A 56,388-nucleotide genomic window follows, 5' to 3' on the forward strand; every position below is an offset into this window, starting at 1 on the left:
GGCTTCCGCAATTTCGAGAATAATTTCTCCCGTTGCCGGGTTGTACACTGGTTGCATTTCGCCTTCACCTGCAATCAGTTCACCGTTAATCAGTAATTTATGTTGCATCACTCACTCCTTACTTTTCACTTATTTCCCGCTACCGGCGACCATTTCGCCATCGCGGGTCAGCCACCAGGCTCCCAGAATTGGAACGGTAGTAACGAGCATCACCAGCAGCGCTACCACGTTAGTTACGGGCACGTCGCGAGGACGGCCAAGTTGGTTCAACAGCCATAGCGGCAAAGTCCGCTCGTGACCTGCCGTAAAGGTGGTCACGATGATTTCGTCAAATGACAGGGCAAACGCCAGCATGCCCCCGGCCAGCAGCGCTGACCCCAGGTTAGGCAGCACAACGTGGCGGAAGGTCTGCCAGCCGTTGGCACCCAAGTCCATCGACGCCTCAACCAGACTCCACGAGGTACGACGGAAACGTGCAATTACGTTGTTAAACACCACCACCACGCAGAAGGTGGCGTGGCCGATGACGATGGTCAGGAAGCCCGGCTCAAGGTTGATGGCCTTGAACGCGGTCAGCAGCGCCAGACCGGTGATGATCCCCGGCAGCGCGATGGGAAGCAGCAGCAACAGCGAGATAGCGTTCTTGCCAAAGAACGTGCTGCGCCACAGCGCCGCTGCAGCCAGAGTGCCAAGCACCAGGGCAATCAGCGTCGCCAGCGCGGCAATTTTAAGTGACAACGTCACCGCATCCAGAATGTCACCACGGCTGGCGGCCACGCTAAACCAGTGCAGCGTCAGCCCCTTCGGCGGAAAACTGAACGCCGCATCTTCGGTGTTGAAGGCGTAGATGGCGATAATCGCCAGCGGGAAATGGAGGAAAATGACCCCGCCCCACGCCGCCAGTTTGAGGAACCAGGGTGCGCGTTCAGAGTGCATCGAAGGCTCCCAGGCGCTTCACGAACGCCAGATAAAGAGAGATCAGTACGATGGGCACCAGCGTAAACGCCGCCGCCATCGGCATGTTGCCTATCGCCCCTTGTTGAGAATAGACCATGTTACCGATGAAATACCCCGGCGGTCCGACGAGCTGCGGCACGATGAAATCGCCGAGCGTCAGCGAGAAGGTAAAAATCGACCCGGCGGCAATGCCAGGAATGGCCAGCGGTAACACAACAAAACGGAAGGTCTGGGACGGTTTCGCCCCGAGATCGGCAGAAGCCTGCAGCAGCGAGGACGGCAGTCTTTCCAGTGCCGCCTGTACCGGCAGGATCATGAACGGCAGCCAGATGTAGACGAACACCAGAAAACGCCCGAGCCCGGAGGTTGACAGCGTGTTGCCGCCCACCGCGGGCAGCAGGAGAAACTGATTCAGCAGCCCTTCCAGCCCCATGTGGCTTAAAAACCACTGCGCCACGCCATCTTTCGCCAGCAGCAGGGTCCAGGCGTAGGCTTTCACGATGTAGCTAGCCCACATCGGCAGCATCACCGCAATATAGAAGAACGCCTTCCATTTACCGCTGGTGTAGCGCGCCATGTACCAGGCCATCGGGAACGCCAGAATCGCGCTGGCAATCGTCACCGCCAGCGCCATGACCACCGTGCGGATAATAATGTCGTAGTTGGCCGGGTTGAACAGCGCCCACAGGTTGGCGAGCGTCAGATCCGGCGTTACCGACATGGTAAAGTCGTCGAAGGTGTAGAACCCCTGCCACAGCAGCGTGAGCAGCGAACCTAAATAGACGATGCCAAACCACATCAATGGCCCGAGCAACAGCAGAAACAGGCCCAGCGATGGCCTGCGCCAGAACAGGCCTGATACACGGCTAAGTAATGAGGGTGAGGAAACCGGTGAAACGCTCATCTCCATTTCACCTCCCTCCGTCGAGGGGAACCATCGCATCGCGTGCCCAGGATGCCAGCACGTTCTGCCCCGGCTGCGGCCCGGCCGGCAGAATGCCGCCGCTGAAGTTGGCCTGGCTGACCAACAGCCTGCCGCCGCCGTCGAGCGCTATTTCAAACCGGGTTGCCGCCCCCTGATACTGCACCGCCTGCACCACGCCGTTCGCCTGCAGCTCGCCGCCTTCATTGAGACGAATATGCTCCGGGCGCAGCGACCAGGTCCCCGGCATTCCGCACAGTCTTTCGCTCATGACGGCATCAAAGACGTTGGAGGTGCCGACAAATCCGGCCACAAACGGGGTTTTCGGCCGCAGGTACAGGTCACGTGGTGAATCAACCTGCTCAATGCGCCCGTTATTGAATACCGCAACGCGATCGGACATCGACAGCGCTTCGCCCTGATCGTGGGTGACGAAAATAAAGGTGATACCGAGTTCCTGCTGCAGCTTTTTAAGTTCCAGCTGCATCTGCTCGCGCAGTTTGAGATCCAGCGCGCCCAGCGGTTCATCCAGCAGCAATACACGCGGTTGATTGACCAGCGCGCGGGCAATCGCCACGCGCTGACGCTGACCACCGGAAAGCTGGGATGGACGGCGGTCGCGCACAAAGCCCAGCGCCACCTTCTCCAGCGCTTCCTGGGCGCGGGCAAGCCGCGTTTTTTTGTCGATACCTTTCACCATCAGCCCGTAGGCGACGTTCTCCAGCACCGACATGTGCGGAAACAGCGCGTAGTCCTGAAACACGGTGTTGACGTCACGCTCCCACGGCGGAAGCTCGCTCGCCTGCTTGCCAAAAATGGCAATTGAGCCGCCGGAAAGCTGTTCAAACCCCGCAATCATGCGCAGGCAGGTGGTTTTGCCGGAGCCGGACGGCCCCAGCATAGAAAAGAACTCGCCGTCGCGGATGGCCATACTGACGCCATCCACGGCGCGTACGTCCCCGTACAGGCGCGAGACGTCCTGAAATTCTACTGCGTACGTCATACTACACTCCTGCGGCGTTAGCGCCCGCCCATAATGGCGATGTAATCCTGCGTCCAGCGGCTGTAAGGCACGTATTTCCCGCCTTCCGCCACCGGTGTTTTCCAGAACGCTATTTTGTCGAAGAAGTTGTAGCCGTTAGTTTCGCAGCCTTTATCGCCCAGCAGGGTGCTGGCTTTACAGCCTTCCGGCACCACCGGCAGCGAGCCGAACCATGCCGCAACGTCGCCCTGTACTTTTGGCGTCAGCGACCAGTTCATCCATTTGTAAGCGCAGACCGGGTGTTTTGCTTCGGAGTGCAGCATGGTGGTATCCGCCCAGCCGGTAACCCCCTCTTTCGGGAATACGGTGGCGATAGGCTGGTTTTCACCCTTCAGGCCGTTGGCCTGATACGGCCAGGCGCTGGAGGCCACCACGCCTTCGTTTTTGAAGTCACTCATCTGCACGGTGGTGTCGTGCCAGTAGCGGTGGATAAGACCGTGCTGATCGCGCAGCACCTTCAGTACCGCCTGATACTGGGCTTCGGTCAGCTCATACGGATCTTTGATGCCCAGCTGCGGCTGCGTGGCTTTCACGAACAGCGCCGCATCGGCGATATAGATAGGACCATCGTAGGCCTGTACGCGGCCCTGGTTAGTTTTGCCATCCGGCAGATTTTGCTTCACAAACACCACGTTCCAGCTGTCCGGCGGCGTCGGGAAGGTTTTAGTGTTATACATCAGCAGGTTCGGGCCCCACTGATACGGCGTACCGTAGACTTTATCGCCAACGTTAAACCAGCCGCCTTTCACCAGGCGTGGATCGAGGGTTTTCCAGTTAGGGATCAGCGCCGGGTTAATCGCCTGCACGCGTTTACCCATAATCAGACGCAAAGAGGCATCCCCGGAGGCGGTCACCAGGTCATAGCCCCCCTTCGCCATCAGGCTGACCATTTCGTCGGACGTGGCGGCGGTTTTGACGTTGACTTCACAACCGGTCTCTTTTTCAAACGCGGTGACCCAGTCGTAGTTTTTATCCGTCTGGCCGCGTTCGATATAGCCCGGCCAGGCGATGATATCCAGCCGCCCTTCGCCTTTATCAAGCGTCGTTGGCGGCTCTGCGGCTTGCGCGGCAATCACGGTCATTCCCAGCGCACACAGGCTGCTGCGGGCAAATTTCTTGCTCATAGAATCTTACTCCTGTCACAATGAATTCTGGCGGCAGCCGTGCCGTAAAAATATCTCCCTCATTAACAGTAGACGGCAGAGTGACGACGCACCCGCCGCTGCCAGGAATTTTGCTCAGGTTGTGACAAGCCGCGCATTACGCTGAAAACGCTGATAAAAAAGAGAATGCTGACGGGCGGGAGTTGCTTTCGCAACGTGAATAAGTTGTTCAGGAAACAAGAATCTGGCGAATAATATCGCCGAGCTCTGCAACCGCTTTTTCCTCCCTTTCGCCCCATCCCCACGCCGTATTAAAGCGGAAAAATGACGCCCAGCTGTTGCTGACGGAGAACATCTTGCCGGGGGCTATGCTGATGTGTTTCTCAAGCGCCAGCACGCTCAGTTTGCTGGCGTCGATGCCCTCCGGCAGCTCAAGCCACAGAAAATAGCCGCTGTCGTTATGGTGTATTTTCACCTCTGCGGGCATGTGGCGCAGCAGCGATTGCCAGGCGAGCTGTTTGCGTTCGGCAAGCTGACGGCGCAGGCGGCGTAAATGCGCGTCGTAGCGCTTGGTCGACAGGTAATCCACCAGCGCCATCTGCATGGGCGAACTGGTCGAGAGCGTACTCATCAGCTGCAGGTGCTGGATCCTTCTGGCGTGCTTCCCGGCGGCGACCCAGCCGATACGAAACCCCGGCACCAGGCATTTGGAGAACGAGCTACAGTGCAGCGTCATGTCATCACGATCCCAGGCTTTGGCGGGCAGCGGTTTCTCACGGCCAAAATAGAGCTCGCTGTACACGTCATCTTCAATCAGCATCACGTTGTGTTCGGTTAATAACGCCACCAGCTGCGCTTTTTTCTCAGGCGTAAGCGTAAACCCGAGCGGATTCTGGCTGTTGGTCATCAACCAGCAGGCTTTCACCGGGTAATCGCGCAGCGCCTGGGCCAGCGCTTGCATGTCGATCCCCTCTTTTACGTCAGACGCCACCGACAGCGCTTTCAGCTTCAGACGCTCCAGCGCCTGCAAGGCGCCATAGAAACAGGGATTCTCGACAATCACCCAGTCACCGGGTTCGGTCACCGCCTGCAGGCTGAGGTTCAGCGCCTCCAGGGCGCCTGCGGTAATCACAATTTCGTCCGGGGAGATATTCATCCCCTGCAGCGCATAACGCCGCGCGATGGCGTGCCGCAGATCAGCGTTGCCCGGGGGAAGGTTTTCAATCACGCTCATCGCCGTGGCGGTTTTACTCACCTGCGCCAGAGAGCGGTTAAGCTGCGGCAGCGGGAACAGGCGCGGATCGGGAAACGCGGAGGCAAACGGCAGCACCGACGCATCGCGGCTCGCCTGCAGCACTTCAAATATATAGGTGTTGATATCGACGCTCTCGTCGCCCATCACCTGCTGCGGCGGCATGCTTTTTTGCGGTTTGACCGGGCGCGGTGCCACGTAGTAGCCCGACTGCGGACGCGCAACGACCCGCCCCTGGCTCTCCAGCAGCTGATAGGCATGCCCCACGGTCATAAAGCTCATCCCGCTGCTGACCACCTGCTCACGCAGTGACGGCAGTCGATCGCCCGGTTGCCAGACGCCAAGGGCTATCTGTTCGGTAATTTGCTGGGCGAGACGCTGATACTTTTTCATCGATGAGTTCCTGCTGGAGCCGGTTCACAATCATATCCCAACCAAATGGGTTTATACGGATAAATTCACTAAAAAAATAAAGCAATATTAATCACAAGCCATGACCAGAATACTGGTAGAAAGGCGCTTTTGCGTGGGACTTATTATATGTTTAAGAAAACCGTTTTAGCCTCCGCCTTTCTTTTGGCAGGTTATCTGCCCTTCGCTCAGGCGGCATGGAAAACCAACGTTGAAAACGATATTTTTACCGGCGGGAAAAGTGCCGAACTGGTCGGTGATATCAGCAATAAAAACCAGTCGCTTATCTTTGATTGCGCCGCCGGGCAGCTTTCGGTAAGCCAGGTTGAGCAAAACAGCAACACCGTCGTAAAAGGCACGCACCATTACCAGTCGCTGATTAAAGTAGCAGACAACGCGCCGCTGACGTTTAACGCCACGCTTGCCAGACGCAACCCGCAGTCTATTCAGCTCGAAAGTCGTGAGAATGGCAAAATTAAAACCCTGCTGGCGCAGCTGCTTGCCCAGCAGTCCAGAGAAGATTTTCTGGTCGGGGTGAAAGACGGTAAAGGTAATCAGCTCTCGTCCGGCGCCGGTTCAGTGTCGTTCGCGAACAAATCAGTGAAGAAGTTTATTTCTGCCTGCAACATTTCGCTGTAACGCCCACCGTGAACCCCACCAGAATACTGGCGGGGTTTTGCTACGTTTTAACGCTTAGTGGTGATCGTCATACTGATGTTCTATCACCATACCTTCCGCTACGCTTGCCACATGCCGCGCCCGGGGATGATACACCGGCGCCGGTGCCGCCGTTTGCGTCGGTGCAACATAGGTCGTCTGCGGTGCGGTGCTGACAATCGTTGTTGATTCCGGCACGCTCACCGACGATGGCACCATCACCAGTTTATAACCACTGGGAACATCCACCGTCACGTTCTGCGCCATCGCCATACCCGTACAACCCATCAATGCCACTGCCAATAAGCAACGTCTCTTCACAAGAATATCTCGCAATAAATGAGGAAATAACAAGAAGTCGGGAGTATGAAGAGCGGCGCTTATTTTTTTGTAGCCTGGAATGCTGGAGAAAGTAACACTTTATTACGGCGGTCTTTTCGCAGAATCATAACAGTATGGCAACTGTTATACATAAATAAGCCTTTTCTGTTTCTGCCGCTGCCCATCCCCTGGCTCTAGAATTGCGCTGAATCAATTTTCTGCGGAGTTCTGCATGTTTGGTCTTGATGCCTTTCATTTAGCAAGGATCCAGTTTGCGTTTACGGTTTCCTTCCACATTATCTTTCCGGCGATAACCATCGGCCTTGCCAGCTATCTGGCGGTGCTCGAAGGGTTATGGCTAAAAAGTAAAAATCCGGTATGGCGCTCGCTGTACCAGTTCTGGTCAAAAATCTTTGCCGTTAACTTCGGGATGGGCGTGGTGTCAGGCCTGGTGATGGCCTATCAGTTCGGCACTAACTGGAGCGGTTTTTCCCAGTTTGCCGGGAGTATTACCGGCCCGCTATTGACCTACGAAGTGCTCACCGCCTTCTTCCTCGAGGCCGGGTTCCTCGGCGTGATGCTGTTCGGCTGGAAGAAAGTCGGCCCCGGGCTGCACTTCTTCTCCACCTGCATGGTGGCGCTCGGTACGATTATTTCCACCTTCTGGATCCTTGCCTCCAACAGCTGGATGCAGACCCCGCAGGGCTATGAAATCGTCAATGGTCAGGTTGTGCCGGTAGACTGGTTCGCGGTGGTGTTCAACCCGTCATTCCCTTACCGGCTGCTGCACATGTCAACGGCGGCGTTTCTTAGTAGTGCGCTGTTCGTGGCGGCCTCTGCCGCCTGGCACCTGCTGCGCGGTAATAACACTCCAGCCATTCGCGCGATGTTCTCGATGGCGCTGTGGATGACGCTGATTGTCGCGCCGTTACAGGCGATGATTGGCGATATGCACGGTCTGAACACGCTCAAGCACCAGCCTGCCAAAATTGCCGCCATTGAAGGTCACTGGGAAAACCCGCCGGGCGAGCCTACGCCGCTGCTGCTGTTCGGCTGGCCGGATATGGAGCAGGAGCGTACCCGTTATGGTCTGGAAATCCCGGCGCTGGGCAGCCTTATTCTGACCCATAGCCTTGATAAACAGGTTCCGGCGCTGAAGGATTTCCCGAAAGAGGATCGCCCCAACTCGACGATGGTGTTCTGGTCGTTTCGCATTATGGCCGGGCTCGGCATGCTGATGATACTGCTTGGCGTCGCCGCACTGTGGCTGCGTCGAAAACAGCGTCTTTATACGTCTCGCCCGTTCCTGCGCTTTGCGCTGTGGATGGGGCCTTCCGGGCTTATCGCTATTCTTGCCGGTTGGGTGACGACGGAGGTCGGCCGCCAGCCGTGGGTGGTTTACGGCTTACAGCGCACCAAAGACGCGGTCTCCGCCCACGGTGACCTGCACATGAGCATCAGCCTGCTGGCGTTCTTTGTGGTCTACAGCGCGGTGTTTGGCGTTGGCTATAGCTACATGATCCGCCTGATTCGTAAAGGCCCGCAGGCGTTTGTCCCTGAACCAACCGGGACGCCGGCTCGCCCGCTCTCAGCGGCGGTAGAACATTTTCATTCTGAGGAGCAGCGCTGATGGGTATCGATCTTTCCGTCATCTGGTTTGTGATTATCGTCTTTGCCACCCTGATGTACATCGTGATGGATGGTTTTGACCTCGGGATTGGCATTCTCTTCCCGGCTACCCGTGACGCCGCCGACCGCGATGTGATGGTTAACAGCGTCGCCCCGGTCTGGGACGGTAACGAAACCTGGCTGGTGCTCGGCGGTGCCGGGCTGTTTGGTGCCTTTCCGCTGGCCTACGCGGTGATTATCGATGCGCTGACCATTCCGCTGACGCTTATGCTCATTGGTCTGATTTTCCGTGGCGTCGCGTTTGAGTTTCGCTTTCAGGCAACGCCATCGCACCGCCCCTTCTGGGATAAAGCCTTCCTCGGCGGCTCACTCCTCGCCACCTTCAGCCAGGGCGTGGTGGTGGGTGCCGTACTGAACGGTTTCCCGGTGGCTAACCGCACCTTTAGCGGCGGGCCGTTCGACTGGCTCACCCCTTTCACCCTGTTCTGCGGCCTGGGGCTGGTGATTGCCTATGCGCTGTTAGGCGCGACGTGGCTGGTCATGAAAACGGAGAATGCCCTGCAGCAAAAAATGCGCGCCACGGCGAAAAAACTGCTGCTGGCGCTGCTGGTGGTGATAGGCATTATCAGCCTGTGGACGCCGCTAGCACACAGCGCCATCGCCGAGCGTTGGTTCAGCCTGCCGAATCTGTTCTTCCTGCTGCCGGTGCCGATTCTGGTGGTGGCCCTGAGTCTGTGGCTGTGGGGCGTGCTGACGCATCCGGAGTACCATGCCTCGGCGTTTTTACTCACTCTTGGGCTTATCTTTCTTGGCTTCAGCGGGCTTGGGATCAGCATCTGGCCGAACCTCATCCCGCCTGATGTCACCCTGTGGCAGGCCGCCGCGCCGCCGCAAAGCCAGGGCTTTATGCTGGTGGGCGCGCTGCTTATCATTCCGGTAATTCTGGTGTACACCTTCTGGAGTTACTACGTCTTTCGCGGCAAAGTTCAACACGGCGAGGGGTATCATTGATGCAACAACCACTGTTCAAGCGGCTATTCTGGCTGGTTATTCTGTGGGGCGGCAGCGTTATGGCGCTGGCAGCAGTCGGTTCATTTTTCCGGCTGTTGATGACGGCCGCAGGTTTTAAATCGTGATGATGTAAATTAAATCCCCCTCCTCAGTACTTAGGGGGGGATTTATTCACAACAGTTATGGTGCGATGAGAGTCCCTACCAGCGTATTGCCATTACGGATAATCTCGATCTTATCGCCAGATTTAATGTTACCCCACGAACGCGCCCTGATATTGAGTTCGCCATTCGCCATAGTGACATAAGACAAATAAGAAGCTGTACCCATACCATTCTTGTTATTAGGATTGGTACGGAAATCCCCGCTATATTTATTGTTCAGATAAATAACATACTGCTCACTGCCGGAAGGGGTGAAATCGAAAGTAAATGAAGTCCCGTTCAGATTCAGCGCCTTTATATTATTGTCTGTCTCAAAACGAATGTCATCGGTCAATGTTTTTTCAAAAATAGTCGTACCACCTACGGTGAATGTAAGTACATCCCCCGCTACCGGCGTTTTAAGGTTGCATGATAACGATACGGTGCTGCCGTTAACGGATTTAGTTCCGCCAGTGACTTTACCGTTATTGCTGCTGCACACGACATTGCCGTTGAGCGTCAGCTTATATTCATAGCTCCCTTCCTGGAAGGATTTGTCCAGGTTCAGGATCATGAACGTGGTTTTGACATTGTTAGTCGTATAGTTGGCAATGGTATTGGTGGTATACCCCAGGTAGCCGGTGAGCTGGGTATCTTTTAACGGCTTAACGATATCACCCAGCTCATGATCGCTGGTGTCGCCGCTCAGATCCCAGATAATCGCGCCGCCGAAGCCCTGGGCGTTGATATAGTCGACTTTCCCCTGAATCGACTCCGGATCGTCATAGGTGAAAAACTCCTGCGTTGAGTTGCTGTACAGATACGGCACTTTCGCCTGATCGTCCCAGTAGCGGGTATACTTCCCGCTCGCCAGCATGGTCTTCAGGGTCGCGTATGGGTTCGTCCCGGTGTACTGACCCTCATCATCCCATTGCCCGTGAACCGTCGCCGAACCGGCGACAAACAGCCCCGGCAGGCCGGCTTCCAGTTCGGTTGACGCGACGCTACCCCAGCCACGGCCATAATACGGCAGGCCCATCATTAACTTCTGCTTCGGTACCGCCCAGGTCTCGTTATACTCCTTCATGGTCGATGCCACGTTTAACAGCGGATCGCTATCCATACTGTTAGCAAACAGCGGCGCGTTGTGCCCGGTGATCGCGTCGAAGGCGCCGTGGATGTCGTAAGCCATCACGTTGACGCTGTCCAGCAGCGGCGCGGTCACTTTCGGGTTAATGTACTGAATGTTATTGTGATTGGTGGTCACCGCCGCCGACAGCTGATAATACTTATCGCTGGCTAAACCTGCGGTATCCAGCTTGCTGCGCAGCGTCTGGATAAGGCTGGTGAACTGGGCTTTTTCTGCATCGGTGTCCGGATATTCCCAGTCAACGTCGATACCGTCAAAGCCGTACTTCTGCATAAAGGCAATCATGCTGTCAGCAAGCTTATCGGTGCCGTCCTGGGTTTTGGTTGCCGTCTCAAAGACGCCTTCCTGTGAGTTGTCCCAGCCACCGACTGAAATCATATAGCTGACGCTGTTCTCTTCGGTCAGCTCATCGAGCTGCTTCAGCAGACCCGGGCCTTTATCGGTATCGTGGATAATGACCTCCCCGTCTTCAACAATACCAAAGCCGTAGTTAAGGTGCGTCAGACCCGTGAAATCAATTTTATCCGGGGTGAAGTTATTATGGGCATCATAGACGCCCCATTCCGGGAAATAGCCGATGATCTTGCGCTGGGCGGCAACGGTCGCTTTGCCATTGCTCTGAATATCGGCGGCTTGCTGTCCGGTATAAGGTGTGAATTTGAACGTTGCCAGCGTATTGATAGAAATAACGCCTAAATCTGTCCACATGTTGCCGCTGCTGGAGCCCGGCGTCTGGCCCGCTTCAGCCCACCACTGGGCGCTCCAGTAATGACCGTTGTAACTCACCACGGCACCCCCCGCATAGGACGAGTCAGGATCGTAAGCCACGGCCTTGATCGCGTTATCATCTTTGGTCGCCACCGTCACGGTGACGGTGCCCGGGAAGCTATTTTGTGTCGCACTGGTATAAGCTACCCAGGATTCACCATTATCTTTACTCAGCATCTGGCTGGTGGTCAGGCCACTAATAGTATTGGTGTCATCATTCATGGTGAGCGATGCCGCGGAGGCGGCGAAAGGTAAAATCAGCCCGCTAAAAAGCATCGCTTTTGTTAGCTTATTTAATGTCATTTTCATTCCTTGACTGTGAGTTATTGTTTCGCTTCGGTTTATTTCATACTTCGGAGGGGAATTTAATGAATAGAAACACTAACGACAATTTAGAAATAGTTGAGTTGTAAATTAAGCAAAACTAATATATTCACTGTATTAATTTATCGATATTGTGAATATCTGCACAAACAAACATAATGAAAAAATAAAGAAACAGGAGCCGGGGCTCCTGTTATTGATTAGCTATTTTTACGCCCTGGCAGGGTCTTCAGAAGATCTTCCGGACTGACGGAAGCCACAATACTGCCCGCCTGCGGCAGCTTCAGAATGTGGTTTTTGATTTTCCCGACCACATGCATCTCGCACGGACGGCAGTCAAAGCGTAACGTCAGCACCTCATCACCGTGCACCAGCTGCATCGGCGTGGCGCGCCAGCTCTTGATATTGCCTTTCGCCTGTTTCGGGCACAGATTGAAGGCAAAACGCAGGCAGTGCTTGGTGATCATGACCGGCACATCGCCCTTCTCTTCGTGCGCTTCATAAGCAGCATCAATCAGTTGCACACCGTAGCGATGATAGAATTCACGCGCCTTGTGGTTGTAGACGTTAGCGAGGAAGCTCAGATGCGTCTCCGGGAACACCGGCGGCGGTACAGACACCGGCTTACGGCTGCCACGTTGGTAATTCGCCAGACGCGCGTCATCCAGCATCTCTACCGCTTCGCGGCGCAGCTGGTTGAGCATGCTGTTCGGTACGAACAGTGCACCCGGCAAATTGACGCTAATTTCGCGGGCGTAGTACATCGTTTGCCCAAGTTTAGCGATCCCGTCCTGCAGACTGTTCATCGCTTTTTCGGCGTTGGTCGCCTCTTCAAAGCGGCCTTCCAGGGTGTGGGTGACGCTGACGCCCTCTTCACTGGTCAGCGTCAGCACGAGCTGCTCATGCCATCCGGAAAGCTCAACATCCACCGCCACGCGGCGATCGCTTGAGGTTTTGGTCAACGCCTGCTGCCAGTTGTGATCGAGGTTACGGTTGAGCGCCTGGTGCGGGCGCACCTTGTGCAGGTCGGCCGGCATCTCGTTCGGCCACACGCGGTAGCGGTTTTCCCCGGTTTTCTCCACGGTGTTAGCGCGAAAACCGACGATATCGCGCTTGATCATCACGTTCAGCCCATCGCCGTTCGCCAGCGGCTCGGTCACTTCAACGTCCAGGTGGTCTTTGCTGACCTTCAGCACTTCGCCCACCGGCAGGCCGATAAACTTCGGTGAGTCAAAGGCGCCAATATCCCCTTTACGGTCGTTAACGAAATAGTCGGTGCTGCCGCGATGGAAGGTCTTATCGGTCGACGGAATGAAGAAGTGCTCGGTACGCCCGGAAGAGGCCCGCGCCAGGTCGCCGCGATCTTCGATAATCGCATCGAGCATCTGGCGATAATGGGCGGTGATGTTCTTCACGTAGCTCATGTCCTTGTAGCGACCTTCAATTTTGAAGGAACGCACACCGGCATCAACCAGCGCGCCAAGGTTGGCGGTCTGATCGTTATCTTTCATCGACAACAGGTGTTTCTCAAACGACACCACGCGCCCCTGATCGTCTTTCAGGGTGTACGGCAGACGGCAGGCCTGAGAGCAGTCACCGCGGTTGGCGCTGCGCCCGGTCTGGGCGTGAGAGATATAGCACTGGCCGGAGTAAGCCACGCACAGCGCACCGTGGATAAAGAACTCAATGGTGGCATCGGTGGCGTCGCGAATGTCGGCAATCTGTTGCAGGTTCAGCTCGCGGGCAAGCACGATCTGGGTGAAGCCAACGTCGGCGAGGAATTTTGCTTTCTCGACGCTACGGATATCACACTGGGTACTGGCATGCAGCTCAATCGGCGGAAGGCTCAGTTCGAGGATCCCCATATCCTGCACAATCATCGCGTCCACGCCCGCATCGTACAGCGAGGTAATCAGCTTCTGCGCCGGTTCCAGCTCGTCATCATGAAGAATGGTATTCAGCGTCACAAACACCTTCGCGCCATAGCGATGAGCAAAGGGCACCAGGCTGGCGATGTCGCTCAGACTGTTGCTGGCGTTGTGACGCGCACCAAATCCCGGCCCTCCGATATACACCGCGTCCGCGCCGTGAAGAATAGCTTCACGGGCAATCGACGCGTCACGTGCCGGGCTGAGCAGTTCAAGATGATGGTTTTGCAGGCGCATACTCTGGTTTTTATCCGTTATGGTCAAAATGGCGGCTATTGTAGTCAGAACTGCCGCCGGACGAAATCATTTTCCATCGTTTACGCTACGGCTTTGCCGGGTTTTCCTTCAGGATAGTGTACCAGCGAGTGAAAATGCACCGTCGCCTCGCGGCTGTTGCGATAGGCATGCGCGCGGTCACCGGCAAAACGCAGTCCTTCACCGGCGTTTAACGACTGCCAGACGCCATCGATGCACATGTCGAGCACGCCCGCTATCACCACCACATGCTCAATCACCCCCGCTTCGTGCGGCGTCGATTCGCTGAGCGCCCCCGGCGCCAGAGTGATAGAAAAGTGATCGTAATGCAGCTTCGGATCCCACGGGAACAGCGTCGTGACCACCATCGCCTGCTGCGGGTCAAACACCGGCGGCTCATTGGCCTGCGGCGGGCTGATAAACAGCGAGAACGGTACGTTGAGTCCGGTAGCGATTTTCCATAACGTCGCAACCGTCGGACTGGATTCGTTACGCTCAATCTGGCCCAGCATCGCTTTCGACACGCCCGTCTCTTCTGCCAGCCGCGACAGGCTCCAGCCTCGCTGCTGGCGAAGGGATTTGAGCGTTGATGATAAGTGGTGAGCAAGTTCCATAGCGTCTCCTTTTTCACCAGTTTATCACTTGTACGCTATAGCGCACAGTGCTACATTCCTCGGACGCTATAACGCACAAGGAGTCAACATGCGCCAGATACTTCCCTTTCCGACGCTGCTATCCGGCTTTGTCGCCGTGCTGGTGGGTTACGCCAGTTCGGCGGCGATTATCTGGCAGGCTGCGGCCGCCGCCGGGGCCAGTTCGGCACAAATCGCCGGGTGGATGACCGCCCTGGGTTTTGCGATGGGGATAAGCACCCTCGCCCTGACCTTCTGGCGCAAAGCGCCGGTGCTCACCGCCTGGTCCACGCCGGGAGCCGCGCTGCTGGTGGGCGGGCTGCAGCATGTGACTCTCGCCGAAGCCGTCGGGGTATTTATCTTTGCAAACGCCCTGATTGTGCTCTGCGGCGTGACCGGGCTTTTCGCCCGCCTGATGCGGGTGATCCCCCATTCGCTTGCCGCCGCAATGCTTGCCGGGATCCTGCTGCATTTTGGTTTACAGGCGTTCGTCAGCCTGCAGGACAACCTGCTGCTTTGCGGCAGTATGCTGCTGGCGTGGCTGGCGTTAAAAGCGTTCGCGCCGCGCTATGCGGTGGTGGCGGCGCTGGTCGTGGGATGCGCGGCGGCGCTGATGAACGGTGAAGTGAATACCTCTGCGCTCTCTTTTAGCTTCGCCGCACCAGAATTTATCGCCCCCGTCTTTACGCCACAGCTGCTGATTAGCGTTGGGATCCCGTTTTTCCTCGTCACCATGGCATCGCAAAATGCGCCGGGCTTTGCCACCCTGCAGGCCAACGGTTATCAGGTGCCGGTATCACCGCTGATTATCTTCACCGGCGCGCTGGCGCTGCTGCTGTCGCCGTTTGGCGTGTATTCGATTTGCATTGCCGCCATTACCGCCGCCATCTGCCAGAGCCCGGACGCTCACCCGGAGCCCAGCCAGCGCTGGCGCGCCGCGGCGGCAGCTGGGGGGTTTTATCTGCTGGCAGGTGCGTTTGGTGGCTCCATCACCGCGCTGATGAGCGCATTACCGGTGGCGTGGATCCAGATGCTCGCCGGGCTGGCGCTGCTCAGCACCCTCGGCGGCAGCCTGGTGCAGGCAATGGCGCAGGAAAATGAACGCGATGCGGCGATGGTCACCTTTCTCGTCACCGCCAGCGGCATCACGCTTGCGGGCGTGGGCTCGGCATTCTGGGGATTAGTGGCGGGCGGGCTGTGCTATGCGGTGCTGTCACTGCGCCGCGCGTAGCTGCGAAGGGGTTTGCCCGGTTGAAGCCTTAAAACGGTTGCTGAAGTGGCTGGCAGAGCTGAATCCGCAGGCCAGCGCCACCTCGGTAAGCGACAGCGTTGAGTGGCGCACCAGCTCGGTCGCCTTCACCATCCGCCGCTGCATCACGTACTGATGCGGAGCCATCTTCATGGAGTGGCGGAACATGCGGGCGAAGTGATATTCGCTCTGCGCCGCCTGCTGGGCAAGCGTGGCAAGCGTTAGCGGTTCGCCAAGGTGCGCTTCGATAAAGCCAAGGATATGGCGCAGCACGAACGGCGCCAGGCCGCCGGTGACCACGGGCAACTGCCACTGCACGTTCGAATAATGCTGAATAAGATGGGTCAGCAGCAGCGTGCTGGCGGTACTGAGCGTCAGCTGATTGGCCTGCTGCTGCCAGTCACAGCCGAGCAGAAACTGGCGGTAGACGGCGGTGATTTTCGGATCGTTGGCGAAGGTTTTTTCATCGAGGGTAAAGCTAGCCGGACTGCGATCCCAGATTTTCTCTCCCACTTCACGCAGGTGTTCGTCGGTACAGTAAAGATGCACAAACGACAGATCGTCGCGAATGTCCCAGGTGGTTTCACAGGCTTTCGGCATCAGGCAAAAGCGATCCGGCCCGCCACCGTTTTTCCACCCCTGCGGCGTTTTCTGGTAACTCTCGTAGCCATCCGCCACGTACAGGCTCAGCGTGTGGTGCGAGCTCTGCACCGTGACCGTATCGCGCTTGTTGTACCACGCCGCCAGCTGAATGCCTGAATTCAGTGAAACGGTATCCCGCAGAATGGCTTTCTGTTTGCGTAGCGTTTCAAAGGTATCGTAGGCGTGAGACATTCCGGCAGCGTTTCCTGTTCAGCAAAACTCTAGTCTATGTACAGACGTGCGCTGATGCCAGCCCCACATCAACCCGCCGGATAAAAAGCGCAAGAATTTGCAAGTTCAGCGCAGCATGGTGAAAGCGCCCGACCGCGATCCGGGCCAGACTGTCCGTTGGCAGTCATCATAAGAGAGAAAAAATGAACGCATTACTGTACGTGCTGGTGGTGGTTATCTGGGGAACCACATGGATAGCGATTTTTCTGCAACAGGGCCCCGTTCCGGCCCCGGTGTCTATTTTCTGGCGCTTTGCGGTGGCAAGCATCACGCTGATGGCCGTGCTGCTGGTGATGCGTCGGCTGCGCAGGCTGACATTTCGCGATCACCTGTTCTGTATGGTGCAGGGCTGCTGCGTGTTCTGCTTCAATTTCTGGTGCTTTTATACCGCCGCAGCGTATATCAATACCGGGCTCGAATCGGTGATTTTCTCGATGGCGGTGCTGTTTAACGCCATCAACAGCTTTATTTTCTTCCGCCAGCAGCCGCCGGGCCGTTTTTATCTTGCCGCCCTGCTTGGCCTGCTCGGGATTGTGACGCTGTTCTGGGACGATCTGCTGGCAAGCGGGCTTAACGCCTCTCTGCTGCTGGGTATTGGCCTCAGCGCGCTTGGCACCTATGGCTTCTCGCTGGGTAACATGCTGAGCCTGCGCCATCAGCGTCGCGGGCTTGAAACGCTCACCACCAACAGCTGGGCGATGCTTTACGGCACCATCGTCATGGGGGCTATCGCGCTGGTACGCGGGGACAGCTTTATGCCGGAATTCACCATAAGCTACATGGGCGCGCTGTTCTACCTGGCGCTGTTTGGCTCGGTGATTGCCTTTGGGGCATATTTCACGCTGGTCGGGCGCATCGGCGCCAGCAATGCGGCTTACAGCACCCTTTTGTTCCCGCTGGTGGCGCTCACCATCTCCACGTTCTATGAGGGCTACGTCTGGCATATTAACGCGGTGGCCGGGCTGGCGCTGATCCTGCTGGGTAACCTGGTGATGTTTGCTAAACCAGAGACCTGGTTCAGAGGGCGGGCGGTACGAAACGCGGCATGATAAAAAAAGCGCCATCGGAAGATGGCGCTACCGGTTTTACTTCTGGGTCGGATCAAACTTAACCGCGTCAATCGCCATATTGTCGATAACCTGCTTCAGGGTATCAATGGTCATTGGCGTGTTTTCATTGGCAAGCGTTTTCCCTTCACCTTTACGCACCACTTTGATAACCGGCTTGTTGGTCCGGGCATCAATCAGTTCGCCTTCAAAGTACAGGCTGGTATCCATGGTACGGTGGCCGGTTGCCGCCTGAGTCCCCGCAACAATCATCGCGACAGGGATAACCTCATAGAACTGCAATCCTTCTTTGCTGGAGTCTACGCCGGTGATAGCGCCACGGAAGATCAGGCTACGCGGACCCGCGGTGGTTGCCAGCGGTTTACGCTCGGCAATCGCCTTTTTCATTTGGGTGTTGGTGTAGTTACGGATCTGATCGAGCGCCTTTTCCCCTACCTGAGTATTCGGCTTCGGCACCGGATAATAAATAATCGGGTTATAGACGACGTTGTCGTAATTCGCCGGATTATAGTTTGGATCAATCCAACGTAACTCCGGCGCGCCGGAAGCGGATGTTGTCTCCTTCAGATTAGAATAATCTTTTAAAAATCCCGAATATTGAGTGGGTTGCGCAATTTTAGAAGCACAGCCCGTCAAAGCAAGCATTGCTGTAAGCGCAGCAACGCTTAAAAGTACTTTAGTACGCATGAAATAATCCCTGTAAATGCAAGAGTGCCAGTTAGTTATAGCAAACGGAGCGGGAATTTGTTGAGGCAAAAGTGTGGCAGATCTCAGGAATGAAAAATAAGTGCCGCTCCTGGCAGAGCGGCACGATTCAGATGTAATTAGAAAGGCTTACGCGCCAGCATCGTGGCAAAACGCAGCTTAATCCGGTTACCGTTAGCATCGGTCCGGTGCAGTTCGCCCACCTCTTCATTGTATTTCAGCAGCTCCCAGCCGGCGTAATAATTGCTGAGCTCCTGCGGCTTAAACGCAAACGGGAAGCCGACGGTGCACGGATAATCTTCGGTATCCATTGCCGCGACGATCAGGTTATAGCCGCCCGGTTTGGTGCAGCGCTGCATATTGGCAATCAGTCCCGGAATGGTTTTCGCTTCGAGGAACATCAGCACGACGGTTGAAAGAATAAAATCGTATTCCCCGTCAAAGCTCAGGTTGTTCAGATCCTGAATGGCGCTGTGCAGGTTTTCCAGCCCCTCTTCGCGACGGATATTTTCCAGATTCTGGATGCTGTTGGGGTTTTTATCCCACGCGGTGACGTCAAAACCGTTTGCCGCGAGATAGAGGCTGTTGCGCCCATTGCCGCAGCCAAGATCGAGGGTCTTCCCGGGCGCGACTATCGTTGCCGCGTGGACCACCTCTGAGTGGGTGCGGGTCATGCCGTATTTGTCGGTAAAGTAGTTGTCATCACAGCGGGTCATAGCTCTTCCTTTTTATCAACAGGCGCAATTTATAACATGCATTTTAAAGTAACCTTTAAACCCGCGCTACGCCTTTCTTTGCTACGTTTATGTTACCCGTCCGTGAAGAGATGCGCATGATGAACAAGTATCGCCTGAGTGAAGAAACCCGCACCTATGACTACCTGCACGCAGGAAACAGGACAAGCGTCTCGCTGCGGCAGATTATTGCGTTGCGCGATTTCGCCGACGTCACGGCGGGTAGCTACGGCGGCTGGATTAGCGAGGGTTCGGTGCTGTCGCAGGAGGGGCATTGCTGGATCTACGACCCGGAGAGCGTGGTCTTTGCCGGTGCGCGCATTGAGCATAACGCCCGGATTGTCGACCCTTGCGTTATCAGTCACCAGGCGTTAATCAGTGACAACGTCACTATACAGGCTTCACAAATTCGCGGCGAGTGTCACCTCTTCGGCCACGCCCGTATTCTTGATGGCAGCGAAATCATTGCCGCCCGGGGCATGACGCCGGATCACGACCAGTACCTGCAGATTTACGATCGCGCCACGGTCAGCCGCTCCCGAGTGGTTCATCAGGCGCAAATTTACGGCGATGCGATTGTGCATCAGGGCTTTATCGAGCACCGCGCTGAGATTTTTGATACCGCCATGATTGAAGGTAATGAAGAGAACAACGTCTGGGTCTGCGACTGCGCCAAAGTCTATGGTAATGCGCGGCTTATCGCCGGGCTCGGCGAAGACGCAATCCCCACGCTACGCTACAACGCGCAGGTGGCCGAGAACGCGGTGGTGGAAGGCAACTGCGTGCTGCGCCGTCATGTGCTGGTTGGAGGCCGTGCCTGGATCCAGGGCGGCCCGGTACTGTTGGACGACCGGGTGATTATCCAGGGGCGCGCGCGGATCCGGGGAGATGTGATTGTGGAGCACCAGGTGGAAATGAGCGATGACGCGGTGATTGAAACCTTCGACGGCGAACGGATCCACGTTCACGGGCAAAAAGTGATTAACGGCAGCGAGCGCATTACCCGCTCACCGCTGCTGGGTTCACTCTGAGGTGGGGTCCACAATGCGTGCGTAAATATTCTGGTCGTGATATTCGCCGTTGAGGAATTCGGCCTGCCTCAGGCAGCCTTCCAGCACGAAACCGTTGCGCAGCGCTACGCGGTTGCTTTCGAGGTTAGCCACCCGGCATTTGATAACAAAGCGGCGCACGATCCCGGCCTTGCCGTAGAACGCCACAAACGCGTTAAGCGCCCGGGAAAGAATGCCCTTTCCCTGCCACGACTCGTCTATCCAGTAGCCGATATAGCCGGTTTTATTCTGTGGTTCAATCAGGTTGAAGGAGAGCACGCCCACCATCTGCTCATCGACAAAAATCAGGAACATTTTGCCGTAACCACGCTGGTGCAGCATCACGTTACCGATGGCATTTTGGCGGCTCGCGGCTTCGTCCGTCACGTGCTGCGGCCAGTCCAGCGACTGCTGCAAAAACGCCCGGTTCTTCACCACCAGCTGGTGCAGTTCTGGCACAAAGCGCTCGTCGATGGCCTGAAGCCGGATGTGGTCATCAACCGCAATCACCGCGTCGTTGCACAAAGTCATGCCTCTTCTCCCTGCTTAGAGAAACGCCCCACCGTCAGGCGGGGCGAACTCGGGCGTTATTTCATGATGCGGTCGTCAACGTAGGTACGTTTGTCCGGCGCCGGTGGGAAGTACTGATACAGCCAGGTTTCACTGATGGCGTCTCCCTGACAGCGCAGGAACATGCGCATCTCAACCGGGTCAGTCGAGTCGGAGGTCGGGTACCAGTCGAAGAGAATACGGTAACCATCAAACGGTTCGACGTAGAGGATCTCGACCTGTTTAGCTTCACCACTTGAAAGTGTGATAACCGGCTCAATGCCCTTCGGCGCAGCGGCTTTGAGGTCGCCGCCGACAAAATCGATGGCGAAGCGACGGGCCCATTTCTCCGGGAAATGTTCGCCCGGCGCCCAGCCTTCCGGGAACGCCCCCATGCCGGTGCGGGTTGCCATCACCCGAGCCAGCGGTGAACGCACCGGCGGCTGCGCGCTCCAGTAGAGGCGATATTTGAAATCAAGCTCGTCGCCCGCTTTCACCGCTTTTTCCGGCTGCCAGAAGCAAACGATGTTATCCAGCGTTTCGCCGGTGGTCGGGATCTCCATCAGCGAGACGGCTCCTTTCCCCCATGCGTTACGCGGCTCCACCCACAGGCTCGGGCGTTTGTTGTACCAGCCCATCACGTCCTGATAGTGGCTGAAATCGCGGTCCAGCTGCAGCAGACCAAAGCCCTTCGGGTTTTTATCCATATAGGCGTTGAACTGCAGTTTTTGTGGGTTATTCAGCGGACGGCAGATCCACTCACCGTTGCCCAGCCACATCGACAGACGATCGGAATCGTGGATCTGCGGGTGGATGGTGTCACACATCCGGCGCTCGTTGTTGCCGCAGCTGAACATGCTGGTCATCGGCGCAATGCCGAGCTGCTTGATGTCTTTACGCGCGTAAACGTGATTCTCGACGTCCATAATCACCTGCGTTTGCTGGCAGTTGATGACGAACTTATAGGCGCCGGTCACGCTTGGGCTGTCGAGCAGCGCGTAGACGGTGAACACCGTGGCGCCCGGTTTAACGGTTTCAAACCAGAACGAGGTGAAGTCCGGAAACTCTTCCGGCGTGTCGGTAAAGGTATCAACCGCCAGACCGCGCGCGGACAGGCCGTACTGGAACGTATCATCCACGGCGCGGAAATAGCTGGCACCCAGGAACGAGACGATATCGCGACGCGCCAGCTCCGGCGCTTTGAAGGCGCGGAACCCGGCAAAACCGAGGTCGGTCTGCCCTTCCAGCTGGCGGGTATCAACCCCGGTACCGTCATATTTAAACAGCTCCGGGCGGAAGTGAATTTCACGCGCCTGCTGGGTGCTGGCATCAACGGAGAACATGCGGATGCGACGGCGGAATCCCATCCCGACGTGGAAGAACTGCACATCAAGCTGGCGTTCGGGAACGTTATTCCACAGCGATTGTGACGCATCATACTGGATGGCGTTATAGGCCTGCGGGGTCATCGTTGCCAGAGTGTCAGGCAGCGCGCGCGGCGCTCCCCCCCACGGCTGGTGCGCCAGATCCTTCGCTATCGACTGCAATACGTTGTAGTCAAAACGGCGGGTCTGGCCATCGGCGATGTTCGAATCAGCCGCGAAGGCTGCCTGGGTAAAAAGAGATGCTACGCCGGAAGTGCCACATACTGCGGCAACAGCCATTGAGGATTTTAGAAAACGTCTGCGGTTCATGCCTGAAAAAGCGTCCTTTAGTAAGTCCATTGATGCGCTACGGCGAAAAACAGGTGCCTCGTGAATTCGCCCACTCTAGACAAAAACGATTGATAATCCAATTGTTGGGGGCAGAAAAATGAGGCAAAAAGGTAAATATTTTGTGTCTATAAAAAAACCCCTGTCCGACATCGTCAGCAGGGGTGAAAAATTGCAGTGGCTGTGCAGAGATTACTTAACGCTGACATCAATTCCCGGGAAGTATTTCGCCGCCAGGCGGGTGATGGTGCCGTCGGCACGCACTTTGTCGATCGCCGTATCCAGCTGCTTTTTGGTCGCGTCATCGCCTTTGCGAATACCGTAACCAATACCGCTACCGAGGATCGTATCGTCAGCAACCGGTTTACCAATAAAGCCAAACCCTTTGCCCTGCGGCTTGCTGAGGAACCCGGCCTGACCGGCGGCGGACATCACCAGCGAGGCATCGATACGCCCGTTAAGTAAATCTGCCCACGCCATATTCTGATCTTTGTATGACACCACCGTGACGCCGTGCTTCTCCCAGTGCTCTTTGGCAAACGTCTCCTGAATTGAGCCCTGCAGCACGCCGATGGTTTTGCCCTTCAGCCCTTCCGGCGTCGCCTGCATACCGCTGTCGGCTTTACCCACCAGCTGCGACGGAATGCGGTAAATCGGCTGGGTGAAATCAATACTCTTACGCCGCTGCTCGGTAATGTTCATTGCCGAGTTGATGGCATCAAACTTTTTCGCCGTCAGGCCCGGGATCAGCGCATCGAATGAGGTCTCGACCCAGCCGCATTTAAGCTGTGCGGCGGCGCATATCGCGTTGCCAAGTTCAATGTCGAAGCCTTCCAGCTGCCCGGCGGCGTTGCGGCTTTCAAACGGCGGGTATTCCGCTTCTACGCCGTAGCGCAGTTCGCCTGCGGCAAAGGTGGAAAATGCGCTGAACATCCCGAGGGCGAGGAAAAGTGCTTTCATCTTCATGGTATCACTCCTTAACGCGGCTTAACGCGGCTTAACGCGACACAGTGCCTGCGCACCGGCCCGTAATGTCGCCTCGTCTTTGGCAAAAGAGAGGCGAATCAGTTTGTTATCTGTTCCGTCGGTGTAAAACGCCGACAGCGGAATAGTGGCAACGCCGTATTCGGTTATCAGCCGCTTCACCATCTCGCTGTCGCTTTCATCGCTGAAATGCGCGTAATCCGCCAGCATGAAGAATGACCCGGCGCTTGGCAACAGGCGGAACGGCGAATCGGCCAGCAGCGTTTGCATGAGATCGCGCTTGCGCTGATAAAACGCCGACAGCGTCATCCAGGTTTGTGGATTACTCATGTGCTCGGCAAAGGCGTACTGCATCGGCGTATCGGCCGAGAACATCATAAACTGATGTACTTTGCAGATTTCATCCATTAGCGCAGCGGGCGCCACGCAGTACCCTACGCGCCAGCCGGTGACGTGAAAGGTTTTACCGAACGACGAGACAATCACGCTACGCTCGGCAAGCGCCGGATGCGTTGCCATGCCGTGGTGCACTTCGCCGTCGAACACCACATGCTCATACACTTCATCAGAGAGGATAATGATATCGGTGTGGCGGGTCAGCGCCGCCAACTGCTCGAGATCCTCACGGGAGAACACCTGGCCGCTCGGGTTGTGCGGCGTATTCACGATGATCATCCGCGTTTTCGGGGTAATGGCGGCGCGTACCTCATCCCAGTTCACGGAGAAATCCGGTACCGTGAGTTTGATAGCAACCGGCGTTGCCCCCTGCAGGCGAACAATCGGCGCATAGCTGTCGAAGGAAGGTTCGAAATAGATAACCTCATCGCCGGGGTGCACCAGCCCGCTAATGGCGGAATAGAGCCCTTCGCTGGCGCTGGCGGTTACCAGAATTTCATCATCAACGTCGTAGGTGGTGCCGTAGTGGCCGGTAATTTTCTCCGCGATGCGCTCCTTTAGCGCCCGCAGGCCGGTCATCGGCGCGTACTGGTTGCGCCCCTCTTCCATCGCCTTCGTGACACCCGCCATCAGCGCGGCATCGCAGGAGAAATTTGGCGCTCCCTGAGAGAGGTTAATGGCGCCGTGCTGCGCCGAAAGCTGGCCAATCACGGTAAAAATCGTGGTGCCGACATCGGGTAATTTAGAACGCGTTTTCACAGGTGTACGAACAGTCATTATTTTTCCCTTCTCGATTCAGGTGCATAACTATTCAAACCAAAGTCAGTTGTGGCGACAAACGAATTGTTGTCATAATAGCCATGAGAAAAACGCATAGCTGGAGCCTCTGATGTCGCGTAGCACCCTGCCGCTGAATGCCGTTGAAACCTTCCTCGTCACCGCCCGTCATCTCAACCTGACCCATGCGGCGCGCGAGCTGTGCCTGACCCAGGGCGCGGTGAGCCGCAAAATTGCCTCGCTGGAGAGCTGGTTCGGGTTTCCGCTCTTTGAACGTCACGCCCGGGGGCTGCGCCTGTCGCCGCACGGCAGCGCGCTGTATCCCGAGCTTTTAAGCGCGTTCAGCAAAATGCTGGTAATTGCCGAGCAGGCACGCCAGCAGCAGACCGTGGTGCGCTTAAAAGCGCCGACCTGCGCCATGCGCTGGCTGGTGCCGCGCCTGATTGCCATTGAACAGCGCTACCCGGAGCTGCAAATTGCGCTCACCACCACCACCGCCCATCAGGTGAACTTCAAGACCGAACCCTTCGATGCCGCGATTGTCTTTGGCCCACATCTGACCATGGGTGACCTGCTGTTTGAAGAGTCGTTAACGCCGGTGTTAAGCCCGGATCTCGCCTGTGACAGCCCGCTACAGGGGAAAACCTTTTTGCACCCTACTCGCGATAAAACCGACTGGACGCTGTGGCTGGCAGGCTACGCCCCCGTCGAGCCGGTGGCTATGCAAAAAAATCAACACTTCGACACCATGGATCTGGCGATCACCGCCGCGGTGCAGGGATTTGGCGTAGCAATTGCCGACGAAACGCTGGTGGAAGAGGATTTACGCGGTGGACGGCTGGTGCGTCCTTATGCACTGAGTGTGAAAACCGGCGCCAGCTACCGCCTGCTGCTGCGGGAATCTCCCGGCAAGGCGGACGGGCTGGCGCGGTTTCGCGAGGAGCTGATTAATCCAGGGTAACGTGGTGCTTCATCACCCGCTTAAAGAGCGCCAGCCTGGCGCGCATAAAGCGTTTTTCGAGCTTAAACCCGGCGCGCTTGTCTAAGCCAATCCGCAGCAGGCGGTCGCGGCCTTTTACGCTGGCAGACCAGCGAGTCACACCGTTCAGCGTAGTGTGTTCCCGGCTGGCGTGACGGGCGAAATTCACCCAGAAATCGGCCACATGTCCGGCAAAGGCGACGTCGTTATCGTTCACGTACTGGCGCGCAGGCTCCGCTAAACGCAGCGTGTCGAACACGTATGGCACTTCGTTACCGTGCCAGGTGCCGTGTTGATAGGTCTCATGCTCGGCCTCGGCGACGTAGTCGAACCAGTAGCGCCAGCAGGGTTCGCCTGCGCGCTGCTGCGCCTGCATCACCACATAACCCAGCGTGGTAAATGCCATATCGCGGCACACCTGACGCCCGAGCGCGGCATCTCCCCTGACGCCGGGATACAGCAGCTTAATCAGCCCGAGGCCCAGCCGTCGATCGCGGCGCAGCTTCTGGATCTCCTGCGCCACATCTACGCCAAACACCTCCATGACGCTGGCTTCGTCGCTGTTTGAGCCCACCATCACCGGCATCGGGTGCTGCGCGCCGGCGAAGAAAACATCCAGCATCGGGTGCGGGAGCACGGCATCGCCGGAAATGGGCGCAGGCCCCCGGTTGAGCGGCGCTTCCAGCGGCCAGAATGCCTCCGCCGGGATAGCGCGCAGTTCATCGGCGGTAGCCCGTTCGAAACCGAAATGGGCGGCAATCTGCTCGCCTTTGACCAGCGCATCACCGCGCGGCGTATCCGGCAGCGTATACCCGCTCTGAATAATCGCTTTGTGGAACAGCCCCTTCGCTTTCGGCGAGGCCAGCAGCGACAGCACGCTGCGCGCCCCGGCGGATTCACCGAACAGGGTAATGTTTTCGGCATCGCCGCCAAACGCAGCAATGTTATCGCGCACCCACTGCAGGGCGGTGATTTGATCGAGTAGCGCGAAGTTATAGAGCCGCTCACCGTCCTCATTCTCAAGCGCCGGATGGGCAAAGAAGCCGAGGTGTCCGAGGCGATAGTTGAGCGTAACCACCACAACGCCGCGCCCGGCCAGCGCCTTGCCGTCGTAGGGCGGCAGGCTGCCGGAGCCAATGGTAAACCCACCGCCGTGCAGCCAGACCATCACCGGCAGGGGTTCACTGCGCACCGCCGGAGACCAGACGTTGAGATACAAACAATCTTCGGAGAACTGGCCCGGGTCACCGCCGCCGAGCTCGCAGCAGTAATCGAGACTTTGCCAGCTCGCGGGAGAAAAGGTATTGGCGACGCGAACGTCCTGCCAGGGTTCCACCGGCTGCGGCGCACGCCAGCGCAGTGGCCCTGTGGGCGGCGCGGCATAGGGGATGCCACGCCAGAGGTGAATATTGCCATCCACGACGCCCGCCAGCGGGCCATGAGTGGTCATAACGAGGGGTGTTGAGGGGTTCTGCATGATCCGTCCTTCTACTGCACACCCCTGCAGATTACCTGTTTCAGAGCAGACCGCAACGTCGTTTACTGCGATCTTCTGCCTGTTGATACAAGGTAAACTCATCCAGTACCGGGCAGCCGAGCGCTTCTTCAAATGCCAGGCGGCTTGAGTTACCGTGGCTGCGGGCCTGGGTTTCATTACCGAGATTCGACTGGAATATCCCCGCCGCGCTCACCGGCAGGAAGTCTTCATAGGTGATAGGCTGCGCCACCACCCACCCGCGTTCGATCAGCGGCTGCGGATCATCGCCCGGGCGAATGGCGTGACGATGCGCCTCTCCGGCAGGGGTCAGACGGTAGCGGAAATAGGCCAGCTCCTGACGACGCATCAGCAGTTCACTGTCCGGGAAGGCTTTGAAGATATCCAGCAGATGCTGCTGATGGCTCAGGTTATCCTTACCGGTTCCCGCATCGCCCAGCAGCGAGTCGTACAGCTCGCGGCCTTTTGGCGTCAGCGCCACGCCGCGCTGTTCAATTTCCCCAAAGCGCGCGGTATGGGTCCCCAGGTGTTCACCGGCGAACAGGACTTTCTCCTCCAGCGCTTTAAAGCTGGTCTGGCGCAGTAAAATCGGTACTTCACGGCGCGGCGGCCCTTCGATCAGCACCTTGGGGGTGATCCCACGCTCCGGCATCAGCGCCTGTACCCGGTCGATATCGAGCGTGCGCGGCGTGAGATGGTTGATATGGCAGCCCGGGAAGCACACCACGTCGGCAATCAGGCGGTGCTCGTCGTGCAGGGCCTGATAGGTTTCCTGGTCAACCGTCGCGTGCTGGTGCCAGCGGAAGGTTTCCAGCGCTTCGCGGACAAACTCCTGCGCCTCGGCTTCGGTCAGCGCCCCCTGCTTCTCGTGACGCGCAATCAGCTCGCGGCAGCGCGGAGTAAAAATATCGCGTTTAGCAAGAATGCTGGCCGCACGTTTGCGTAGCACGGCGTTATCGATAAGCTCAAGGCGCAGCAGCGAGGTAAACACGCGGAAGGGGTTACGGGCGAGCGAGCTGTCATCTACCGGACGAAACGCCGTGGAGTGCACCGGCACGCCCGCCTGGGAAAGATCGTAATAGCTGACCGGGTACATCCCCATGATGGCAAACATCCGCCGCAGCGTGGAAAGCTCTTCGGCGCTGCCGACGCGAATAGCGCCGTGGCGCTCTACGTTCAGCCGCGCCAGTTCATCGGCGTTGGCTAATTTTTCATGCAGCTTAGGATTGTGCTCCAGTACCGCCAGATTGACGTCCGCCACCAGCTCCAGCAAGGTACCGTACTGCGGAACTTCCTGCTGGTACATCGCCGACATTGCCTGCGAAAAGTGCTCCCGAATCTCATCCGCCGTGATGGTGTTCGCCATGATCTCATGTCTCCAGTGAATATTACCTGGAGTGTAGAGAAGGCCATCGATTCGCGTTGGGGAGAATGTATAAATTGTGATCGCGGATGCGATGGTTTGCGCAAAAAACGACCTCAAAAGCAGAAATTACTTGTAAGTCAAACAGATCGAATGTTAATAATATTTTGCTAGCAGGTTATCAAAATTAAACAACTTTACTTGTTTCTCTCGTCGCTCTGTTTTTAACATTCACTATGGAAAAAAACGGTTTGTTCAGTCAGCGCATCCGCTTGCGCCATTTGCATACATTCGTTGCCGTCGCCCAACAGGGAACTCTGGGGCGCGCGGCTGAAACCCTTAACCTCAGCCAGCCAGCGCTGTCTAAAACGCTGAATGAGCTGGAGCAGCTTACCGGCACGCGACTTTTTGAACGCGGGCGGCTGGGCGCGCAGCTGACGCTGATGGGGGAACAGTTCCTCACGCATGCGGTGAGAGTGCTCGATGCCCTGAACACCGCCGGGCAGTCCCTCACGCGTAAAGAAGGCCAGGAAAACGACATTGTGCGCGTGGGTGCCCTGCCCACCGCCGCGCTCGGTATTCTTCCTGCCGTCATTGGTCAGTTCCATAAAGAGCAGAAAGACATTACCCTCCAGGTTGCCACCATGAGCAACCCGATGCTGCTTGCCGGGTTGAAAACCGGTGAAATCGATCTCGGTATTGGCCGGATGTCCGATCCTGAGCTGATGAGCGGCCTGAACTACGAGCTGCTGTTCCTCGAATCGCTAAAACTGGTTGTGCGCCCGAATCATCCGCTGCTACAGGAAACCATGACCTTAAGCCGGGTGATGGAGTGGCCGGTGGTTGCTTCGCCAAAAGGCACGGTTCCGCGCCAGATTGCCGATACGCTGCTGCAAAGCCAGGGCTGTAAAATGCCGGCAGGCTGCATTGAAACGCTGTCGGCTTCGCTCTCACGCCAGCTTACCGTCGACTATGACTACGTGTGGTTTGTGCCATCCGGTGCGGTGAAAGATGATTTGCGCCGCGCCGCGCTGGTTTCGCTGCCGATCCCGGTACCAGGAGCCGGTGAGCCGATCGGGATTATCACCCGTGTGGATCCTCAGCACTCGACCGCGGTACAGACGCTGCTGAGCGCAATTCGAAAATCCATGCCGGATTGATAAACTACCGGGCACGCGGCTGCAGAATATATCAGCACCTTAGGTTCAGGCGGTGAAAGAGCGGGTACTTAGCTCACTTTGAAGGTGAGTCGCTGTCGAAAAAAGCATCTACTGTGAACTGAGAATGCCCGGTGCGCTCCGCTTACCGGGCCTACAATCCACTGAACCGTTGGGTTTTGTAGGCCGGATAAGCAAAGCGCCATCCGGCAAAACCGCGACGCAGGGGGCTGCGATCACTCTCAGGGACCCGCAGGTCCCTTTTATTGTCAGAACGTTTCCCAGTTTTCACTTTCAACCGTTGCGGGTTGCAGCGGCTGGCGCAGCGGTGCCGTTGACGTCTTGCGGGCAGCCGGGCTGCTCTGCAAACGAAACGCACCGACGGCCTCGGTGAGACGTGCCGCCTGCTCTTCGAGCGATGCCGCCGCCGCCGAGGCTTCTTCCACCAGCGACGCATTCTGCTGGGTGACGTTATCCATCTCGGTGATCGCCTGGCTCACCTGCGTAATACCCCGGCTCTGTTCATCGGAGGCCGCCGCAATTTCGAGCATAATGTCGGTCACGCGTTTCACCGCGTCAACGATATCGCCCATGGTGCTGCCTGCGGCAACCACTTCGCTGGAGCCGCGATCGATAAGCGTCACCGATTCGCTGATAAGCCCTTCGATCTCTTTTGCCGCCTGGGCGCTACGGCTGGCCAGGGTGCGGACTTCACTCGCCACCACCGCAAAGCCGCGCCCCTGCTCACCGGCGCGCGCCGCTTCAACCGCCGCGTTCAGCGCCAGAATATTGGTCTGGAAAGCGATACTGTTAATCACCGCGGTAATTTCAGAGATTTTTTTCGAACTGGCAGAGATGCTGCCCATGGTGCTTACCACCCCTGAGACAATCTGACCGCCGCGCGTGGCTTTGCCGGAAGCATCTTCCGCAAGCTTGCTGGCGTGATGGGCGTTGTCGGCGTTCTGTTTCACGGTGGCGGTCAACTGCTCCATGCTGGCGGCAGTCTCTTCGATGGCGGCGGCCTGCTGTTCGGTACGGGAAGAGAGATCGGTGTTACCGACGGAGATTTCGCTGGTGCCACGATAAATTTCTTCCGCGCCCTGACGCACGGTACCGACCGTTTGCACCAGAGAGCGCTGCATTTTTTGCAGGTCGCGGCTCAGCTTACCGATTTCGCTGCGTCCGGTCGCTTCATCGGCGACGGTCAGATCGCCTGCCGCAATGCGCTCGATGCGCCCTGCCGCACGTACCAGCGGATGGATCACCGTCCGGCGCAGTACGACGAAGGTTAACACCGACAGCACCAGCGCCAGAATAAACGCCCCGCCCATGAAGATGATCCCCAGACGCGTGCGCTGCTGGGCCAGTTCGGTGAGGTGATTAGCGCGCTCGGTGCGGATGTTAATCGCCTGCAGCAGCACCTGGTTATAGGCATCGTCCAGCGGGCGAGCTTGCTCGTTCTCGCTGGTAATAATTGCCTCAAACATACCGTTACGGGCATATTTCAGCATCGGCTGCATCCCCGTAATATAGGCCTGGAAGCGCGTGGTCAGTTCGTTGTCGAGCGCTTTTCCGGCGTCGGTTTTTACCCGCCGCTCCATGTACTGATTAAAACCGGCCTGCGACTGGGCAATGCGCTCTTCCGCCTGGGCGATATTGCGTTTCATATCGTCCATTTCGGCGATACGGCTGGCGGCCCCGGCGTGAATAAGGTTGATACGCGCCGAACGCAGGTGGTTCGAACTATTAGATAACCCCATTCGCACCTGCAACTCTTCGGTGACGTCGCGCTGGTCACGGTCTGCCTGCAGCAGGAAATAGCCCGCCAGGCCAGAGCTCAGCGCGAACAGCAGCATGATGCCGCCGAGGATAGAGGAGAACAGGGGAACCAGGCGAATATGATGCAAAAAACTCAGCTTTTGCGCTGCTGTTGTGTCCATGACCTTCGACTCTCTCTTATCGTTATGCGTACAAACACGCCCGTAAGATTGTCATCGGCCCGCCCGCGGTTTTGCTTACGGCTAAAATCGCTACACAGGTCACACTTCAGCACAATTTATGAATAGCCCGCGCCGGGAACCGGCGCGGGTGAGAGATTACTTCTCGCCGAAGTGGATCACGGTACGAATGGATTTACCTTCGTGCATCAGGTCGAACGCCTCGTTGATCTGCTCCAGCGGCATACGGTGGGTGATAAACGGATCGAGGCGAATTTTGCCCGCCATCGCGTCTTCTACCATGCCTGGCAGCTGGGTACGCCCTTTCACACCGCCAAACGCCGAACCACGCCATACGCGACCGGTCACCAGCTGGAACGGACGGGTTTTGATTTCCTGGCCCGCGCCCGCCACGCCGATGATGACGCTCTCGCCCCAGCCTTTGTGGCAGCACTCAAGCGCCGCGCGCATGACGTTGACGTTGCCAATGCACTCAAAGCTGAAGTCGACGCCGCCGTCGGTAAGCTCAACGATCACGTCCTGAATCGGTTTGTCGTAGTCGTTCGGGTTAATGCAGTCGGTGGCACCCATTTCACGCGCGAGAGTGAATTTTTCCGGATTAGTGTCGACAGCCAGAATGCGTCCGGCCTTCGCCTGCGCCGCGCCCTGGATAACCGCCAGACCAATGCCGCCAAGGCCGAACACCGCCACGGTATCGCCCTCTTTAACTTTAGCGGTGTTGTGGACGGCACCAATGCCGGTGGTCACGCCGCAGCCGAGCAGGCAGACTTTGTCCAGCGGCGCCTGCGGGTTCACCTTCGCCAAAGAGATCTCGGCACAAACGGTGTATTCACTGAAGGTGCTGGTGCCCATGTAGTGGTAAATCGGCTCGCCGTTATAAGAGAAACGGGTGGTGCCGTCCGGCATCAGCCCTTTGCCCTGGGTGGCGCGCACGGCCTGGCAGAGGTTGGTTTTGCCCGACTTACAGAACTTACATTCGCGACACTCGGCGGTGTACAGCGGAATAACGTGGTCACCCGGCTGCAGGCTGGTGACGCCCTCGCCGACTTCAACCACAATCCCGCCGCCTTCATGGCCGAGCACCGCCGGGAATACCCCCTCCGGATCGTCACCAGACAGGGTGAAGGCATCGGTGTGGCAGACGCCGGTATGGGTAATTTTAATCAGCACTTCGCCTTTTTTCGGCGGCGCCACGTCAATCTCGACAATCTTAAGCGGCTGACCTGGCCCGAACGCAACGGCGGCACGTGATTTCATATTGTCTCTTCCCTTATTGGTGAATTATTTAAGATATGAGCGTAGCAGATGACCCACTTCCGCCATTCTGAGCGCGCGCTGATCCGGCGTGGTGTCCCCGCTGACCAGTTCATCGTTCAGGTGCATTTCAACCATTTCGCCCATCAGGCCGTTGGCGGCCCCGCGAATGGCGGCGATTTGTTGCAGGATAGTCAGGCACGGCTCGCCAGACTCCAGCGCCCTTTCCAGCGCTTCTACCTGGCCGCGTATGCGACGCACGCGCGTAAGGGCGCGTTTTTTGTCTTCCGGGGAATGTGGCATAAACCCTCCTGTATACTATAGGGGGGTATGGTATCTATATTATTCTGTCCTGTAAACGGGGCTCGCCATCTCACCGGAGTTGATCAGGCTCCGGTGAAACATCCACTACCAACCGTTAAGCATGAAAAACGTCCAGCACCTCCTCGGGGATTGGCCTGATACCGCTATTTTCAATCAGCGTGACAATTTCCTGGGCGCAGGTCGCCCGGCCTACCGCGACGGCGTAAAACTGGCGGTTATGGCGGATATGGTCAACTTCGAACGTTTTTGCGGTCTGGCCACGGTGGGAACCCGTCAGTTTCGGGGGGGTGCCTGACAGGGAGAGTATTCTCTGGGGGTAATCCTCGACAATAACCTCGCCGTCCAGTCCATTTCCAATGATGAGGTATTCAGCTTTCACTTTCTTCCTCCTGTTTGATAAAACGCGGACAGGAAGACGGAGTGCAGGTCAGCCTATCTCGCGATAGTGTCGCAACCATCCAGGAAAGTATTCGCGAAAATGTTCCGATAACTGGTGGGTCTATGGTTCAGCGTTACCGGCATGTTCATGCGCTCTTTTCGAGCACGCCAGCTAAGGTAAAGCCTTTCACTGACGATTCGGCTGCAGTTTCACAGTCTGTCTTTGATAACCACTCAAAGACCAGGGTTAAGTATATAGCACCTTTTCATTAGCGCTTGCGAGCATCTTTTTTGCTGGGTGCGACGTAAGCCGCAGGATATACTGCTACGCAACGGAAACTCACAGGAACGAGTCCCATGGCCCTTACCCTCAGCGTGCTGCTGGAAAACCGCCGCGCCCCGGGCGCAGACCCTGCCCTCATCGCCCGCGCCGGGCTGAGCCTGCTGCTGCAGGACGGCGAGACCCGCATCTTGTTTGATACCGGACCGGACGCCAGTTTTCAGCATAATGCGCAACGTATGGGGATTTCACTCGCCAATCTTACCGCCGTTGTGTTGTCGCACGGCCACTACGACCACTGCGGCGGTGTGCCCTGGCTTGCCGACAATACGCGCATCATCTGCCACCCCCAGGTTGGCCGCGAACGCTTCGCCGTCGCCAGGCTGGCTGGCTTTAGCCGAAGAATCAAAACCCTCTCCCGTGCTAACGACTACAGTCGTCATCAGATGGATTACCGCACAGAGCCGCTACACATCAGCGAGCGCTTTATGTGGTCTGGCGAAATTCATGTCGACAATCCTCGCGCCTACGGTGCTCTGGGTGGAGCAGCGGAAGAAATCGACTACGTGATTGACGAAGGGGTGATTATCTATAAGTCCGATCGCGGGCTGGTGATTGTGACCGGCTGCGGGCATCGCGGGATTATCAATATTGTGCGCCACTGTCAGAAGATAACCGGTATCAAGCGCATTCACGCGTTGATTGGCGGGTTCCATTTACGCAGCGCCTCACCGCGCACGCTGTTACAGGTTCGCCAGTTTCTAAAGCAGGAAAAGCCGGAGCTGGTGATGGGCTGCCACTGCACCGGCGACTGGGCGCGGCTGTGGTTGCCGAAGATGGTCTCCCCGGCAACGGGCGATGTCATCGTGCTGGAATAATACTAGGAAAGCTTGATGTACGGCAGTTTCGACTGCCCGCTATCGGGTTTGAGCAACTGTCGGGTGGTTGAGACGTAGTTCTCACGCGACGCCAGCAGGGCCGTTTTAAACTGCAACAGCGCTTTATGCTCGTCAGATAGCGGCTTCGCTGTCGTGCTTTTATGTGCCGCCGGATGCGGAGTGCTCATGCTGTGGGCGCTGAAAAAATTCACCGTTTGCTTGAGCACGGAAGGCGTCAGTCTGGCAAAGTGAACTTTACTTTTCGCCTCCGCTTTGACATTGCTCAGATGCGCCGTAAAGTTCCGATCGCCGCCGGGCGAAAGCGCCTTCCAGCCTGCTGTGTTGCCCGTGGGTTTAGTCGCTGGTTTCGTAGGCTCTGCAATTTTATTAACCACAAAAATCTCCTGATTGGGTTACATTAATCCCTCAAGTTACGCAGGAATAATACGCCCGGATTTTGTGGTTAATGTGGTAAGCACAACTCGTTTCGTCATGCATATTGCAGGTTAATGACTACCAGCCACAAACCTCTTTGTCTTCTTCGGTGTCATAGCCCCTGACGACGTTAACCAGATCTTTCACCACGTTAGCGGCAATTTCCGGCACCAGCAGGGTCATCGGCGCTTCGGTTTCATAATCGACAGACACGCCGTTACTGTTGTTTGTGACCGTCACGGTATAGGTTGCCTTCGCCATTTTCTTCTCCTTACTTCTTCGCTTTTGCACTCTGCTGCATGCCGGACCCGGCGAGCAGCACTTCAGGTGCAACATAAAAATCGATGTTAAACCAGGTATCGTCGCCAACCAGCTCAAGGTGATGCCATTTCTCCGGTGGGAAGACGGCAAAATGCCCTGCCTCAATGACCATCACTTCTACCGGCTCCGGGCTGTGCTCGTCGGCATAACCTAAATATTTGACCGTGCCTTTCATCACCGACAGGCGCGGGTAGACGCCCGGACGGGTGCCTTTATCGAGGTGACGCTGAAAGAGTCCCGCGGGCGCGGTCTGGTTGTTCCACAAGGGAGTGGAACGGGTGTGAATACAGTCAGGTGGAATGCGTAACATGCTGCTCCCCTTCTCAGAGCGTGAGTCCGTGAGGACTATTACACCACTCTCAGAGAAGGGTGACCACACAAAACGTGCAGTTTAGATGCATGTTATCCTTAGGGGTTAATTCAGGAACGCTTGCGCGGCATCATCCGCAGCAGGGTGTTATCTTTCCAGTAATAGTGATGTGCCAGCGCCGCAGCAGCATGAATACCAATGACCCAGTAGCCTAAATTAGCAAGAAAGCCGTGGTACTCCTTCAGGGTATCTGCCAGCTTAAAATTAGCCACCGACGCGCTCGGCATGGTAAGACCAAAGGCAAACCACGGGCTCCCTTTGCTGTACTGCATCACCAGACCGATAATCGGCAGAATGATGAACAGCAAATAGATAACCAGGTGACCAAGGTGCGACATCCCGGTGATCATCGGTTTTGGTTTCGGCACAATTGGCGGCGCCGGGCGCTTCAGGCGAATCAGTAAACGCGCCACCATCAATACCAGAATCGAGATGCCACCGGACACGTGCACCATGTTAAACGCCGGACGGTATTCCCTTGGGAAGAAGCCCCGTATTTCCATCGCCGTATAGGTGACGATAACCAGCAGAAAGACCAGCCAGTGAATACCTATCTGCAATCCCGAATATTTGTCGCGCATCTCAGTTCCCGCTACCAAAAGTGTGATGCGCACAACATAACGACCTTTCCTTAAAAATTCATTAACTTTTCTGTATAGATTTTCAAGTGCTTAATCTGTGTATCGCAATGATAGTTTGCCCCATTCAACAGAGTGCGCTATGCCTGGATAAGTTTATACATCCCGACCTGTTAAATTCTCATCTAAGGAGTATTCCATGAGTAAAATTGGCATAAATGGTTTTGGACGTATTGGCCGCCTGGTATTGCGCCGTCTTCTCGAAGTCAAAACCCCGGTCGAAGTCGTCGCGATAAACGACCTCACCTCCCCCAAAGTACTGGCCTACCTGCTCAAGCATGACAGCAACTACGGTCCCTTCCCCTGGAGCGTGGACTACACCGAAGACGCGCTGATTGTGAACGGCAAAAAAATCACGGTCTACGCCGAAAAAGACGCGAAAAATATCCCGTGGAAAGCCGCGGGGGCCACGTTAATTGTCGAATGTACCGGGTTCTACACCTCCGCCGAAAAAGCACAGGCGCACCTGGATGCCGGGGCGAAGAAAGTGCTTATCTCTGCCCCTGCGGGCGAGATGAAAACCATCGTTTATAACGTCAACGATGACACGCTCGATGCTAAAGACACTATTATCTCGGTGGCATCCTGCACCACCAACTGCCTGGCACCGATGGCGAAAGTGCTGAACGATGCTTTCGGCATTAAACTTGGCACCATGACCACCATTCACGCCTACACCGGCACCCAGGCGCTGGTCGACGGGCCGCGAGGCAAAGATCTTCGCGCCTCCCGCGCGGCGGCGGAAAACATCATTCCGCACACCACCGGGGCGGCAAAGGCCATCGGTCTGGTTATTCCGGCGCTTAGCGGCAAGCTCAAAGGCCACGCCCAGCGCGTACCGGTGAAAACCGGCTCCGTCACCGAGCTGGTGTCAATTCTGAACAAGAAAGTCACCGTCGATGAAATTCATCAGGCGGTGAAAAAAGCCACCGAGAAGAACGAATCCTTCGGCTATACCGAAGAAGAAATCGTCTCCTCCGACGTTATCGGTTCACACTTCGGTTCAGTGTTTGATGCCACTCAAACCGAAATCACCGAAGCGGGCGATCTGCAGTTAGTGAAAACCGTCTCCTGGTACGACAACGAGTACGGGTTCGTGACCCAGCTGGTTCGGGTACTGGATAAATTCAACAAGCTGTAATACCCGGTCTCGCGGAGGCTAAGCCCTCCGCGATGTCACCGTTGTCGGGAAATGCTGATGAAAATTCAACAGATTCGCAATGCCACATTACGTCTGGATTATGCGGGAAGGCGGTTTCTGATAGATCCGATGTTCGCCGATAAGGCCTCTTCTCCCGGTTTTCCCGGTACTGCCCGCTCCCACCTGCGCAACCCGCTGGTCGCTCTGCCGGTTCCTGTTCCTGAACTTATTGATGTTGATGCCGTTCTCATCACCCATACGCATCCGGATCACTGGGATGATGCCGCCCGAGAGGCGCTCCCCACCGCCATCCCCATTTATACGCAAAACGACAGCGATGCTGCGCTTATACGTTCCCAGGGATTCACCAACGTACAGACGTTGTTGACGGAAAACCGCGTAGCGGGCATCACCATCATCAAAACAACGGGTCAGCACGGCAGCGACGAAGCCTACGCCAACCCGCAGATGGCCGCGTTTCTCGGCGATGCCTGTGGCCTGGTGTTTAAAGATCCTGCAGAAAAAACGCTGTATATCGCTGGCGATACCATCTGGGTGAAACCTTATGAAGAGAGTCTTCGCACCCATCGACCCGATGTCGTGGTGTTAAATGCCGGCCAGGCAATGGTCGACGGCATTGGCGCCATCATCATGGGAAAAGAGGATGTGCTGGGCACGCACCAGGTATTGCCTCATGCGATGGTCATAGCCTCACATATGGAGGCGGTGAATCATTGTATCCTGAGCCGCGACGAGCTGCGGGCCTATGCCGCAGCAGAGCAAATTGAACAGCATGTTCGCGTTCCTGCCGACGGCGAAACCTTGACCTTCTGAATCAGATTTGCCCGCTGAAGAGATCTCCAGCGGGTCACCTTCAAGCCAGCGCCCGGCTTTTCAGCGCGTTCTGTAGCGGCTCGTCGTCACGCAGCGTCTGCCACGCCGCCTCGACGTCCGGTGGAACTTCAACGTGGGCAATGAAGTGTTTACCAAGCGGTCCGTAGCCTTCTGCGTCGTCGCGCAGGCGCGGCACTTCACCCATCAGCAGCGACAGATAGCGTTCTACCGCCCACAGCCCCGCCTCTTCTCCGTCGAAACGAACGCCGCCTTCGTCGTGGCGTAATACGGGGATAAACCCGGGATAGCTCGTCCATACCGGCGCCTGTTCTGCCTCCTGCCACACGCGGGCAAAGGTAGCCATAGTGCGGCGCTGCATCGTCGGATCCTGCACCACAATGCCGTGGCGACACGCCAGACCAACGTCTTCCATCATCGCCCGGGTGAACCAGGCGTTTTGCCCGCAGTTTGTCGATTTATCCTCAACGAGGATGCGATCCTGAGGAATATTCCAGAACTGATGCGCGATATCCGCGAGGATAGCGGCCTCCGGACGGCCGGTCGTCGCAATGGCGCTATAGCGCGGATGATGGGCAATGGTGTCGTACAGAAAAGACGTGGAGTGGCCAATACCACCGCTGATAAGCAGAATTTGCTCACCGCCCGCCACCAGCTGGCAGGCAGCATCTATCGCTGGGATCACCGCGTTTCCCGCCAGCACCACCACGTCGCCCTCGCCCGGCTGAGGGCGCGGTGCATAGTCGTTTTCGGCAAGCCAGCTACCAAGCACGTTGGCGGCATTGAGCGTGGCGTCGGATAATAGTGCAAAAGGCGTTGGCATCATGTTCTCTTCTCTGTCGTCCCAGCCCACTATCATACCACTGCACCGCCGATTATTGCCCGCACGATGAATTTAAACCTGCCACCGCCAGGCGGGCCACAGTTTGCGAATGCCAAAATGTTCAGGGCCGTCGGTAATATCATCGCCACCGTCATTTTGTTGGGCTATCTCCTGCCACGGATAGCGTTCTGCGCGCAGGCGTTGCTGGCAGTCATTATTATTTAATAGTGTCGCGACGGCCTGCTGGCGGATATGAATATCGTATTCGGGATAATGGGTGTCGGTGAAGAAATTCCATGCCTCAAATAGCACATTCTCGTTCTGCAAATACATGATGAATCCGTATCCCTTTTCAATCAGACCGTTCTCGGTACGGTTAAATGACGGTATCTCGATCAAGGTTCCATATTGGCGCTGCATGAGCAGCGTTTTTATTTTCTGGTCCTGTTCGCCAAACCCACCGTATAATATTGTTGATACCACGACGCTTTATATTCTGCAGTGCGGTGGTAAATTCGGCGATCAATGGGTCGTCGTTAATATGCAAATCACTGATTAACGCAACCGCTTCGCCTTTTGTTGTGTCAATATTATTCGTCAAAGCCGAACATACTTGTGGGGTATTAGAATATGCCGGCACCGCTGATGCTATCGATAACAGTGCAGCAGACTTTATAAAAGTTCTTCTTTTCATAATCTGGTCCGTGGCTAATTGTTAGACGCAACTCAATCCAGACATCAGAATCATCTGAATTTTTGATCGCAAAACCTTCGTTATCTTTCCACTTCGACGTCATCCCTGCAAATAAAAACAGAACGAAAGAGTTTATTTTACTAACCAGTTCACAAAACAAGACAATGAAAATACTTACACTCTAACGCAGGTGTCCCGCTTCCTTAAAATCGTCTTAATAGGTATTCCCATAAGAAATTCGCACGGATACTCAAACCATTCACTTGATAAATATTTTCTATCAAAGGTAAACTCGCCCGAGCCAAATTCATTCATAAAATCTATCATTCATGCACCTGCCGAAACGTGATCCCTACGCCCCGCACGACTGGGCCCCACACGAAAAACCGGTGCTTTTGGGTTCGCCCTCGACTCCGGAACATACGACACCGAAGCGTATTGCCTACGGCATTGTTGGCCTCCTGGTCTGCCTGACCGGCGCGCTCGGTAACGCGGTAGTAGCCGCTAACCTGCAAAATTTGCAGGGTACGTTTGCCGCCTGGTCGACGGAAATCGCCTGGCTACCGGCGGTTTACGTGATGACCAACATCTCCATCAACCTGCTGCTGGTGAAGTTTCGCCAACAGTACGGGCTGCGCGCCTTCACCGAAGGCTTTCTGGTGCTGTACGTACTGGTGACGTTTTTCCACCTGTTCGTTAACGATCTCAGCAGCGCCATGATGGTGCGCGCCGCGCACGGCATGGTGGCTGCAGCGCTCAGCTCGCTCGGTATTTACTATCAAATTCAGGCCTGGCCCGCGAAGCACCGCTTAAAAGGGCTGACCATCGGAATAACCGGCTCGTCGCTGGCGATCCCCATTGCCCGTCTGTTCTCCACGGAGCTTTTACAACTCGACAATTGGCGCGGGCTCTACTTCTTTGAGCTGGGCCTGGCGCTGGTTTCCCTGGCCTGCGTTATCGCCCTGAAACTGCCGCCAAGCGACCGTAAAAAAGTTTTTGAAAAGAAAGATTTCATCACCTTCTTTCTGCTTGCCCCCGGAATGGCGCTGCTCTGCGCCGTGCTGTCCCTTGGCAAACTCGTCTGGTGGTTTGAAGCGCCGTGGATTGGCTGGTCGCTGGCGGCGGCAACGGTACTGATTATCGCAGCCCTGGTATTTGAACATAATCGCAGCAACCCGCTGCTCAACACCCGCTGGTTGTCGAGCGGCAGTATTGTCCGCCTTGGCCTCATCATGCTGCTTATTCGCATCGCGCTGGCAGAGCAAAACACCGGAATCATCGGCTGGCTGCAGTACGTGGGGCTACAGAATGAGCAGATGACGCGCCTCGCCTGGTCAATCTTTGCCGGTATTGTCTGCGGCATCGTTGCCAGTTGCCTGACGCTGAAGCCGCAAAAACTGGTCCTGCCGATTATTATTTCGCTCACGGCGATGATGGTTGCCTCCCTGCTGGATAGCCAGTCGAGCAGCCTGACACGGCCTGATCAGCTGATGCTAAGCCAGTTTTTAATCGGCTTTGGCAGCACCTACTTTCTTGCGCCAGCCATGATTGTCGGCATCGGCGGCGTGGTTGCCGACCCGCGCAATCTGGTCAGTTTCTCGGTGCTTTTCGGCATGAGCCAGAACATCGGCGGGCTTCTTGGATCGGCCATTCTTGGCACCTTCCAGACCTGGCGGGAGAAGTTTCACTCAAGCGTTATCGCCGACCAGCTCACGACCCTTAATCCGCTGGTGAATGAGCGACTCCAGCTATACAGCCAGATGTACCAGAATCTGATTGGTGACAGCTCGCTGCTCGTCACCCAGGCCGTTAGCCAGCTGCAGGCCGCCAGCGCGCTGGAGGCTAATATTCTGGCCTGGAACGATACTTACTTACTGACCGCCGCGGTTTCCGGGGTCGCGCTGCTGTGGCTTCTCTGGCGTTTGTTACGCCTGAAGATCACCGCCTATTTAGCGCTCAAACGCGCAACAGGAAGCAAATAATGATGTTTGACGTTTTATTCATGGAGTGGTTATGAGTCAGCAGGATGCTGCCAAAGCGCAGGCCAACACCCGCAATAATCTGAAGGTCGTGTCGATATTTACCGCCGCGGCTATCGGCCTCGTGGGGGTGCTGGTTATTCTCTACGCGTGGCAACTGCCGCCGTTCACCCGCCACAGCCAGTTTACCGATAACGCCTATGTCCGCGGGCTTACCACCTTCATCAGCCCCCAGGTCAACGGCTATATTACGGCGGTCAACGTCCGTGATTTTGACAACGTCAAACAGGGTGATGTGCTGATTCAGATTGATGATCGTATCTATAAACAGCGTGTTCATCAGGCGCAAGCCCAGCTCGCCATGAAGGTAGCGGCGCTCAATAACAACCAGCAGCAGCGAAAAAGTGCCGAAGCGGTGATTGCCCGCAACGAGGCCGCGCTGCAGAACGCCCGGGCGCAGAGCCAGAAATCACAGGCCGATTTACGCCGGGTGAAAGATCTGACTGCCGATGGTTCGTTGTCGATTCGTGAACGCGACGCGGCGCTCGCCGGGGCCGCACAAAGCAGTGCCGATATCGAGCAGGCCAAAGCGACGCTTGAGGTCTCGCGCCAGGATCTACAGTCAACCATCGTTAACCACGCCGCGCTGCAAGCCGACGTAGAAAACGCCAAAGCAAGCCTGGAGCTGGCGCAGATTGACCTGCAGAACAGTCAAATTATTGCCCCGCGCGACGGCCAGTTGGGGCAGATTGCCGTGCGTCTGGGCGCGTATGTCAGCGCCGGGACGCATCTCACCTCGCTGGTCCCACCGCCGCGCTGGGTGATAGCCAACGTCAAAGAGACGCAGTTGGCGCATATTCGCGTGGGTCAGCCGGTGGTCTTTACCGTCGATGCGCTGAACGATAAAGAATTCCGCGGCGTGGTGGAGCGCATTTCGCCCGCCACCGGCGTCGAATTCAGCGCCATTTCTCCGGATAACGCCACCGGGAACTTTGTGAAGATAGCCCAGCGTATTCCAGTGCGGATAACCATTAACGAAGACGAAAAGCTGGTGAGCCAGCTGCGCCCGGGGATGTCGGTACAAGTGGATATCGACACGCATAAGGAGAAGCCATGAGGCGCCTTACGCTGATTGCGGCGGCTCTGCTGCTTGCAGGATGTCAGTCTGCCGATGTTAAACAGGCGGCACCCACGCTGACCATCCCGGCCCAGTGGCGGGCGGCGGTTGGCCCGTCAAGCGCGGCCGAAGGGTTCTGGTGGCGCAATTTTCACGACAGCCAGTTGAACGGTTATGTTGACCAGGCGTTGCGCTACAACAGCGATGTGCTCATCGCCCGCGAACGGGTAAACGAGTATCAGGCCCGGGTTTACGCCAGCGAAGGCAGCCTGTTCCCGGAAGTGGACGTCGGTCTCAACGCCACCCGCGCCCGTGCGCAGTCGGCCGCCACCGGGCTACCGCTGCACAGTACACTGTATCGCGGCAATCTGACGGCCAGCTACGACGTTGACCTGTGGGGAGCCAACCGCAGCACCGCGCGCGCCGCCGGGGCCTCGCTGGATGCACAAAAAGCAGCGGCGGCCGCCGCCGACCTCACCGTTGCCACCGCCGTCTCTGCGGGATATGTCACCCTGCTTTCACTCGACGAGCAGCTGCAGGTAACGCGAGACACGCTGAAATCCCGCGAAGAGGCCTACCAGCTTGCTAAACGTCAGTATGAGACCGGCTATACCTCACGCCTGGAGCTAATGCAGGCCGATTCTGAACTGCGCGCCACCCGGGCGCAGGTGCCGCAGATACAGCACCAGATAACCCTGCAGGAGAATGCCCTGAGTATTCTTCTCGGTGAAAATCCGACGACGCTGCGTCGCGGGGAGTTTGCCGGCCTCACGCCGCTGATGCTGCCGTCACAGCTGCCGTCTACCCTGCTTAACCGCCGCCCGGATATTGTGCAGGCCCAGCGCCAGCTGTTGGCCGCTGATAACACCCTCGCCGCCTCGCGGGCACAGCTGCTGCCGTCAATCAATCTCACCGCCACCGGCAGCCTGCAGAAAGACACGCTGTCGGGGCTTATTGATAATCCGCTCAGCCTGTGGAGCGTCGGCGGCAGTATTCTGGCGCCGTTGCTCAACCGCCAGGCGCTGAATGCCCAGGTCGACGTGTCGATGTCGCAGCGTAATCAGGCGCTGTACGGCTATGAGAAAACCGTGCGTAACGCATTCAGAGAGGTTAACGACAGCATCGACGCTATCGCTCGTCTTGGGGAACAGCTGGAGGAACTGCGCGGCCAGGAAGCGGTCGCCCAGGAGACGCTGCGCATTGCCAGCAACCGTTATCGCAACGGTTACTCTTCATACCTTGACGTGCTGGACGCGCAGCGCACGCTGTTTAGCACCCAGCTCAGTGAAGTTCAGGTGAAAAACAGCCTGCTGCTGGCGCAAATCGATCTTTACCGTGCGCTGGGCGGCGGCTGGAGCGCTGTGTAGACCCGCCGGATGCGGCGAGTGCCTTATCCGGCCTACTCTCGCCTGCAGGCCGGATAAGCGCAGCGCATCCAACTACGCCAGCTGTTCCATCGCCTGCAAAATACGCTTATCCGAAATCGGATACGGCGTTCCCAGCTGCTGCGCAAAGTAGCTGACGCGCAGCTCTTCAAGCATCCAGCGGATCTCTTTGACGTCATCATCGTCACGACGGGCAGGCGGTAGTTTGTTGAACCACTGCTGCCACGCCTGCTGAACGCTGTCGACTTTCAGCATCTGCGCCCGATCGCGGTGCGGATCGATTGCCATTTTCTCCAGCCGACGCTCAATCGCCTGCAGATAACGCAGCGTATCGCCAAGTTTGCGGAATCCGTTGCCGGTAACGAACCCACGGTACACCAGACCGGCCATCTGCGATTTTACGTCAGACAGCCCCAGCGCCATGGTCATATCCACACGCCCTTTCAGGCGTTTGTTGATATTGAACACCGTGGTCAATATCTGCTCGACCTGTTTGGCTATCTCCACCACCGTCTCGTTAAGCCCGGCGCGAACCTTATCGTGCAGCGCGGTAAAACCGCTCTCGCTCCACACCGGGCCACCCGCCTCGTGGATCAGCTTATCCACGCCGCAGGAGATGCAGTCGTCGATGAGATCCAGCACTTTGCCGTACGGGTTGAAGTAAAGTCCAAGCTTGGCTTTGTTCGGCAGTTTTTCGTGCAGATATTTAATCGGCGACGGAATGTTGAGCAGCAGCAAACGACGCAGCCCGCGCCACATCGCCTGCTGTTGTTCCTGCGGGTTATCGAAAAGTTTGATAGCCACGCTGTCACGCTCGTCCACCAGCGCGGGCCAGGCCTTCACCTTGTAGTTGCCGCGCTTCTGTTCGTAGCTTTCCGGCAGTTCGCCGAAGCTCCAGATGTGCAGGCCGCTCTGCTCAATACCGTCATCGGCTACCGCCGACAGCGTTTCCTGCACCTTGCCTTTCAGCGCCGCCTTCAGCGCGGCAAGGTCACGCCCTTCCTGCAGCTTTTTGTTTTTGTCGTCGAGTACCCGGAACGTCACTTTCAGGTGATCGGGCACCTGATCCCAGTGCCAGTCTTCACGGTCAACGGTCACGCCGGTCATTCGCCGTAGTTCACGCTCAAGCGATTCCAGCAGCGGTAGCTCCAGTGGCGTAACGCGGCCCAGGAACGCTTCGGCATAGTTCGGTGCCGGAACAAAATTACGTCGCACGGGTTTTGGCAGGGATTTAATCAGCGCAATCACCAGCTCGCGACGCAGCCCCGGGATTTGCCACTCGAAGCCGCCTTCATCAACCTGGTTCAGCAGCGGCAGCGGAATATGCACCGTCACGCCGTCGGCATCGGCACCGGGTTCAAACTGGTAGCTCAGGCGCAGCTTCAGGTTGCCCTGATGCCAGAAGTTCGGGTAATCGAGTTTGCTAACCGACTCCGCCCCTTCTTTGATAAGCATGCTCTTCTCAAAGTTGAGCAGGTCCGGCGTTTCACGGCTGGCCTTTTTCCACCAGTTGTCGAAGTGGCGGGCAGAAATCACATCATGGCTGATGCGCTGGTCGTAGAACTCAAACAGCGATTCATCATCCACCAGAATATCGCGGCGACGGGTTTTATGTTCCAGCTCTTCCACTTCCGCCCGCAGCTTCAGGTTCTCGCGGAAGAAAGCGTGACGCGTCTGCCAGTCGCCCTCTACCAGCGCGTGGCGAATAAACAGCTCGCGGCAGAGCATCGGGTCAATCTGGCTGTAGTTAACCTTACGGGCAGCAACCACCGGCAGGCCGTACACCGTCACCTTCTCGGTCGCCATCACCGCGCCCTGCGCGCGCTCCCAGTGCGGCTCGCTGTACGAGCGTTTCAGCAGGTGCTGAGCCACCGGCTCGACCCATTCCGGATCGATACGGGCCGCGATGCGCCCCCACAGGCGGCTGGTTTCGACAAGTTCTGCCACCATCGTCCACTTCGGCGGTTTTTTGAATAAACCAGAACCCGGGAAGATCGAGAAGCGGGCGTTACGCGCGCCGGTAAACTCCTGCTTATCGGCATCTTTCATCCCGATGTGTGATAGCAGACCGGTCAGCAACGAAATGTGGATCTCACGATACTCCGCCGGTGTGCTGTTCACCGGAATCCCCAGCTCCTTCACCACCTGGCGCAGCTGGGTGTAGATATCCTGCCACTCGCGCACGCGCAGATAGTTGAGATATTCGGTACGGCATAAGCGGCGGAACTGGTTCGACGACAGCGCTTTCTGCTGCTCGCCGAGGTAGTTCCACAGATTGACGAAAGCGAGGAAATCGGACTCTTTGTCGTGGAAACGACGATGTTTTTCGTCCGAGGCCTGCTGTTTGTCCATCGGACGCTCGCGCGGGTCCTGAATCGACAGCGCCGAGGTAATGATCATCGCCTCACGCACGCAGCCGTGTTTTTGCGCCTCCAGCACCATTCGCGCCAGGCGCGGATCCACCGGCAGTTGCGAAAGCTGACGCCCCTGTGCGGTGAGCTTATAGGCCGTTTGCTGCTCGTCGGTGGTAATGGCTCCCAGCTCTTCGAGCAGGCGTACGCCATCCTGGATGTTACGTTTATCCGGCGCCTCCACAAACGGGAAGGCCGCAATATCGCCCAGCCCCAGCGCCGTCATCTGCAGAATGACCGAGGCCAGGTTGGTGCGCAGAATTTCCGGGTCGGTAAACTCCGGGCGCGAGAGGAAATCATCCTCAGAGTAGAGTCGAATACAGATACCTTCCGACACACGTCCGCAGCGGCCTTTACGCTGGTTAGCCGACGCCTGAGATACCGGTTCAATGGGCAGGCGCTGGACTTTAGTGCGGTAGCTGTAGCGGCTGATCCGCGCGGTACCCGGATCGATAACGTACTTGATACCCGGCACGGTCAGCGAGGTTTCAGCCACGTTGGTCGCCAGCACGATACGCCGCCCGCTGTGCGACTGGAACACGCGGTTTTGCTCGCTGTTCGACAGACGCGCGTACAGCGGCAGGATCTCGGTATGGCGCAGGTCACGCTTGCTGAGCGCATCGGCGGTGTCGCGGATTTCACGTTCACCGCTCATGAAGATCAGAATATCACCCGCACTCTCACGACCCAGCTCATCCACGGCATCAAAAATCGCCTGCAGCTGATCGCGCTCGGTATCATCGGCTTCTTCGACAATCGGGCGATAGCGCACTTCAACCGGGAATGTCCGCCCCGAGACCTCGATAATTGGTGCATTATTGAAGTGACGCGAGAAGCGCTCAGGATCGATGGTCGCGGAGGTGATGATGATTTTCAGATCCGGACGCCGCGGCAGCAGCTCACGCAGGTATCCGAGCAGGAAGTCGATGTTGAGACTACGCTCGTGCGCTTCATCAATAATGATGGTGTCGTACTGCATCAGCAGACGGTCCTGCTGGATTTCCGCCAGCAGGATCCCGTCGGTCATCAGCTTGACCATGGTGTTGTCGCTAACGTGGTCGCTAAAGCGAACTTTATACCCCACGCAGCCGCCCGGCTCGGTTTGCAGCTCTTCGGCAATACGATTGGCAACGGTACGCGCCGCCAGACGACGCGGCTGGGTGTGACCAATCAGCCCTTTCACCCCGCGTCCCAGCTCCATACAAATCTTCGGCAACTGGGTGGTTTTCCCGGAGCCGGTTTCCCCGGCCACAATCACCACCTGGTGGTCGCGAATGGCGTTGAGGATGTCCTGTTTCTTCTGGCTGACCGGCAGGTTTTCCGGGTAGGTAATCACCGGACGCGCGGATTCACGGCGTGCAACCGACGCCGCCGCCTGACTGATTTCATTCGCCATTTCCTGAAGAATGGCCTGCTGAGACTCAGGATTTTTAACTTTCTTCACCCCCTGCAGACGACGCGAGAAGCGCTGTTTGTCGCGCAACATCAGGTTATCAAGCTGCGGGTAGAGTGATGAGAAGGTGATTTTTTGTTGTTCTGTCATAGTGTTAGCGGGCAGCGCACTGCCGGAAAAGTTCGTTCTTACGCAATGGGTATAGAGTACCACATCCACGTTTTCTGTGCCTTGTTCAATAAATTCGAACATAGGATTCGATATATTGCGCTATCCCTGCATCAGGATTGTGAATAAAGTGTCAACAAGCAACAGGGCACGGGCCCGTCAATCTAATATAAGGAATCACCCATGAGCAAAGTATTAGTTCTGAAATCCAGTATTCTGGCAGGGTACTCACAATCTGGTCAGCTTACCGACTATTTTGTTGAACAATGGCGCGAACAGCACTCCGCAGATCAAATCACCGTGCGTGACCTCGCCGCCAACCCGATCCCGGTACTGGATGGTGAACTGGTCGGCGCCCTGCGCCCAGGCGATACTCCGCTGACCCCACGTCAGCAGGAAGCGCTGGCGCTCTCTGATGAGCTCATCGCTGAACTGAAAGCGCATGACGTGATTGTTATCGCCGCACCGATGTACAACTTCAACATCCCGACTCAGCTGAAGAACTACTTCGACCTGGTCGCTCGCGCTGGCGTAACCTTCCGCTACACCGAGAACGGCCCGGAAGGTCTGGTCACCGGTAAACGTGCTGTCGTGCTGTCAAGCCGTGGCGGTATCCACAAAGATACCCCGACCGACATCGTGGCTCCGTACATGAAGCTGTTCCTTGGCTTCATCGGTATCACCGACGTGAACTTCGTGTTTGCTGAAGGCGTGGCTTACGGTCCGGAAGTGGCGACCAAAGCGCAGAACGACGCTAAACTGGCTATCGACGGCTTCGTCGCTGCCTGATGCATTGCCCCTCTCACCGCCCGGTGGGAGGGTTTTCTGTTTTAACGCCCGCGAAACTCACGACGATAGCGTGAAGGGGACGTCGAAAACTGTTTTTGAAAGTGACGTCGTAACGACGTTGTTGACGGTAACCCGACTTCTCCGGCAATCAGCTCAATCGGTTGATCGGTTTTTTCAAGAAATCGCTGCGCGAGAATAATGCGCTGATTCAACAGCCAGACCGCAAAACTACTGCCGGTATTCTGCCGAAAGCGGCGGGAAAAGCTGCGCCGACTCATGCCGGCTTTTTCGGCTACCCCATCCAGCGTCAGGGGTAATTGCAGATTTTCACTGGCCCAGGCAAGAGTGCGAGAAAAACTATCCCCCTGGCGGGTATTCTGTACCGGATGCTCTGCGTACTGCGCCTGACCGCCCTGCCGATGCGGCGGCACCACCAGCTGTCGCGCCACGGTAGTGGCAATCTCCGCCCCCCACAATCGGCGTACCACGTGCAGACAGCAATCGATGCTGGCTGCGGTTCCGGCAGAGGTAATCACGTCCCCTTCGTCAATGTACAGCACGTCGTGATCCACGCGTACATTTGGGTAACGCCGTTGAAAATCCGCAGCCCAGCGCCAGTGGGTGGTGGCCTGTCGGCCAGCCAGCAGCCCGGCGGCGGCGACGACAAAAGCGCCCATGCAAAGCCCCACCACCAGCGCCCCGGCCGTATGCGCCCGTTGCAGCGCCGCCACCAGTTCTGGCTCCGGAATATGCTGTGGGATATCCCAACTGGGGACGATAACCATGTCCATATCGCCCAGGGCATCAAGACCATTTTCAACGACGATGGCGAATCCAGCGTTGGTATTTAAGGTACCGGGTCTCGTGGCGCAGATAGTCAGTGAACAGAGCGCATCGCCCCCGCTAGTGACGGCTTTTTCAAACACCGCACAGGGAACCGAAAGATGAAAAGGGATGATCCCATCAAAAACCACAATGCCAATTTTCACGCCCATGTGAGCAGCCTCCAGAGATGTTAAGCCAGTACAGGACAGGACTTCCCTGACGGCTGCGCGGTGTTAAAAGGTTGCAGGTTACGGCTCAACCGGCAGCGCCAGCACCCGCTCGGTGGTGCTAATTTCCGCAAATACATCGGCGACGGCCGTAAGCGCAGCCCGTTGCAGAACACGATGGTCGACCACTCCACCCTGCCAGTCGTTCAGATCCCTGGTTGCCGTCGCATCTTCAGGAATGATGACGCTGTAGCCGAGCGGTACCGCATCTCGCGCGGTCGACGACACGCACATATGAGTCATCAGCCCGGTCACCACCAGCTGATTGATACCGCGTTTTTTTAGCTGCGCATCGAGACTGGTGCCAACAAAGGCGCTGGGCGTAGCCTTTTTCACCGTGATGTCGTTGGCGCCAGGCAACAGGTCTTTGTGAAATTCGGCATACACCGAACCTTCGGCAAACAGCGGGTCGTTTTTCGCACCAACGTGCTGCACGAAAAACACCGGCATGCCCTTCTGATGCGCAAAGTTCACCAGCTTTTTGCTGTTGTTCAGCGCCTGCATACCATCCGGGATCACCATTTTCCCGGTGAAATACTCGTTCTGAATATCAATAACAATCAGCGCCGTTTTCGATGCCGACAGCGACGTCACGGCGGTCGCACCGCTCATTTCACGAATGGTTTTCGTATTCACTGAAGTGTTCTCCTGTGCCACAGCTTGCTGGGTAATGGCTGACATCATCGTTGCCAGTAACGCATAGCGAAGGGGGTTTTTCATTATCTTTCTCCGTTGAGGTATCAAATGTCGGAGAAATTATTGAGCAAACCACGCGCGGCCAGAAGCCACTCGCAGCACCAAAAGCGGCACTTTCGGGCCAATATTTGTCGCAGAAACGATCAGAAAAAGACGGTGTCAATTTACTTTACGAGCAGGCTCGTAAAACCGGCATGATCTGCTGTTGGCAGAAAGGGAAAGGCATAGAATCAGCGCGGGTGCTTGAGGCTGTCTGGTCTCAGGCCGCTGGCAGGAGCCAGTTAGTGAAAAGCCCCAGGTGATAGTTCTATCAACCCGGGGCTAACACTCCAAACCACAGCAGGTTGGATGTTAGTCTCTTCTTAGCAAGGAGGCAATAACATGCTGACGAAGTACGCCCTCGTGGCAATCATTGTACTGTGTATCGCAGTACTCGGATTCACGTTTCTGGTACGCGAGACGTTATGTGAGTTAAGCGTAAAAGAGCGTGGTATGGAGATTAAGGCTGTTCTCGCTTACGAATCGAGGAAGTAGCTGACGCACGCGGGGAGCAATCCCCGCGTCAGACGGCGAGGTTTGATGCCTGACGCACCCTTTTAGCCCTCTCACCCGAGAGGGCTAATTAACAGCCGGTTACTCAGCGGATTTTGGCCGCAGGTCATCACCAAACTCCAGCCGTTTGCGCCCGGCTTCGACTTCGCGCAGTGGTTCAACCTGATGCATCGTCAGTTTGCAGCGTTCAACCAGCACCTGATACTCACGGGTGCCGCGCACTTTCCAGGCGATCTCGCTGTCGCTGAGCGGGCGAATCGCTTTTGCCGGACTGCCGACGATAAGGTGTCTGGCGGGCATCTCCGCTTTCGCTTTTACGAAGGCCGCCGCCCCGACGATGCTGTCTTCGCCGATCACCGCGCCATCCATAATCACCGCATTCATGCCAACCAGCGCATTGCGGCGGATGATGCAGCCGTGGAGCACGGCGCTATGGCCAATATGTCCGTCCTCTTCCACCACCGTGTCCTGCTCCGGAAAACCGTGCATCACGCAGTTATCCTGAATATTGGCACCATCTTTCACCACAATACGCCCAAAATCGCCGCGCAGACTGGCGTTCGGGCCAACATACACCCCCTTGCCCAGAATCACGTCGCCAATCAGCACCGCGGTAGGATGAACATAGCTCTCTTCAGGTACGACCGGGGTCAGGCCGTCGATTTGATAAACCGGCATACTCACTCCTTATTCAGATGCAGCCCGCCAAAGCGCTGGTAAAACTGGCTTCCCGGCGGCGGCAGTTCGCCCACCGACGTTTCCGCGTTCTCGCTTACCCAGCTCAGCGCTCCTGCTGCCACGCGTTGATAAATGTTAATGCACAGCTGACGCGCGGCCTGTCCGGCCCAGTGCGCAGGCAATAACGCCTCCGGCAGTAAAGGGTCTTTCAGCACCACGCGACGATAAAAGTGAATCAATAGCAGTTGGATCTGAAAACAGCGCGCCGGCGTCAGCTCCTCCGGCCCGGCGTCCCGCAGCAGCGGCAGCAGTGGGCGGAAGGAGTGGATCAGCGATTCGTACATCACGTTCTGCTCGGTCAGCTGCCAGCACTCTTCGACCCTTGAGCGCAGTGCTGCCACCGACATCGCCAGCGGGGAATGTGCCTCAAAGCAGATAACGTTTTCCGCTACTCCGGCCTCATGCAGCAACGCCTGTACGTCCGCCAGCTTTTGCGACGGCGAGGCCATCAGGCTCGGGGCCAGCGTACCAAATCCCTGCCAGATGAGCTGTTTTTTGACATCCGCCAGCGTCGATTTATCCAGCCCTTCCGAAAGCAGCAGCAGCCAGGTACCGTCCCAGGCGGGCTGCTCGGCGCGGTAGATTTTGCCTTCGGCACGGCGGGTCAGACGCAGGCCTTTATCGCTGAGCCGGTAGTAGCTTCGTCGCCCGACGCGGTCAACGTCCAGCCAGCCCTCTTTGTTGAGGCGAAACAGCGCCGTGCGCACAAAACGTTCACCAAAACCCAGCCCTTCCAGCAGCGTTGCCAGGCTCCCGAGCCAGATTTCACCGCCACGATGCGACAGTGCATCACCATACAGAGAAGAAATTAACGATGTACCGCTGATGGGAACGGAGGAAACCGCCTGTTGAATAAAAGCGTCGAGTTTACTCATCTGATTCATTCTTTTATCTTTTTTATCCTGGCTGAATCATAGCACGGATTCTGTTGCCCTCGTCTGAATCCCTCGTCCATTGGGAGAGGGATTCAGATTACACGTCTTTTAACCGTTAGCCGCGACCTTACGCAGATCGAACACCCGGCAGGCTTTACCCTCAGAACGCGGGATACTGCCGCAGTTGACGATGGTGACGTCGGTTGAGATCCCCACCATTGATTTGATGCGGTGGCGCAGCTGATGACACACCTGGCAGCGCTGTTCGTGGGTCAGGCTGAGGCTACTCTCTTTGAGCTCAACCCGCACCGAAAGCGAATCAAGATGCCCGCGACGGTTGACCTCCAGCTGATAGTGCGGGGAGAGATGTTCGAACTTAACGATCTCCTCTTCCAGCTGTGACGGGAAGACGTTCACGCCACGGATAATCAGCATATCGTCGCTGCGTCCACTGATCCTGTCCATTCGCCGCATGGTGCGCGCCGTTCCCGGCAGCAGACGCGTCAAATCGCGGGTACGATAACGGATAACCGGCAGCCCCTCTTTGGTGAGCGTGGTAAACAGCAGCTCGCCCAGTTCGCCGTCTTCCAGCGGCACACCGGTATCCGGGTTGACGATTTCCGGATAGAAATGATCTTCCCAGATGGTCGGGCCGTCGGCGGTTTCGATGCATTCCATCGCCACGCCCGGCCCCATGACTTCCGACAGGCCGTAGATATCAAGCGCGGTGATCCCAAGACGGTGCTCAATCTCATTGCGCATCGCCTGGGTCCACGGCTCGGCGCCAAACACCCCTACCCGCAGCGAACAACTACGGGCATCACCGCCCATCTGCCGCTCCAGCTCTTCAATCAGATTCAGGCAATAGGATGGCGTCACCATGATGATATCCGGCTGAAAGTCACGGATAAGCTGCGCCTGTTTCTCCGTCTGACCGCCGGACATCGGGATAACCGTCGCCCCGAGGCGTTCTGCCCCGTAGTGCGCGCCGAGTCCGCCGGTAAAGAGACCGTAGCCATAAGCCACGTGAATTTTGTCTTTCGCACTGGCACCCGCCGCGCGCAGCGAACGCGCCACCAGGTTTGCCCAGGTATCGATGTCATTTTGCGTATAGCCTACGACCGTTGGTTTACCGGTCGTGCCGGAAGAGGCGTGGATACGCACGATTTTCTCCATTGGCACCGCGAAGGTGTCGAACGGATAGTTGTCCCGCAGATCCTGCTTGGTGGTGCAGGGAAATTTGCGGATGTCGGCAAGCTCTTTGAAGTCGTCAGGGTGAATGCCCGCCGCATCGAACTTACGGCGATACATCGGGACGTTCTGGTACGCGTGATTCAGCGTCCATTTCATGCGCTCAGTCTGCAGCGCCTGAAGTTCGTCACGGGAGGCGGTTTCAATCGGGTCAAGCATGGTTTTCGTTATCATTATAGGGTACTCGCAGGTTGATTAGCTCACAGATCAAACACGCTCCAGGATCATGGCGATGCCCTGACCCACACCGATACACATCGTGCACAGCGCATAACGGCCGCCGCGTCGGTGCAGCTCATGGCTGGCGGCAATCGCCAGTCGGGCCCCACTCATGCCTAACGGATGGCCAAGCGCGATGGCGCCACCGTTGGGATTCACATGCGGGGCATCATCCGGGAGCCCCAGTTGTCTGAGAACGCCCAGCGCCTGCGCGGCGAAGGCTTCGTTCAGCTCAATCACATCCATATCGTTAATATTCAGCCCCGCGCGCTCAAGCACTTTGCGGGTTGCCGGCACCGGCCCAAGCCCCATCAGGCGTGGCTCCACGCCCGCCGTGGCCATCGCCACGATGCGCGTCCGCGGCGTCAGGCCCTGTGACAATGCCATTTTCTCACTCGCGACGATCAGCGCCGCAGCACCATCGTTGACGCCCGAGGCGTTCCCGGCGGTGATGCAGCCGTTGTGACGAAACGGTGTCTTTAACGCTGCCAGTTGTTCAAGGGTGGTTTCCGGGCGCAGGTGCTCGTCCTCTTTCACTTCGAGAATGGCCCCTTTTTTGCCTTTAATTTCGACCGGCACAATCTCCTGCGCCAGAATGCCGTTGCGCTGGGCCTGAGCGGTACGCTGCTGGCTACGCAAGGCATAAACATCCTGGTCCGCACGGCTGATATTTAACAATTCAGCTACATTCTCTGCCGTTTCCGGCATACTGTCAGTACCAAAATGTTGCAGCATGAGCGGATTCACAAAACGCCAGCCGATAGTGGTATCAAACATCTCCGCCTGGCGGGAAAACGCGGTGGTCGCTTTCCCCATCACGAACGGGGCGCGAGACATCGACTCCACCCCGCCCGCCAGCAGCAGATCGGCATCGCCCGCACGAATGGCACGTGCCGCAAAGCCCAGCGCATCAAGCCCGGAACCGCACAGGCGGTTGATGGTGGTACCGGAGACCGTCTGCGGCAGCCCCGCAAGCAGCGTAGCCATACGCGCCACGTTGCGGTTATCTTCTCCGGCCTGGTTAGCACAGCCGAGAATGACATCATCAATCAGCGCCGCATCGAGCTGCGGATGACGGCTTAACAGCGCGCGCAGCGGTACTGCCGCCAGATCGTCGGCGCGAACGCCGGAAAGTGCGCCACCGTAGCGGCCTACCGCGGTTCGGACACCATCACAGATAAATGCATCGCGCATCAGGCTTCTCCTGTAATCGTGCCGCCGGTGCGGTGTGATTTTCCGCGAAACAGGGCAACGGTCTTATTATGTTGGTTCACTATTTCAATGTCGTACACCCCGGCCACCTTGCCCTGATGCTTCACGCAGGCGGTGGCGGTAAGGGTATCCCCCGCAAGCCCCGGACGCAGAAACTCAATCGAGCAGGCAGAGGCCACCGCCACCAGCCCCTGGCTGTTGCAGGCGTAGGCAAAAGCGGTATCGGCCAGAGAAAAAAGCTGCCCGCCGTGGCAGGTCTGATGCCCGTTCAGCATCTGCGGCTGCACCTTCATCGTGACCACCGCATAGCCGTCGTCCATTTCGACAATATCGATCCCCAACGCCTGCGCGCAGGCGTCGTTCTCATACATCACGCGAGCGTTGTGCCAGGCGTTATGACTCATGACGATTCTCCAGAAGCGCACGCTGGCGCAGTAACGAACAGGGACGATAGCGCTCTTCCCCGTAATGGCGTTGCAGGTTCTCAAGCAGGGTCAGCACGCGCTGCCAGCCGAGGTTGCTGCCCCACTGCAGCGGGCCGTGCGGATAGTTCACCCCAAGGCGCATCGCGGTATCGATATCCGCCTCGCTGGCCACTCCTTTTTGCACCG

At 57.0% G+C, this 56,388-nt stretch carries 56 protein-coding genes (2 of these 56 cut by a window edge); 17 read left to right on the forward strand and 39 right to left on the reverse strand.

The genetic code is table 11. The annotated features are described in order from the left end of the window. From patD to C7387_RS06540, 6 genes are all read right to left on the reverse strand, one after another. A protein-coding gene (gene patD, locus C7387_RS06515; protein WP_006819884.1) for an aminobutyraldehyde dehydrogenase crosses the window boundary here: on the reverse strand, positions 1-108 show its 5' end (the start). Its footprint begins 1,317 nt before the window's first position; the window shows 108 of its 1,425 coding nt (coding positions 1-108); the start codon lies at positions 106-108; its stop codon lies beyond the left edge, outside the window. A 21-nt stretch (positions 109-129) separates the two neighbouring features. After that, positions 130-936, reverse strand: coding sequence for an ABC transporter permease (locus tag C7387_RS06520; protein WP_006819883.1), 807 nt, complete (start codon positions 934-936; stop codon positions 130-132). Beyond that, positions 926-1,867, reverse strand: a complete 942-nt coding sequence (locus tag C7387_RS06525) for an ABC transporter permease (RefSeq protein ID WP_051860999.1) — start codon at positions 1,865-1,867, stop codon at positions 926-928. The genes C7387_RS06520 and C7387_RS06525 overlap by 11 nt, the downstream gene beginning before the upstream one ends. Position 1,868: 1 nt before the next feature. Beyond that, positions 1,869-2,882, reverse strand: a complete 1,014-nt coding sequence (locus C7387_RS06530) for an ABC transporter ATP-binding protein (RefSeq protein ID WP_120816332.1) — start codon at positions 2,880-2,882, stop codon at positions 1,869-1,871. A 17-nt stretch (positions 2,883-2,899) separates the two neighbouring features. Beyond that, positions 2,900-4,045 (reverse strand): putative ABC transporter substrate-binding protein YdcS, encoded by a 1,146-nt coding sequence (ydcS, locus tag C7387_RS06535; RefSeq protein WP_120816333.1) that lies wholly within the window; start codon positions 4,043-4,045, stop codon positions 2,900-2,902. A gap of 208 nt (positions 4,046-4,253) precedes the next feature. After that, positions 4,254-5,669: an aminotransferase-like domain-containing protein gene (locus C7387_RS06540; RefSeq protein ID WP_120816334.1), complete on the reverse strand. Its 1,416-nt coding sequence runs from the start codon at positions 5,667-5,669 to the stop codon at positions 4,254-4,256. Between the two features lie 147 nt (positions 5,670-5,816). Between C7387_RS06540 and C7387_RS06545 the strand changes: the two genes are divergently transcribed. After that, entirely contained in the window at positions 5,817-6,326 is a 510-nt protein-coding gene (locus tag C7387_RS06545) for a hypothetical protein (RefSeq protein WP_120816335.1), read from the forward strand. Between the two features lie 54 nt (positions 6,327-6,380). Here C7387_RS06545 and C7387_RS06550 read toward each other — a convergent pair whose 3' ends face one another. Continuing rightward, a complete protein-coding gene (locus C7387_RS06550) occupies positions 6,381-6,665 on the reverse strand; it encodes a hypothetical protein (protein WP_038257676.1) in 285 nt (94 codons plus the stop codon). A gap of 232 nt (positions 6,666-6,897) precedes the next feature. On the opposite strand from C7387_RS06550, the gene C7387_RS06555 reads away from it, so the two are divergent. Genes C7387_RS06555 through C7387_RS06565 form a run of 3 tightly spaced genes read left to right on the forward strand, consistent with a single transcriptional unit; the run spans position 6,898 to position 9,430 of the window. Then, complete coding sequence (locus C7387_RS06555) at positions 6,898-8,295, forward strand: cytochrome ubiquinol oxidase subunit I (protein ID WP_038257677.1); 1,398 nt, start codon at positions 6,898-6,900, stop codon at positions 8,293-8,295. Further along, on the forward strand, positions 8,295-9,305 hold the full coding sequence (cydB, locus tag C7387_RS06560; protein WP_120816336.1) for a cytochrome d ubiquinol oxidase subunit II: 1,011 nt from the start codon (positions 8,295-8,297) through the stop codon (positions 9,303-9,305). The genes C7387_RS06555 and cydB overlap by 1 nt, the downstream gene beginning before the upstream one ends. Continuing rightward, complete coding sequence (locus C7387_RS06565; protein WP_072009095.1) at positions 9,305-9,430, forward strand: DUF2474 domain-containing protein; 126 nt, start codon at positions 9,305-9,307, stop codon at positions 9,428-9,430. The genes cydB and C7387_RS06565 overlap by 1 nt, the downstream gene beginning before the upstream one ends. A 55-nt stretch (positions 9,431-9,485) precedes the next feature. Here the strand turns inward: C7387_RS06565 and C7387_RS06570 are convergent, their stop codons facing one another. The 3 genes from C7387_RS06570 to C7387_RS06580 form a co-directional block, all read right to left on the reverse strand. Continuing rightward, positions 9,486-11,669 (reverse strand): glycosyl hydrolase family 18 protein, encoded by a 2,184-nt coding sequence (locus C7387_RS06570; protein WP_244922348.1) that lies wholly within the window; start codon positions 11,667-11,669, stop codon positions 9,486-9,488. A 221-nt stretch (positions 11,670-11,890) separates the two neighbouring features. Then, complete coding sequence (locus C7387_RS06575) at positions 11,891-13,855, reverse strand: peptidase U32 family protein (protein WP_120816338.1); 1,965 nt, start codon at positions 13,853-13,855, stop codon at positions 11,891-11,893. Between the two features lie 80 nt (positions 13,856-13,935). After that, on the reverse strand, positions 13,936-14,487 hold the full coding sequence (locus tag C7387_RS06580) for a helix-turn-helix domain-containing protein (protein WP_120816339.1): 552 nt from the start codon (positions 14,485-14,487) through the stop codon (positions 13,936-13,938). Positions 14,488-14,575: 88 nt separating this feature from the next. Between C7387_RS06580 and C7387_RS06585 the strand changes: the two genes are divergently transcribed. Then, positions 14,576-15,736 carry a benzoate/H(+) symporter BenE family transporter gene (locus C7387_RS06585; protein WP_120816340.1) on the forward strand — a complete coding sequence of 387 codons (1,161 nt, stop codon included), beginning with the start codon at positions 14,576-14,578 and terminating at the stop codon, positions 15,734-15,736. Here C7387_RS06585 and C7387_RS06590 read toward each other — a convergent pair. Then, positions 15,719-16,588 carry a helix-turn-helix domain-containing protein gene (locus tag C7387_RS06590; protein ID WP_006819867.1) on the reverse strand — a complete coding sequence of 290 codons (870 nt, stop codon included), beginning with the start codon at positions 16,586-16,588 and terminating at the stop codon, positions 15,719-15,721. The genes C7387_RS06585 and C7387_RS06590 overlap by 18 nt on opposite strands. A gap of 182 nt (positions 16,589-16,770) precedes the next feature. Here C7387_RS06590 and C7387_RS06595 point away from each other — a divergent pair, with 182 nt between their 5' ends. Then, the gene (locus C7387_RS06595) at positions 16,771-17,676 is read left to right on the forward strand and encodes a DMT family transporter (RefSeq protein ID WP_120816341.1); all 906 of its coding nucleotides are present in this window, start codon (positions 16,771-16,773) and stop codon (positions 17,674-17,676) included. A 36-nt stretch (positions 17,677-17,712) separates the two neighbouring features. On the opposite strand, the gene C7387_RS06600 is transcribed toward C7387_RS06595, so the two are convergent. Both C7387_RS06600 and tehB read right to left on the reverse strand, forming a co-directional pair. Further along, positions 17,713-18,381, reverse strand: a complete 669-nt coding sequence (locus tag C7387_RS06600) for a DUF3313 domain-containing protein (RefSeq protein ID WP_006819865.1) — start codon at positions 18,379-18,381, stop codon at positions 17,713-17,715. A gap of 137 nt (positions 18,382-18,518) precedes the next feature. Next, the gene (gene tehB / locus C7387_RS06605) at positions 18,519-19,115 is read right to left on the reverse strand and encodes a tellurite resistance methyltransferase TehB (protein WP_006819864.1); all 597 of its coding nucleotides are present in this window, start codon (positions 19,113-19,115) and stop codon (positions 18,519-18,521) included. A gap of 119 nt (positions 19,116-19,234) precedes the next feature. Here tehB and ydcK point away from each other — a divergent pair, with 119 nt between their 5' ends. Continuing rightward, a complete protein-coding gene (gene ydcK / locus C7387_RS06610) occupies positions 19,235-20,164 on the forward strand; it encodes a YdcK family protein (RefSeq protein WP_120816730.1) in 930 nt (309 codons plus the stop codon). Here ydcK and rimL read toward each other — a convergent pair. The 4 genes from rimL to C7387_RS06630 form a co-directional block, all read right to left on the reverse strand. After that, on the reverse strand, positions 20,156-20,713 hold the full coding sequence (gene rimL / locus C7387_RS06615) for a 50S ribosomal protein L7/L12-serine acetyltransferase (RefSeq protein WP_120816342.1): 558 nt from the start codon (positions 20,711-20,713) through the stop codon (positions 20,156-20,158). The genes ydcK and rimL overlap by 9 nt on opposite strands. A 56-nt stretch (positions 20,714-20,769) precedes the next feature. After that, complete coding sequence (locus tag C7387_RS06620) at positions 20,770-22,425, reverse strand: glucan biosynthesis protein D (RefSeq protein WP_040903524.1); 1,656 nt, start codon at positions 22,423-22,425, stop codon at positions 20,770-20,772. A 210-nt stretch (positions 22,426-22,635) separates the two neighbouring features. Continuing rightward, on the reverse strand, positions 22,636-23,409 hold the full coding sequence (locus C7387_RS06625) for a transporter substrate-binding domain-containing protein (RefSeq protein ID WP_120816343.1): 774 nt from the start codon (positions 23,407-23,409) through the stop codon (positions 22,636-22,638). 21 nt (positions 23,410-23,430) lie between these two features. Then, positions 23,431-24,600, reverse strand: a complete 1,170-nt coding sequence (locus C7387_RS06630; RefSeq protein WP_120816344.1) for a pyridoxal phosphate-dependent aminotransferase — start codon at positions 24,598-24,600, stop codon at positions 23,431-23,433. Between the two features lie 112 nt (positions 24,601-24,712). Here C7387_RS06630 and C7387_RS06635 point away from each other — a divergent pair, with 112 nt between their 5' ends. After that, positions 24,713-25,561: a LysR family transcriptional regulator gene (locus C7387_RS06635; protein WP_120816345.1), complete on the forward strand. Its 849-nt coding sequence runs from the start codon at positions 24,713-24,715 to the stop codon at positions 25,559-25,561. On the opposite strand, the gene C7387_RS06640 is transcribed toward C7387_RS06635, so the two are convergent. Together C7387_RS06640 and hglS are read right to left on the reverse strand one after the other, a co-directional pair. Further along, positions 25,548-27,056: a carboxylesterase/lipase family protein gene (locus C7387_RS06640; protein WP_120816346.1), complete on the reverse strand. Its 1,509-nt coding sequence runs from the start codon at positions 27,054-27,056 to the stop codon at positions 25,548-25,550. The two genes, C7387_RS06635 and C7387_RS06640, sit on opposite strands and share 14 nt — an antisense overlap. A 40-nt stretch (positions 27,057-27,096) precedes the next feature. Further along, positions 27,097-28,440 carry a 2-oxoadipate dioxygenase/decarboxylase HglS gene (gene hglS / locus C7387_RS06645; RefSeq protein ID WP_038257689.1) on the reverse strand — a complete coding sequence of 448 codons (1,344 nt, stop codon included), beginning with the start codon at positions 28,438-28,440 and terminating at the stop codon, positions 27,097-27,099. Between the two features lie 233 nt (positions 28,441-28,673). Here hglS and C7387_RS06650 point away from each other — a divergent pair, with 233 nt between their 5' ends. After that, positions 28,674-29,597 carry a LysR substrate-binding domain-containing protein gene (locus tag C7387_RS06650; RefSeq protein WP_120816347.1) on the forward strand — a complete coding sequence of 308 codons (924 nt, stop codon included), beginning with the start codon at positions 28,674-28,676 and terminating at the stop codon, positions 29,595-29,597. 266 nt (positions 29,598-29,863) lie between these two features. On the opposite strand, the gene C7387_RS06655 is transcribed toward C7387_RS06650, so the two are convergent. The 4 genes from C7387_RS06655 to C7387_RS06670 all read right to left on the reverse strand — a co-directional run bounded on the left by C7387_RS06655 (position 29,864) and on the right by C7387_RS06670 (position 33,509). Next, entirely contained in the window at positions 29,864-31,534 is a 1,671-nt protein-coding gene (locus C7387_RS06655) for a methyl-accepting chemotaxis protein (RefSeq protein ID WP_120816348.1), read from the reverse strand. A 156-nt stretch (positions 31,535-31,690) separates the two neighbouring features. Beyond that, complete coding sequence (locus C7387_RS06660; RefSeq protein WP_120816349.1) at positions 31,691-32,809, reverse strand: S-(hydroxymethyl)glutathione dehydrogenase/class III alcohol dehydrogenase; 1,119 nt, start codon at positions 32,807-32,809, stop codon at positions 31,691-31,693. A gap of 24 nt (positions 32,810-32,833) precedes the next feature. Further along, entirely contained in the window at positions 32,834-33,109 is a 276-nt protein-coding gene (locus tag C7387_RS06665; RefSeq protein ID WP_038257693.1) for a metal/formaldehyde-sensitive transcriptional repressor, read from the reverse strand. A 115-nt stretch (positions 33,110-33,224) separates the two neighbouring features. After that, positions 33,225-33,509, reverse strand: a complete 285-nt coding sequence (locus C7387_RS06670; RefSeq protein WP_006819850.1) for a hypothetical protein — start codon at positions 33,507-33,509, stop codon at positions 33,225-33,227. A gap of 356 nt (positions 33,510-33,865) precedes the next feature. Here C7387_RS06670 and C7387_RS06675 point away from each other — a divergent pair, with 356 nt between their 5' ends. Continuing rightward, positions 33,866-34,666 (forward strand): MBL fold metallo-hydrolase, encoded by an 801-nt coding sequence (locus tag C7387_RS06675; RefSeq protein ID WP_006819849.1) that lies wholly within the window; start codon positions 33,866-33,868, stop codon positions 34,664-34,666. A gap of 2 nt (positions 34,667-34,668) precedes the next feature. Here C7387_RS06675 and C7387_RS06680 read toward each other — a convergent pair whose 3' ends face one another. From C7387_RS06680 to cybB, 4 genes are all read right to left on the reverse strand, one after another. Further along, a complete protein-coding gene (locus C7387_RS06680; RefSeq protein WP_120816350.1) occupies positions 34,669-35,061 on the reverse strand; it encodes a hypothetical protein in 393 nt (130 codons plus the stop codon). A gap of 118 nt (positions 35,062-35,179) precedes the next feature. Then, complete coding sequence (locus C7387_RS06685) at positions 35,180-35,362, reverse strand: DUF1869 domain-containing protein (protein ID WP_006819847.1); 183 nt, start codon at positions 35,360-35,362, stop codon at positions 35,180-35,182. A 10-nt stretch (positions 35,363-35,372) separates the two neighbouring features. Next, complete coding sequence (locus C7387_RS06690; RefSeq protein WP_038257698.1) at positions 35,373-35,732, reverse strand: TehB family protein; 360 nt, start codon at positions 35,730-35,732, stop codon at positions 35,373-35,375. A 110-nt stretch (positions 35,733-35,842) separates the two neighbouring features. After that, positions 35,843-36,373, reverse strand: coding sequence for a cytochrome b561 (gene cybB, locus C7387_RS06695; protein ID WP_006819845.1), 531 nt, complete (start codon positions 36,371-36,373; stop codon positions 35,843-35,845). Between the two features lie 196 nt (positions 36,374-36,569). Here cybB and gap point away from each other — a divergent pair, with 196 nt between their 5' ends. Together gap and C7387_RS06705 are read left to right on the forward strand one after the other, a co-directional pair. Further along, a complete protein-coding gene (gap, locus tag C7387_RS06700) occupies positions 36,570-37,571 on the forward strand; it encodes a type I glyceraldehyde-3-phosphate dehydrogenase (protein ID WP_006819844.1) in 1,002 nt (333 codons plus the stop codon). A 57-nt stretch (positions 37,572-37,628) separates the two neighbouring features. Further along, positions 37,629-38,405, forward strand: a complete 777-nt coding sequence (locus C7387_RS06705; RefSeq protein WP_120816731.1) for an MBL fold metallo-hydrolase — start codon at positions 37,629-37,631, stop codon at positions 38,403-38,405. 40 nt (positions 38,406-38,445) lie between these two features. Here the strand turns inward: C7387_RS06705 and C7387_RS06710 are convergent, their stop codons facing one another. From C7387_RS06710 to C7387_RS23115, 3 genes are all read right to left on the reverse strand, one after another. Then, positions 38,446-39,246, reverse strand: coding sequence for a YdcF family protein (locus tag C7387_RS06710; protein WP_420855516.1), 801 nt, complete (start codon positions 39,244-39,246; stop codon positions 38,446-38,448). A 72-nt stretch (positions 39,247-39,318) separates the two neighbouring features. Continuing rightward, positions 39,319-39,579 (reverse strand): hypothetical protein, encoded by a 261-nt coding sequence (locus C7387_RS23110; protein WP_244922349.1) that lies wholly within the window; start codon positions 39,577-39,579, stop codon positions 39,319-39,321. A 43-nt stretch (positions 39,580-39,622) separates the two neighbouring features. Then, on the reverse strand, positions 39,623-39,940 hold the full coding sequence (locus C7387_RS23115) for a hypothetical protein (protein WP_244922350.1): 318 nt from the start codon (positions 39,938-39,940) through the stop codon (positions 39,623-39,625). A gap of 329 nt (positions 39,941-40,269) precedes the next feature. Here C7387_RS23115 and C7387_RS06720 point away from each other — a divergent pair, with 329 nt between their 5' ends. From C7387_RS06720 to C7387_RS06730, 3 genes are read left to right on the forward strand one after another with little or no spacing between them, the layout of a single operon-like run. After that, positions 40,270-41,922 carry an MFS transporter gene (locus C7387_RS06720; protein WP_420855498.1) on the forward strand — a complete coding sequence of 551 codons (1,653 nt, stop codon included), beginning with the start codon at positions 40,270-40,272 and terminating at the stop codon, positions 41,920-41,922. 31 nt (positions 41,923-41,953) lie between these two features. Then, positions 41,954-43,036 carry an HlyD family secretion protein gene (locus tag C7387_RS06725; RefSeq protein ID WP_006819838.1) on the forward strand — a complete coding sequence of 361 codons (1,083 nt, stop codon included), beginning with the start codon at positions 41,954-41,956 and terminating at the stop codon, positions 43,034-43,036. Next, positions 43,033-44,403, forward strand: coding sequence for an efflux transporter outer membrane subunit (locus tag C7387_RS06730; protein WP_120816352.1), 1,371 nt, complete (start codon positions 43,033-43,035; stop codon positions 44,401-44,403). Before C7387_RS06725 ends, C7387_RS06730 begins: the two co-directional genes overlap by 4 nt. Before the next feature lie 72 nt (positions 44,404-44,475). Here the strand turns inward: C7387_RS06730 and hrpA are convergent, their stop codons facing one another. After that, complete coding sequence (gene hrpA, locus C7387_RS06735) at positions 44,476-48,375, reverse strand: ATP-dependent RNA helicase HrpA (protein WP_120816733.1); 3,900 nt, start codon at positions 48,373-48,375, stop codon at positions 44,476-44,478. A 201-nt stretch (positions 48,376-48,576) separates the two neighbouring features. Here hrpA and azoR point away from each other — a divergent pair, with 201 nt between their 5' ends. Further along, positions 48,577-49,182: an FMN-dependent NADH-azoreductase gene (azoR, locus tag C7387_RS06740; RefSeq protein ID WP_006819835.1), complete on the forward strand. Its 606-nt coding sequence runs from the start codon at positions 48,577-48,579 to the stop codon at positions 49,180-49,182. Between the two features lie 41 nt (positions 49,183-49,223). Here azoR and C7387_RS06745 read toward each other — a convergent pair whose 3' ends face one another. Together C7387_RS06745 and C7387_RS06750 are read right to left on the reverse strand one after the other, a co-directional pair. After that, complete coding sequence (locus C7387_RS06745) at positions 49,224-50,177, reverse strand: GlxA family transcriptional regulator (protein WP_120816353.1); 954 nt, start codon at positions 50,175-50,177, stop codon at positions 49,224-49,226. Between the two features lie 78 nt (positions 50,178-50,255). Further along, the gene (locus C7387_RS06750; RefSeq protein ID WP_120816354.1) at positions 50,256-50,954 is read right to left on the reverse strand and encodes a cysteine hydrolase family protein; all 699 of its coding nucleotides are present in this window, start codon (positions 50,952-50,954) and stop codon (positions 50,256-50,258) included. Positions 50,955-51,311: 357 nt separating this feature from the next. On the opposite strand from C7387_RS06750, the gene C7387_RS06755 reads away from it, so the two are divergent. Next, a complete protein-coding gene (locus C7387_RS06755) occupies positions 51,312-51,464 on the forward strand; it encodes a Hok/Gef family protein (RefSeq protein WP_006819831.1) in 153 nt (50 codons plus the stop codon). Positions 51,465-51,563: 99 nt separating this feature from the next. Here the strand turns inward: C7387_RS06755 and paaY are convergent, their stop codons facing one another. The 6 genes from paaY to C7387_RS06785 form a co-directional block, all read right to left on the reverse strand. Then, complete coding sequence (gene paaY, locus C7387_RS06760) at positions 51,564-52,160, reverse strand: phenylacetic acid degradation protein PaaY (RefSeq protein ID WP_006819830.1); 597 nt, start codon at positions 52,158-52,160, stop codon at positions 51,564-51,566. A gap of 2 nt (positions 52,161-52,162) precedes the next feature. Next, the gene (paaX, locus tag C7387_RS06765) at positions 52,163-53,104 is read right to left on the reverse strand and encodes a phenylacetic acid degradation operon negative regulatory protein PaaX (RefSeq protein ID WP_006819829.1); all 942 of its coding nucleotides are present in this window, start codon (positions 53,102-53,104) and stop codon (positions 52,163-52,165) included. Positions 53,105-53,203: 99 nt separating this feature from the next. Then, a complete protein-coding gene (gene paaK, locus C7387_RS06770; RefSeq protein WP_120816355.1) occupies positions 53,204-54,520 on the reverse strand; it encodes a phenylacetate--CoA ligase PaaK in 1,317 nt (438 codons plus the stop codon). 33 nt (positions 54,521-54,553) lie between these two features. Beyond that, a complete protein-coding gene (gene pcaF / locus C7387_RS06775) occupies positions 54,554-55,759 on the reverse strand; it encodes a 3-oxoadipyl-CoA thiolase (RefSeq protein ID WP_120816356.1) in 1,206 nt (401 codons plus the stop codon). Then, complete coding sequence (gene paaI, locus C7387_RS06780; RefSeq protein WP_006819826.1) at positions 55,759-56,181, reverse strand: hydroxyphenylacetyl-CoA thioesterase PaaI; 423 nt, start codon at positions 56,179-56,181, stop codon at positions 55,759-55,761. The genes pcaF and paaI overlap by 1 nt, the downstream gene beginning before the upstream one ends. Beyond that, a protein-coding gene (locus C7387_RS06785; protein WP_120816357.1) for a 3-hydroxyacyl-CoA dehydrogenase crosses the window boundary here: on the reverse strand, positions 56,171-56,388 show its final stretch. Its footprint extends 1,201 nt past the window's final position; 218 of the gene's 1,419 nt are visible here — the last part of the coding sequence; its start codon lies beyond the right edge, outside the window; the stop codon is at positions 56,171-56,173. Before C7387_RS06785 ends, paaI begins: the two co-directional genes overlap by 11 nt.

The sequence above is a fragment of the Yokenella regensburgei genome (assembly GCF_003634235.1).
GTDB classification, from domain to species: Bacteria; Pseudomonadota; Gammaproteobacteria; order Enterobacterales; family Enterobacteriaceae; genus Yokenella; species Yokenella regensburgei.

Coding starts and splice junctions, on each gene's coding strand:
- C7387_RS06520 (WP_006819883.1), bottom strand. CDS start 936: ATGCACTCTGAACGCGCACCCTGGTTCCTCAAACTGGCGGCGTGGGGC.
- C7387_RS06555 (WP_038257677.1), top strand. CDS start 6,898: ATGTTTGGTCTTGATGCCTTTCATTTAGCAAGGATCCAGTTTGCGTTT.
- C7387_RS06710 (WP_420855516.1), bottom strand. CDS start 39,246: ATGCCAACGCCTTTTGCACTATTATCCGACGCCACGCTCAATGCCGCC.
- hglS (WP_038257689.1), bottom strand. CDS start 28,440: ATGGCGAACACCATCACGGCGGATGAGATTCGGGAGCACTTTTCGCAG.
- cydB (WP_120816336.1), top strand. CDS start 8,295: ATGGGTATCGATCTTTCCGTCATCTGGTTTGTGATTATCGTCTTTGCC.
- C7387_RS23110 (WP_244922349.1), bottom strand. CDS start 39,579: ATGTATTTGCAGAACGAGAATGTGCTATTTGAGGCATGGAATTTCTTC.
- C7387_RS06630 (WP_120816344.1), bottom strand. CDS start 24,600: ATGACTGTTCGTACACCTGTGAAAACGCGTTCTAAATTACCCGATGTC.
- tehB (WP_006819864.1), bottom strand. CDS start 19,115: ATGACCCGCTGTGATGACAACTACTTTACCGACAAATACGGCATGACC.
- cybB (WP_006819845.1), bottom strand. CDS start 36,373: ATGCGCGACAAATATTCGGGATTGCAGATAGGTATTCACTGGCTGGTC.
- C7387_RS06725 (WP_006819838.1), top strand. CDS start 41,954: ATGAGTCAGCAGGATGCTGCCAAAGCGCAGGCCAACACCCGCAATAAT.
- C7387_RS06580 (WP_120816339.1), bottom strand. CDS start 14,487: ATGGAACTTGCTCACCACTTATCATCAACGCTCAAATCCCTTCGCCAG.
- C7387_RS06590 (WP_006819867.1), bottom strand. CDS start 16,588: ATGTCTCACGCCTACGATACCTTTGAAACGCTACGCAAACAGAAAGCC.
- C7387_RS06665 (WP_038257693.1), bottom strand. CDS start 33,109: ATGCCACATTCCCCGGAAGACAAAAAACGCGCCCTTACGCGCGTGCGT.
- C7387_RS06655 (WP_120816348.1), bottom strand. CDS start 31,534: ATGGACACAACAGCAGCGCAAAAGCTGAGTTTTTTGCATCATATTCGC.
- paaI (WP_006819826.1), bottom strand. CDS start 56,181: ATGAGTCATAACGCCTGGCACAACGCTCGCGTGATGTATGAGAACGAC.
- C7387_RS06730 (WP_120816352.1), top strand. CDS start 43,033: ATGAGGCGCCTTACGCTGATTGCGGCGGCTCTGCTGCTTGCAGGATGT.
- rimL (WP_120816342.1), bottom strand. CDS start 20,713: ATGACTTTGTGCAACGACGCGGTGATTGCGGTTGATGACCACATCCGG.
- azoR (WP_006819835.1), top strand. CDS start 48,577: ATGAGCAAAGTATTAGTTCTGAAATCCAGTATTCTGGCAGGGTACTCA.
- C7387_RS06540 (WP_120816334.1), bottom strand. CDS start 5,669: ATGAAAAAGTATCAGCGTCTCGCCCAGCAAATTACCGAACAGATAGCC.
- C7387_RS06720 (WP_420855498.1), top strand. CDS start 40,270: ATGCACCTGCCGAAACGTGATCCCTACGCCCCGCACGACTGGGCCCCA.
- C7387_RS06690 (WP_038257698.1), bottom strand. CDS start 35,732: ATGTTACGCATTCCACCTGACTGTATTCACACCCGTTCCACTCCCTTG.
- C7387_RS06565 (WP_072009095.1), top strand. CDS start 9,305: ATGCAACAACCACTGTTCAAGCGGCTATTCTGGCTGGTTATTCTGTGG.
- C7387_RS06635 (WP_120816345.1), top strand. CDS start 24,713: ATGTCGCGTAGCACCCTGCCGCTGAATGCCGTTGAAACCTTCCTCGTC.
- ydcK (WP_120816730.1), top strand. CDS start 19,235: ATGAACAAGTATCGCCTGAGTGAAGAAACCCGCACCTATGACTACCTG.
- C7387_RS06755 (WP_006819831.1), top strand. CDS start 51,312: ATGCTGACGAAGTACGCCCTCGTGGCAATCATTGTACTGTGTATCGCA.
- hrpA (WP_120816733.1), bottom strand. CDS start 48,375: ATGACAGAACAACAAAAAATCACCTTCTCATCACTCTACCCGCAGCTT.
- C7387_RS06685 (WP_006819847.1), bottom strand. CDS start 35,362: ATGGCGAAGGCAACCTATACCGTGACGGTCACAAACAACAGTAACGGC.
- C7387_RS06650 (WP_120816347.1), top strand. CDS start 28,674: ATGGAAAAAAACGGTTTGTTCAGTCAGCGCATCCGCTTGCGCCATTTG.
- pcaF (WP_120816356.1), bottom strand. CDS start 55,759: ATGCGCGATGCATTTATCTGTGATGGTGTCCGAACCGCGGTAGGCCGC.
- gap (WP_006819844.1), top strand. CDS start 36,570: ATGAGTAAAATTGGCATAAATGGTTTTGGACGTATTGGCCGCCTGGTA.
- paaK (WP_120816355.1), bottom strand. CDS start 54,520: ATGATAACGAAAACCATGCTTGACCCGATTGAAACCGCCTCCCGTGAC.
- C7387_RS06575 (WP_120816338.1), bottom strand. CDS start 13,855: ATGCGCCTGCAAAACCATCATCTTGAACTGCTCAGCCCGGCACGTGAC.
- C7387_RS06530 (WP_120816332.1), bottom strand. CDS start 2,882: ATGACGTACGCAGTAGAATTTCAGGACGTCTCGCGCCTGTACGGGGAC.
- paaX (WP_006819829.1), bottom strand. CDS start 53,104: ATGAATCAGATGAGTAAACTCGACGCTTTTATTCAACAGGCGGTTTCC.
- C7387_RS06545 (WP_120816335.1), top strand. CDS start 5,817: ATGTTTAAGAAAACCGTTTTAGCCTCCGCCTTTCTTTTGGCAGGTTAT.
- ydcS (WP_120816333.1), bottom strand. CDS start 4,045: ATGAGCAAGAAATTTGCCCGCAGCAGCCTGTGTGCGCTGGGAATGACC.
- paaY (WP_006819830.1), bottom strand. CDS start 52,160: ATGCCGGTTTATCAAATCGACGGCCTGACCCCGGTCGTACCTGAAGAG.
- C7387_RS06745 (WP_120816353.1), bottom strand. CDS start 50,177: ATGGGCGTGAAAATTGGCATTGTGGTTTTTGATGGGATCATCCCTTTT.
- C7387_RS06705 (WP_120816731.1), top strand. CDS start 37,629: ATGAAAATTCAACAGATTCGCAATGCCACATTACGTCTGGATTATGCG.
- C7387_RS06570 (WP_244922348.1), bottom strand. CDS start 11,669: ATGACATTAAATAAGCTAACAAAAGCGATGCTTTTTAGCGGGCTGATT.
- C7387_RS06660 (WP_120816349.1), bottom strand. CDS start 32,809: ATGAAATCACGTGCCGCCGTTGCGTTCGGGCCAGGTCAGCCGCTTAAG.
- C7387_RS06675 (WP_006819849.1), top strand. CDS start 33,866: ATGGCCCTTACCCTCAGCGTGCTGCTGGAAAACCGCCGCGCCCCGGGC.
- C7387_RS06640 (WP_120816346.1), bottom strand. CDS start 27,056: ATGCAGAACCCCTCAACACCCCTCGTTATGACCACTCATGGCCCGCTG.
- C7387_RS06525 (WP_051860999.1), bottom strand. CDS start 1,867: ATGGAGATGAGCGTTTCACCGGTTTCCTCACCCTCATTACTTAGCCGT.
- C7387_RS06750 (WP_120816354.1), bottom strand. CDS start 50,954: ATGAAAAACCCCCTTCGCTATGCGTTACTGGCAACGATGATGTCAGCC.
- C7387_RS06625 (WP_120816343.1), bottom strand. CDS start 23,409: ATGAAGATGAAAGCACTTTTCCTCGCCCTCGGGATGTTCAGCGCATTT.
- C7387_RS06620 (WP_040903524.1), bottom strand. CDS start 22,425: ATGAACCGCAGACGTTTTCTAAAATCCTCAATGGCTGTTGCCGCAGTA.
- C7387_RS23115 (WP_244922350.1), bottom strand. CDS start 39,940: ATGAAAAGAAGAACTTTTATAAAGTCTGCTGCACTGTTATCGATAGCA.
- C7387_RS06595 (WP_120816341.1), top strand. CDS start 16,771: ATGAACGCATTACTGTACGTGCTGGTGGTGGTTATCTGGGGAACCACA.
- C7387_RS06600 (WP_006819865.1), bottom strand. CDS start 18,381: ATGCGTACTAAAGTACTTTTAAGCGTTGCTGCGCTTACAGCAATGCTT.
- C7387_RS06585 (WP_120816340.1), top strand. CDS start 14,576: ATGCGCCAGATACTTCCCTTTCCGACGCTGCTATCCGGCTTTGTCGCC.